The organism is Allobosea sp. TND4EK4 (assembly GCF_900156025.1).
Classification (GTDB): Bacteria; Pseudomonadota; Alphaproteobacteria; order Rhizobiales; family Beijerinckiaceae; genus Allobosea.
Genome location: NZ_FTMO01000012.1, coordinates 1 through 57671 on the forward strand (window position 1 = coordinate 1; position 57671 = coordinate 57671).

Consider the following 57671-nt stretch of genomic DNA (forward strand, 5'->3'; position numbering starts at 1 on the left):
TGGGCTTCATCTTCGTTCCTTCGTCACTACGACGAAGCCCAAATCCTCCTTAAATCACAACCTCAAATCTGTGCCATTGGTGCTGACGGCGGACAGCGCGTAAATTCGGCAGGTCCAAATACGGGCTGAACCGGATTTTTAAAGTCGTCCTTGATTTGATCGTTATTAAGTTTTTCTCTCAATATCTAGTTAAGCCAATTTACGTCTTCGGTGGGGCTGCCGCGCTCTTTATGTTGGGGTCCATCGTTTCTCTGATCTTGATGCTGTGGATGAAGATTGTTGAAGGCATCTCGATGATCCTGACGCCGATGCCGGTGCTCTCGGCGATGCTTTTCTTGCTTGCGGTGATGACCATTCTCCTCGGCATCCTCGCGGAAATTCTCGTGCGGACCTATTTCGAGTCGCAAGGGCGCCACGCCTATCATGTGCGTGGCACGATCAACATGGGCGAGAAAATCTAGCGATGTGCGGCATCGCTGGCTTTTTCGGCCGTGGGGACCGCACCGATCTCGAGCGCATGACGAGTGCGCTCGCGCATCGGGGCCCGGATGGCAGCGGTTACCATGTCGAGGCGGGCGCGCCGGTTTTTCTCGGCCATCGCCGCCTGGCGATCGTCGACTTGGCCGCCGGCCATCAGCCGATGTGGAATGAGGACGGCCAGGTCGGCATCGTCTACAATGGTGAAATCTACAATCACTTGGAATTGCGCGCGGAGCTGATCAGCCGGGGCCATCGTTTCACTTCGGATCATTCCGACACCGAGGTTCTGGTTCATGGCTGGGAGGAGTGGGGTACCGATTTGCCCCGTCGCCTCAATGGCATGTTCGCCTTTGCGATCTTTGATCGGCGGCAGGGGTGCCTGTTCCTCGCGCGCGATCGGTTCGGAGAGAAGCCGCTCTATTACACGGCGCGTAGCGGGCTGTTCGCATTCGCAAGCGAGGCCAAGGCGCTGACGGCGCATCCGGGCGTCAACCGCTCCTTCGATCGGCGCTCCGTGCAGAAGCTCTTCGCCTACGGCTACATCCCGTCGCCGCGCGCGATCCACGAAGGCATGCACAAGCTTCCGGGCGGTCATTGGCTGCGGTTCGACTTGGCGACGGAAACAGTCGAGACGCGCGCTTACTGGCGTTTTTCGCTGGAGCCGGACGACAGCCTGACAGAGGCGGACGAGCCGCGCCTGGTCGAAGAGCTCACGGAATTGCTGATACAGGGCGCGCAGCGACGGCTCATGAGCGACGTCCCCCTCGGCGTCTTTCTGTCGGGCGGCCTGGATTCCAGCATCGTCCTTGCGGCGCTGGCAAGCAAGCGGAAGGGCAGTGCGTTCGAGACCTTCACCATCGGCTTTGCCGAGCCCTCGTTCGACGAGAGTGCGCACGCCCGGATCGTCGCCGAGCATGTCGGCTCGAGGCATCACGAGCGGCGCCTCGACATGCACAAGGCGCGCGATCTCATTCCCAGTGTCCTGTCAGCCCTCGACGAGCCGCTTGGCGACGCCTCGATCTTGCCCACGGCGATGCTGTCGGCCTTCGCCCGCGAGAGCGTTACCGTAGCGCTCTCGGGCGATGGCGGCGACGAACTCTTCGCGGGCTATGATCCGTTCTTGGCTTTGCGACCTGCGGCTGCCTACGACCGGCTGGTTCCGGCCTGGTCACACCGCGGCCTGCGCCGGCTGGCAGATTTGTTGCCGATCTCCCACAAGAACATGAGCATCGACTTCAAGGTCAGGCGGTCATTGATGGGGTTGTCGTATCCCGACAACATCCGTCTTCCTGTCTGGATGTCCCCGCTCGAGCCATCCGAGTTTGCAAGCTTTTGCGAGGAGCCCGTCCGTTACGACGATCTCTACAGCGAAGCGATCGAACTCTGGGAGACCGGCTCGGGCAAGAACGACGTCGACCGCTCGCTCGAATTCTTCACGCGCTACTATCTTCAGGACGACATCCTGATGAAGGTGGATCGCGCCGCAATGATGCATTCTCTTGAAACGCGCGCTGTATTCCTTGACAACGACATCGTGGATTTCTGCCGCCGGCTGCCAAACCACTTCAAGCTCCGCGGCGGCGAGCGGAAGTACTTGTTGAAGCAGGTGGCGCGGCGGCTGCTGCCAAGATCGATCGTGGATCGCAAGAAGAAGGGATTCGGTATCCCGCTCGCGCGTTGGCTGAAGGAGGTTCCCAGTGAACCGCCATTAGCTCCCGTGGAAGGGGTCAACCTCGAATTCGTGCGCCGCGCCTGGGCAGATCATCGTTCGGGGCGCGCCGATTATCGGCTGTTCCTTTGGACCTGGCTCAGCATGCAAAGTCGGCTGGCGGGTTGAACGGGCGCACGGGCGACGCGCCTTGTGCCAATCCGGGCCCGCAGAGCCATGCGCCCTGCTCGTCCCGCTCACGCGCTGTTGACAGTCCAGGCGGCCTCGGCGAAGTGGTCTGACGTCCGTGAGATGGATGCGGATGATCTGAACCAGGTCGGCAGACGACCAAGCGCTGGCTCAATGCGAGCGCCGGAAGGGAACGGGGTTGAATCAGTATCCTTGCGGCCATCACTCGGAAGCGTTGCGAACGGACGTTCCCGGGCTCTTGGCTCCTGACAAATCAAGGCCGGCGTGATGGACGTAGGTACGTACGAGATCGAGGCTGCCTATGAGGAATCACATTGGTGGTTCGTCGGTCGGCGATCATTGTTTCTCGCGGAGATCGGGCGCCTTCATTTGCCGAAGGACGCGCGGATCCTGGATGTCGGCACGAGCACCGGTACGAACCTGCGTATGCTGCGGGATGCGGGCTATACGCATGTGCTCGGCCTGGATTCGAGCGAGGAATCCCTTCGCTGGACCGCGGCCAAAGGGCTGCCCGAGGTCGTCAAGGGCGATGTCTGCGATCTGCCCTTCGAGTCTGGCGGTTTCGATTTGGTGTTGGCGACCGACGTTCTGGAGCATGTCGAAGACGATGCGCAGGCTGCGGCGGAGATCGCCCGCGTCCTGAAGCCCGGCGGCCATGTCCTGATCACTGTGCCGACTTTCACTATGCTGTGGGGGCTTCAGGATATCGTCGCTCATCACAAACGACGCTATCGCATGCCGCAGCTCCTTCGACTCATCCAGCGCCCGAACTTGGTTCCAATACGCTCATATTATTTCAATTTTATCTTATTCATTCCAATTCTGCTGGCGCGGCGCCTGCTGAAGCTGTTCAAGGTCAAGCTGAAGAGCGAAGCGGAAGTGAACTCCCCTTTTCTGAACGGGCTATTAGGCAGGATCTTCCATGCCGACATAACCGTCGCGCCGTATCTGCGGCCACCTTTCGGCGTTTCCGCGCTGGTTATGGCCAAAGCAAAACAGCGATAGAAATACGAGACAAAGGTACGTCTGGTGACCGATAGCGTCCATTCAGAGAAAAGCGCGGCGAGCGACCAACTCGTGTCCTTGCCGCGCTTTTTGGATCTCCTGCGTTGCCCGGCCTCCGACGCGCCGATCACGCTGTCGCCGGATCGACGCTCGTTGCGATCGCCCGATCAGCAGTATGCCATATCGCATGACGGCATTCCGGTTTTTGCGGAGTCCTTGCTGTCCGCGGAGGCGCGGCAACAGCAGGCGCATTATGACCGGATCGCCGAGACCTATCTGACCAATTTATCTTATCCGCACACGATCGAATACATGAAGTATCTCGATCGGGAATTGCTCAACGCGATCGGCGGAGCCCAGCTCAACACCGTCGCCGAAATCTGCTGCGGCCACGGAGAGTCCTTCAAGCTCATCGGATCGAAGGTGGACCGCGGTGTCGGCGTGGACATTTCGCTGGGCATGCTTCGTAAGGCCCGCGAGGAACACGCACTTCCCAATCTGCTTTTTGTCCAGGGCGATGCCACGCGGCTGCCGCTCGCATCGGAGGCCTTCGACCATATCTTCATGCTCGGGGGCATTCACCACGTGAACGATCGGGCGGCTCTTTTTGCGGAGGTGCACCGCGTTCTTAAGCCCGGCGGGTCGTTCATTTATCGGGAGCCGGTCAGTGATTTCTTCGTCTGGCGAGCCTTGCGCGCAGTGGTTTACAGGCTTTCGCCGGCACTTGACCACGTCAACGAACGCCCGTTGCGCCTTGTCGAAACCGTGCCTGTGTTGGAAGAGGCCGGGCTGCGCTCGGTTCACTGGAAGACCCACGGCTTCCTAGGCTTTTGCCTTTTCATGAACAGCGACGTCCTCGTTTTCAATCGGGCGTTCCAATATCTTCCGGGCATTGGAGCGCTCACGCGCTTCGCGACCACGGTGGATGCCTGGACGTTGAGGGTGCCCGGCTTGGGTGGCGCAGGACTCCAAGTCATTGGCAAGGCGACAAAGGGGAAGCCACAATGACGCCTTCGGTGCTGGCCTCGCTCGTCGCGATGATCTCTTGCACGGTGGCGGCCAATCTGCTCCTAAAACGCGGAGCGATGGCTGAGAGCGCCTCGAGTTCGCTTCTGTCGTCGCTGCTCGAGCCTGGGATTATCTTCGGGTTTCTTTTCTTTGGTGCGGCGGCCGTCCTGTATGCTTGGGTTCTGCGCACGCTTCCGCTTAATATCGCGCAATCGCTTGCCGCGGCTCAGTTCGTCTCCGTGATCGTGGCTTCCTCCTTGATCCTGTCTGAGCCGATACCTCTGGTCCGATGGCTGGGCATTGCCTTCATCGGGATTGGAATTCTGATCGTGGGATTGTCGGTCGACGGCGCGACAGGCTAACGGTTCCGCGCCTTTGCCAGGCAATGTGCAGCGGAGCGCTTCACTTTCGACTGCGACCGGGCACGGACGCGAACTCAAGGGCTGACAAGGGATGATCAATCCGAATGTGGCCGGCGGCTCACCTGAGCGCTTTGGCTACGAGTGGGGCCGTTACTCGGACATCAAGCCGGAGTACGAGGAGCAGTTCCGACGTTGGCTCCCGTTCTACGAGTCTGATGACTGGCGCGGCAAACGCTTCGTGGACGTCGGCTGCGGCATGGGGCGCAACAGCTACTGGCCACTGAGTTACGGCGCCGCGCAGGGGCACGCGCTCGATGTCGACGCACGCTCGCTGGCGAGCGCGCGTGCAAATCTTGCTTCTTTCGCCAATTGCGAGGTGCTCGAGAGTAGCGCTTATGAACTACCCTGGACCAGCGAGATCGATATCGCCTTTTCGATCGGCGTCATCCATCATCTTGAATTTCCTGAGCGCGCACTCGCCGAGATGGTCAGGTCCGTCAAGGCCGGTGGCCAGATAGCAATCTGGGTGTATGGGCGGGAAAACAACGGCTGGTTGATTTGGGCGCTGAACCCGGCGCGGAAGCTTCTGTTCAGCCGGATGCCGATCTCTCTCGTGCATCACCTCTCGCTCTATCCAACTGCAGTTCTCTGGCTGTTTCTGCGGATGGGCCTGACGCCGATAAAGTATTTCGGCCTTTTGCGAGGGTTCACGTTCTCGCATCTGCGCTCGATCGTGTTTGATCAGATGCTTCCCAAGATCGCCAATTATTGGCGGAAGGATGAGGTCGAGGCCCTCATGAGGGAAGCGGGTTTGGAAAGAATACAGCTGGCCTGGGTGAACGAAATGTCGTGGGCGGCGCGCGGATTCAAACGGGCCTAGTTCGACGTCTCGTGCCGGCCGTTCGACAGGCGCTCATCCACGAGCGAGGGCTGCCGCGCGGGCCATCCGGGCGAGTGCGAGGAGCACAAGCCTAAGGGCAACCCGGCGGCAGGTTGCTCTGTTCGCCGAGTCTGATCGCTGTTATCGCCGCCACTGGGCCGGAAGCTCGACCAATCCGCTGCGCAGCGGCGGATTGCCGACGATCTCGAACTGGTAGCTCTGAGCAACAAGATCGTAGCGCTCCGTCAGCTCGGGATGATGCGGGTCGAGATCCTTGTGCAGCGAGATAGAAATGACATATCGGCCATTTCTCAGATTGAGCGCAGGATAATCCAGTGAGATCCTGACGATCTCCTGACTGTGTACGTCGAGTTCATAGCCCGGCGAAATGTTCTGGCTCACCGTAATTCCATCGAGCGTGTAAACGACAACACCGACGACGAGCGGCAATTTGCCATTGCGCGTCGCACGGACGTCCAACGCCAGAGTAACCGTTTCGCCGACAGTGAAGACCGCCTTATCCTCGCCCTTGCCGTTCTGGAAGGACAGTCCTTCGACAAGCAGACTGCCCTCGCCGGACCAGCGGCGCACGGTGAGCGGCTGCTGGGACTGCTCCTCGCGGCCTTGATTGCTCACCCCCTCCGCGTCGATTGACGCCGCTCGAGCGACCTCCGACTGGAGATCGGCCTGGGTCTGGCCTTCGCCCTGCTCCGCCCCCGCGGACGCGCCGTGGGGGAAGACGAGCTTCAGTTCTATATTTTCACTGACCCAGCCGCCCTTGGACGCCGGCAGTTGCACGTCCGAAAGGACCAATCTGCCGTTTCGCGAAAAGGCGAAGCTCAGCCGAGCTTCGCCTGTGCAGCGATAGTGAACGCGGAAGCTGTATCGGGATTTTGGATCCAGAGGCAGGGTCCGGAACACGAGCTCGCCCAGCGATTCGGGCTTCAGGCTCCGGAAGGGTGTCTCGTTGTCATCCCTCGGCGACTGCCAGTTGCCGGTGTTCAGAGCGACATAGGCGAACTGCGACGAATCGGAATCCTGGGGGGCGCCTAACCTGACCGTGTCGACCGGCACGCCATCTGCGAGCAACTCCACGCGCGAGATGTCGGCCGAGGCTCCCTGTGGGCCTTTCGCCCTCAGAACGGCGATAAAGGTCTCGGCGAAATGCTCGATCTCCACGGCATCCCGGAAGCCGTAATGTCGGCGCTGGTTCGCGGCCTTGATCTGCTTGTCCTGAAGTTCGTGGACGAACTCCTGATAGGCTTTCACGACTTCCAAGCTGGAGCCGCGCAACACGACGCGACCTCTCTCAAGCCATATGGCTTGATCGCAAAACTGCAGGACCTGGTCCAAGGAGTGCGACACCAGCAAGATCGAGGCGCCGCTCTCCACAAGGGTGCGCATGCGTTGCCGAGATTTGACCGCGAAATAGGCGTCGCCAGCCCCCAGAATTTCATCGACGATCAGAATATTGGGCTTGATCGTGGTTGCCGTCGTGAACACCAGCCTTGCCTGCATTCCGGCCGAGTAGGCTTTAAACGGCTGATTCATGAATTCACCGAGCTCAGTGAATTCAGTGATTTCCGCGGTCGCCTCCTTGATGGCTGCGCGGCTCAAGCCGGCCTGCGTCAGCGCCGCCTCGACATTCTCGTAACCGGTGAATTCGGGATGAAAGCCCGCCCCCGCTTCGAGAAGCGCTTGGACCTCACCATTGACGGTGACCTGACCTTCCGTTGGAGTGATATTGCCGGTGAGAAGCTTCAGGAGCGTTGTCTTGCCGGCGCCGTTGCGACCGACGATGCCCAGGCGCGACCCGGCTTCGAGCTGGAAGCTGACATCCCGCAGAGCCCAGAATTCGTCGACCTTGGATTTGTAGAACGGAAGTATCTTCGAAGCTCCAACAAGATCAATAAAACTATGTTTCCGATCCTTGTAGAGCTTATACATCTTCCCGACATTCTGAAACTCAACGGCGAGCGGTTTAGACATAATCGATCAAGCTCCGCTTCGCGCGCACAAAAAAGTAGCCTCCGCCCACGAAAGTTACAGACGACATCAAAATCAAGCTGATCCAGAGTTGAACGCTCGGCATCTTCCCGAATACAATAATATCCTGATATGCAATAATGTAATAGGCAATAGGATTGAGCGTAATGATCAGCTTCAATCCGTTCGGCACCATCTCCGGCGTATAGGCGATCGGAGACGCGATCATCAAGAGCATCAGGACAACGCCGACGAAATTCTGCAGATCGCGAAATACGATATTAATCAGGGAAAGCAACCAGAGCAATCCAACCAAAAATAGGACATGCAGAAGCCAGATGATCGGCAACAAAAGCGCCGTTGCCTTAAGATCACCAAGGAAAGCGGCCGCAACCAAAACAACAACTAGACCCGTTATCATCGTGACTTGCGCCAGAACGACCGCTTTGACTGGGACGAGGTCGATCGGGAATACCGTGTTGGCCAACACGGCCCGGTTCGCCACCACGGAGGAGACGCCATTGTTCAGCGCCTCGCTCGTCATGAGAAAGGGCACGAGGCCGGTGAAGATCAGCACGACATAGCCTGCGCTCGTCATGCCCTGGACCTGGACCCTCAGCACGAGGAGGTAGACGACTGCGTAGATCAACAGCATCAGCACGGGCGTAACCACGGCCCACCCGGCGCCCAGCAGCGATCCAGCAAAACGTGATGCGATTTCGCTGCGGGCGATACGCAACAGGAGCCACCCGTGCGACCGCAAATATCCACTGGAATGCTTCATAGAAACCCTGTTGACGACAGCCCTTTGGCTCGCCCGCTCGGAATAAATGGCCCGCGGCTCCGAACGCTGCTTGCCCGACGTCTTCTCCACGCGCAGTGATGGTCTCCGAGCTCCACCGCGGCTGATGCCGACCGGATGCCATCAAGCCGCCTCTCTATCTGGATGAGAGCTTTATGGTCAATCACTGCATCTGGAGTTCTTGTCGCAGGAGCCCCATGGCCACGATGTGGGCAGAAGCCTGCCTTGTCGTCGATTCCAGGCGACGCTGTCCAAAAGCCGGATGTCGCTTCTTCCGTTCCAGAAATGCTTACGACCCGTGCGAGGCTAGCCAGCCGAATTGTCGAAAGGGGTCTGCTGGCCTATAAGGCGCTGCGGTAGCTGTCGCGTGAGCGTGGTACCGCAGAAGGCAGGAGGCAGCAGGAACCGCGATATGTGTGGCATAGCCGGGATATTTCAGTTCGATCCGGCAGCACGCCCGCCGCGACCTCTGCTCCAGCGGATGACCGACCTGCTCGCTCATCGTGGGCCGGATGACGCCGGATACGAGGTCGTCGGCCCTGTCGCGTTCGGGCATCGCCGCCTCTCGATCATCGACATCAGCAATGGCGGTCATCAGCCGATGACGAACGACGATGGCAGCATCGTCATCGTCTACAATGGCGAGTGCTACAACTATCGTGAGCTGGCCCAGGGGATGAGGGGCAGAGGCCATCGCTTCCGCTCGACCTCGGACACTGAGGTGATCCTGCGGCTCTACGAGGAGAAGGGCGATGCCTGCTTCTCTGAGCTCCAGGGGATGTTCGCGCTGGCGATCTGGGACGGACGACGGCGGCGGCTCGTCTTGGCCCGCGACCGGCTCGGGATCAAGCCGCTCTATGTCACGCATGATCGGGAGCGCTTGCTCTTCGCTTCGGAAATGAAAGCGCTGCTGGCCGATCCCCGGACAGAAACCGAGCTCGACCGGATCGCGCTCGGTGACTATCTGCATCTGCTCAGCGTTCCCGATCCGCGCTCCATCTTTCGCGGTATCCGCAAGCTGCAGCCCGGCCATCTGATCGTCGCCGACGCCGAAGGGGTGCGCGAGCGTCCCTATTGGACGTTGCCGGTCGCGATCGACGAGGGCATGAGCTATGAGGCGGCCGTCTCAGGTTTCCAGCAGCGCTTTGCTGAGGCCGTTTCGTCTCACATGGTTGCGGACGTGCCGGTCGGGGCATTCCTTTCAGGCGGCGTCGATTCCAGCGCCATCGTCGCACACGCCGGCAAGGTCACGAACCATCAGATCGAGACCTTCTCAATCACGTTCCCCGGCCTCGAAGAATTCGACGAAAGCCCCTACGCTCAGGCTGTCGCGGACCATTGCGGCGCGAAGCACCACGCCTTCCGGCTGACTCCCGATCTCGTCGAAGCACTGCCAAAGATCGCATGGCACGCCGATGAGCCCTTCGCCATCTCTTCGGCGTTTGCGCTCTATTTCATCTCGAAGGTCGCACGGGATCATGTGAAGGTCGTACTGAGCGGCGACGGCGGCGACGAGGTCTTCGGCGGCTACGTCTGGCGGCATTTCGATTTTCCAGAACTCCCGAAGGCGGCGTCATGGGGCGCCCAGCGGGCGGCTGGCATGCTGCGTCGCTATCCTGCGCTGCGTTCCGTGCTGCCCGGCAGGCTCGCCGATCGGCTCAACAGCCTGGCGTCGCGTGACCAGCGCTATCTGAATGCCTTCATCACCTTCCACGATAGCGAGCTCCATGAATTGCTCGAGCCGCAGCTCGCCGCGGAAGTGGTCGAGGCTTGGCAGGACAATGCCGTGCAGCGCTGCCTCGAGGAGGCACCGGGGGGCGAGCAGCTGGCATCGAAGCTTTACGCCGACATCAAGACGACGCTTGTCAGCGAGATGCTGACGAAGGCGGATCGGATGACGATGGCCAATGGCCTCGAGGGTCGTGTGCCGTTCCTGGATCATCGCCTGGTCGAATGGGCATTCACCGTTCCGGCGCGACACAAGATCCAGGGCACGAACGGGAAGGCGCTGGTCAAGACCGCGCTCGAGTCTTACCTCCCTCACGACATCCTTTATCGCCGCAAGCAGGGGTTCAACGTTCCCCTGAAGATCTGGATGCGCGGCGAGCTACGCGATTTTGTCCGCGACCTGCTGACGCCCGCGCGGCTGCAACGGCGCGGCATCTTCCAACCGCAGGCTGTCGAGGCGATCCTGCGCCAGCACGAAGACGGGACCGTCGACGCTTCCAACAAGATCTTCGCCATGCTGATGCTGGAGCTCTGGCACGAGACCTTTCTCGACCAGCGGAGCTCGTTCATGACGACGGCCGAGCCTGCCATTGCCTGAGATGTCTGCGACGGCCGATCGCCTGCGCGTGCTGATGTTGTGCGCGCACGAACCGACGATGGATCCCCGGGTGAAGTGGTCCGCCGCATCTGCTGCGCGAAGCTTCGACGTCACGGTGCTAGGCTTCAACAATGCCGCGGGCTCGCTGCCCGAGCAGCAGGATGGCGACGGCTATCGCCTCGTTCGCCTGCCGCATAAATTCGTCGCGGTGCTGGCCTATCCGCGTGCCTTTCTGGAGGCGGTTCCACCGCACCTCTGGCCCGTCGCCGTGTTGCTCTCACCCTTGTTCGCGCTGCTCCTGCTTCTTGTAGCGCTGCCACTGGCACTTGCTCGGATCATGCGGCAGGCGGCGCTCGGCATCCGTTCCGCGCTTCTGCGTCATCCGCTGGGACGGCACGTCGAACCCTTCCTTTCGGCGCCCGCGCGTCGGCCGTCAGAGGATGGAAGCGGCGAGGAGGAGGAGCGGCGGCGCGAACGCTCGCTCGGGTCGCTCCGCGCCCGGATTTCTTACGTCTCGAATCTCCTGCGCATGCAGTTCGGCCCGCCCGCGCTCTGGTTCACGAGCTACATCGATTCACTACCGACCAAGCCGGATACCATCCACTGCAACGACCTAGACACGCTGCTGGTCGGCGTCGTCGCGCGCAAGCGCTATGGCTGTCGGGTCGTTTACGATGCGCATGAGTACTATCCACATTGCGATCCGTATGCGCGCTGGCTCGATATCTGGATCTTCTCAGCTATCGAATGGCTGCTGCTGCGCCGGACCGATGCGGTGGTCACGATCAACCAGCCCATGGCTGAGCAGATGAGCGCTGCCTATGGCTACCGGCCGATCTACGCAGTGCCGAATGCCGAGCCGCGGGCGGATGTCGCCGTCGTTCCGATGCGGACCGCAATGACCGATCAGTCCGATGGCCGGCTCAAATGCCTGGTTCAGGGGCGCTATTCGCCGAAGCGGGGCATGGAAGAGGTGATCGAGGGTTGGCGCCATGTCGATCCGCGCAAGGCCGCACTGTTCTTGCGAGGGCCGGAGAACGAGCACAGCAGACGCGGCCGCGAGCTTGCGGCGCGGCTTGGCCTGCTCGATCGCTCGGTCTATTTCCTGCCGGCGGTCACGGAAGATGAGCTTGTCGCGGCGGCAGCCGAGGCCGACATTGGCATCATTCCCTATCTTTCCGATTTCATGATCTATGAGTATGCTTGTCCGAACAAGCTCGCGCAGTACATGCATGCGGGGCTGGCGCTTCTTTCAAACGATCTCGCCTATGTACGCTCGGTCATCGAATGGGGCCATGCAGGCTTGATCTATCGCGTCGGCGAGAGCGGTTCCCTTGCCGCGGCCGTTCATCGCCTCGCCGACGATGCGGATCTGCTGAGCCGGCTCAAGCAGGCGGCGACGGAATTTGCGCGCGAGACGTTCAACTGGCAGGCCTATTCCCCGATCTTCGACGCCTTGTACCGAGGCGAGACTCCCCAGCTTGAGGCGGACGGCACGGCAACCGGCCGCTTGCACTAGGCTGCGGCGGTGCGATCCGGCTCTGACGGCCTGTGACACCACGACAGGAAACGAGGCAATCTTGACCCGCACTCTTCTCACCGTTGTCGGCGCCAGGCCACAGTTCATCAAGGCTGCGCCGGTCAGCCATGCATTGCGGCGAGCCGGCGGCGTGCGCGAAATCCTCGTCCACACCGGCCAGCATTTCGATGCGGCCATGTCGGATATCTTCTTCCAGGAGCTCGATATCGCTCCTCCCGCGCACAACCTCGAGGTGAACAGCCTCGGGCATGGCGCAATGACGGGCCGCATGCTCGAGAAGCTCGAAATCGTCATGCAGGCCGAGAAGCCAGACGCCGTCATGATCTATGGTGACACGAACTCGACCGTCGCGGGGGCGTTGGCAGCCGCGAAGCTCCACATCCCGGTCGCTCACGTCGAGGCTGGGCTGCGCTCCTTCAACCGGCGCATGCCTGAAGAGATCAATCGCGTCATGGCCGACCACCTGTCCGCACTGCTGTTGTCACCGACGCAGGCCGGCGTCGACAACCTGGCAGCGGAAGGGATCGTCCAAGGCGTACACCATGCAGGCGACGTGATGTACGACATCACCTTGAGCGCGGTGGCGCGCGCACGTGGTGAATCGAGCATCCTGGCCCGGGAGGGCCTGAGCCCCAAGGGCTATCAGGTCGCTACGATCCACCGTGCCGAGAATACCGACAACCCTGAGCGATTCGAGCGTGTGCTGGCGTGGCTTGAGCAGGCAGCCCAGACCATGCCTGTCGTTATGCCGGTTCACCCACGCACCGGCAAGTTGCTGGAGGCGCAGGGTCGCAAGCTGGCCAATATCCGCCTTATCGCGCCACTCGGCTATCTGGACATGGCATGGCTCGTGAACCAGTCTGCCGGCGTCATGACTGACTCCGGGGGCCTGCAGAAGGAGGCATATTTCCATCGCGTCCCGTGCACGACGCTGCGTGACGAGACTGAATGGGTCGAAACGATCGAGTCGGGCTGGAACCGCCTCTGGACGACCCGCGAATACGCCGAGCGGCGCGAGATCGCGGACTACGGCACCGGCCACGCCAGCGACCTGATCGCGACGAAAGTCAAGGAACTCATGGGCTGAGCCGTCGGGCGCCGAGTCATCAGGTCTGGCCGCGCGCCCCCCCCCGTTCGGGCAAATGCCTTGGACGCCGCCGCGCCCGTGGTGTAAGAGCCCGCTCACGCAGGCCTGATAAGGCGCCCGCTACAGTAGGAAAGAATCTCCGGTTCATGTGCGGCATCTTCGGGTATTTCGCCCAGGACGGGATAACGGTTCCCGAGCGGCAGCTGCTTGACAGCTCCGAGATCATTGCACACCGCGGCCCGGATGGTCAGGGCGCGGTCTGGTTCGACGCGCGCCCCGACGCCGGCGGTGCTGCGGCCTTCTCGCATGATCGTTGGACGGGCGAGCGCCGGCCGTCGGTGCTCTTTTGCCATCGGCGTCTGGCGATCATCGATCTTTCGAACGAAGCGCTGCAGCCGATGGCCTCCGATGAGGACATGCTTTGGATCGTCTTCAACGGCGAAATTTACAACTATGTCGAGTTGCGTCATGAACTGCAGGAGCGAGGCGCTGTTTTCCGGACTTCGTCCGATACGGAGGTCATCCTCAAGGCTTATGAGGCCTGGGGCATGGATGCGTTCCCGCGCTTCATTGGCATGTGGGCGTTGGCCTTGCTGGATCGCCGCTCGCGCCGGTTGGTGCTCTCGCGGGATCGCTTCGGTGTAAAGCCTCTCTACTACGTCAAGACTGCCGATGCCTTCGCCTTCGGTTCCGAGATCAAGCAGCTCGTCAGGCTGCCGGGCGTAGAGCGCCGCGCCAACGATCGCGTCATTCATGACTTTCTGCACTATGAAGCATCGGACTGCGGCGAGGAGACCTTTTTCGAAGGGATTCTGCGTCTGCCGCCAGGTCGCAACCTGATCGTCGATCTCGACGATGGCTCGCTCAGGCAGAAATCCTATTATGAGCCGCTGGAGCAGCCCGTTGAGGTTCCACAGACCCATGCGGAGGCCGCGGAGCGGTTCAGAGAGCTGCTGAAGGAGAGCGTCCGCATTCATTTGCGGGCCGACGTGCCGGTCGGCACCTGCCTGTCCGGCGGGCTCGACAGCTCCGCCATCGCCATGCTCATGCGCGAGATCGCGAATGAGGCGGGGCTTTCGGTCGAACGCCACGCCTTCAGCGCGGAGTTCGACGTGCCCGAGGCGGACGAGCGGTACTATACGCGCATGTCAATCGAAGCGGCGCAGGTTCGCTCGCACGTTATGCAGCCGCGCGAGGAGGATCTTCTCGCCGACCTGCACAAGCTGGTTTGGCATCAGGACGAGCCATTCGGCTCAACCAGCATCTATGCGCAATGGAGCGTGTTCCGGCTGGTCCAGCAGGCGGGCGTCAAGGTCGTTCTCGACGGGCAGGGCGCCGACGAGATGCTGGGCGGATATGCCAGCACAGTGCCCTTCTTCCTGCTTGAGCAGATGGCGCAACGGAGGCATCTGCGGGCGCTTTCCGAGAGTTGGCACTGGGCACGGCTTCAGGGGCGGCCCTTCGCGACGCAGATACCTTACCCCGGCCTGAAGCGAATGCTCTCGGCATTTGGCTCGACCAGCCCGGCCGCGGCGATCGAGCAGCCTTGGATCGCTCCGGAGTTTGCGGCTGGAAACGTGGGCAACTCAGCCTATGTTGAAGCCTTGGCGCCGCAGCCTTTCGGCGCTGATGGCCATTTCGGCAATGTTCTGCATCGCTTTTTCTTCAGGACCAATCTTCCGGCATTGCTGCGTTTCGAGGACCGCAACTCGATGGCCTTCTCGGTCGAGGCGCGAGTGCCCTTTCTCGACCACCGCCTGGTCGAGTATGCCTTCGCCCTGCCGTCCCACTTCAAGATGCGAGACGGTTACACCAAACGCGTACTTCGCGATGCGATGAAGGGCACGCTGCCGGAGGAAATCCGCATGCGGGCCCGCAAGATGGGCTTTGCGACACCGGAGCGCCTGTGGCAAACCGGCCCGCTCAAGCCGCTTATCGAGTCGGCGATCGCCGACCCGAAACTCGAGCGCTACATAGACCGCCGGGCCGCGATGGCTCACTTCGAACGTATCTGCGCCGGCCAGAGCTTCAGCTTCGCGCCATGGCGCTGGCTGAATCTTTCGCTCTGGATGAAGGAGTTTGCGCTCTGAAGCCGCGGATCGCCCCGAAATACCTCGAAGTTGTCTCCATTACACCACTGGCTCTGCGCGCGGACAGCCGCACGTTGAAGCAGACGGCGTCAGTTTATCGGCTAGGGTACAAGTCTGCCGTTGTGGAGGGAAAACATAGCGGGTTCGACCCGGGTAGCCTACCATTCGAGGTACTAAGCGTCGAAGTGCCGCGGACAGAAGTTCCGCCCGCCACGGCTCCGGCCAAGGAGGACGAGGAAGCCCCGTCACGGCTTGCCGCGACCGAGGTTTGCGACACATCGGGCTTGGCGACGTCCGCGGAGGCTGGCACGCTCCGTCATTCGATCTCCCGAGGCCTGGCGGAACTCCGCCGCCTTCGAAAGCAGGATCGCGCTGCCGCTTTTCGTTTCGCGGCATGGTCCGCAATTCGGCTCGGTCAACGCGCCGGCTATAGGGCACCCATACATGCCTATTATTTCGTATTGTGGAGCGCGAGCTTTGCTAGAATCAAATTAAACATCGCTTTCAACAAGTTATACTATAATAACTTTACTGCTTTCATTTACCATATCTTGGGCGTCTATAGGAATATTATTCAACCAACCCGCGCTATTACACCCGGAGCCAAGCTTTATTATTTGCATTCTCCTTATCAATTTCCGGCAATAGCATTCCGCTGCTTGACCGGAAAGGCGAGGTATATTTATGACGCTCACGATTTTTATTCTCATATGGACGATCATACGCGCCTGCCGTCGTTCTGGACCCGCTGGGTTGTTCCCTGGGAGAACATGATCGAGCGCTGGTGCGTGCGTCATGCATCGGCCGTGGTGACCGTCAACCAAGGCATCGCAGAACTGATGAAGAAGCGCTTTGGGCGCGACGTCGTCGTCCTGCGCAATGCCCATGATCCCCGTCTGGAAGGTGCTCCCGGGACGACGTTGCGTACAAGTCTTGGCCTTGCGGAAGATGCGCTACTGACGGTCTGCATCGGCCAATGGAAGCGTGATACCGCCATTGCGCAAGCCATGCAGGCTTTTGCGACACTGCCCGATCACCATCACCTTGCCTTTCTTGGCGCCAATTTCCCGTCATATGCCGCCCAGATCGCGGAGCTTGGCATTGAGGGGCGCGTCCACTTCCATCCGGCTGTGAAGGCCAATGAGGTTGTTCCTTTCGTTCGCTCCGCGGATTTTGGGCTGCTGCTCTACCACCCGGTCTCACCGAGCATCCGTCATTGCCTTCCGAACGGTTTCTTCCAGCCGCTGGCCGCGGGCCTGCCGGTCCTCTACCCCGACCTTCCGGAGATCGTACGCGTCGCAGGGCCGCTCGATCTCGGTCTTCAGATCAATCCACTGGATCCGAAAAGCATCGCTGAGGCTGTGCTGTGCCTAGGCAGCGACAGCTCTCTGCGAGCCTCGAAGAAAGCAAACGTCGAAGCTGCCCGTGATGAGCTGAGCTGGGAGCGCGACGAAGAAGTGCTGAAAAGGCTGATCGAGGACTTGATCGGTCCGCCACACGCCGCGTAGTGCACGTGAGGACGCTGTTAATCCGGCCAGGCAGATGCATAAGAAACTCAAAACGCTCTATCTCACGGCCAACGGCTTCGGAAAGGTCGTCGTCACAGCCGACACTGTCCTGCGTGGCATCCTCCGCGCAAAGGACGGCACACCGCCGCCGGCGATGTTCCGAAACAACAAATACATCGTGAACCTCTATGCGCATCTGCGCCAGTTCTACGACAGCCTGTCCTATATCGGTGACTGGCAGGACGCCTTTGCGCGCTCGCCGCGGCTTGATGTCGAAGTCTGCAACATCAACAACCTGGTCGATTTCGGGCGCTGCCTGCTAAAGATCCGCAGCTATGATCTGATTGTGGTTTCGCACGCGGCGGCAGGCGATGACATGACGATCCTGACCAAGGCCGCGCCCCTGCTGGCCCGGCGCGACTGCCCGATGCTGGTCTTTATCGGCAACGAATACGATCTTCTGGACGAGAAGATCGCGTTCATGCAGCGGGTCAAGGCCGATCGCATCTGCAGCCAGCTGCCGTTCAACGCCGCCAGCTATCTCTATGATGGCATCGACGGGAGCCGTATCCTGTCCATGCCGCATGCGCTCAATCCGGATGTCTATCGTCCGCCTGCGACCGACGATCGCGAGGTCGACCTCGGCTTCGTCGGCGATATCTACTGGCCTTTCGTCGGGGACGAGGAGCGTACCCATCTGATTCGGCATTTCGAGGCATGCGGGGCGGAATACGGTCTCACATGCGATATCCGGGCGGGCCAGATGGTTCGCTTGCCGCGCGACGAATGGGCGGCTTTCCTCCGCCGCACGAAGGGATTGATCGGTGCGGAATCAGGCACCTATTACCTTAACGATCACGGGAAGCTTCTGACGCGCGCGCGCGACTACAACCTGAAAGAGAATCAGCAGGCAAGCTTCGCCGAAGTGTTCGAGAAATTTTACGCCGGCGTGACGCCCGGGGTTTCCGGGAAGAGCGTCTCGTCGCGGCATTTCGAGCCGATCGGAGCCAAGTGCTGCCAGTTGCTGCTCGAAGGCGACTACAATGGGACGTTGACGGCAGGCGAGCACTATATCCCAATCAAGCGGGATCTTTCGGACGTTGCGGAGGCGGTTCGAGCCTTCAAGGACGAGGGCTATCGCCGCAAGATCGCGGATCAAGCCTATGAACATGTGATGGACAATCACACCTATGCGCGCCGGGTCGAGTTCGCACTGTCGACACTGTTCTGAGGGCCTTTTGAAGCCACTTCGTATCCTCGCCATCGGCTCGTCCGGCAGCACGCATGTCGCTGGCCGCGTGTGTTGCTTCGCCGAACGTGGCCATCATGTCAGCCTCCTGACGGACATGGTCGTCGGCCTCGAAGGCGTGACCGAACTGACGCCTTCCGCCCCGCCCGGGCAGGATCAGTGGATTGCAACGGCCGCGCGCCTGCTCGGCCGGCTGGTGAGGCGCGATCTGAGCGGCCCTGCCGATATGGCGCGGCTGATGCTCGATTTCCGCCGCAAATTGCGACAGGCGGATGCTGATATCGTCCATATCCACTTCGCCTACAGCACCTGGGCCTGGATGGCGGCTGCCTTGGGCGCACGCCCGCTCGTCGTCAGCATCATGGGCGGTGACATCCTGTTCAAGGAACAGGGAAGCCCGACCCCGCGGGGAATCGCGCTGACGAAACAGCTCCTCGGCCACGCCGACCTGATCACCTCGAAGTCCAACTTCCTGATCGGCGTGCTTGACGACCTCGGCGGCTATGGCGAAAAGGCGATCCGCGTGGTCTGGGGGGTCGATCCAGAGGTCTTCAAGCCCGCCGACGGAACCGCGCTACGCGCAGCGAAGGGCATCCCGGCTGAAGCGAAGGTCATTCTCAGCCCCAAGATACTGACGCCGTTCTACAACATCCACATTCTCGTCGAAGCGATGGCGAAGATCGTCGCAAGCGTTCCCGAGGCGCATCTCGTCCTGACCGAATACGGTGCAGATCCGGCCTATCGCGCGCAGCTCGAACGACGAATAAGCGAGCTCGGCCTTACGCAGGCGGTCACGTTCGTCGGGCATGTCACGCACGAACAGATGCCGGCATTCTACAGCATGGCCGATGTTGCCGTCGGTATTCCGGCATCCGACGGGCTGCCGCAGACGCTGCTGGAAGCCATGGCATGCGGCGTGCCCAGCGTCATCGGCCCGCTCGATCGCTACGGCGAGATCGTGCGGCACGAAGAGAGCGCGCTTCTGTCTCAGCTCGATCCCGCTTCCCTGGCGGATGCCGTGCTTCGCCTGTTGCAGAACGAGAAGCTCTACAACCATATCGCGACGCGCGGCCGAACTATCGTCGAGGCGAAAGCCAACTTCCCACGCGAGGCTGATCGTGTGGAACAGGCCTATAGACACCTGTCCGCTGCCGGCAAGACGAGATACCGGCCTCGTCTTGGCATACTGAAGGACGTCGCGCTCTATTGGCTTCGGTGGTAGTCACGCGTCAAACTCGGGGCAGCGCGTCAAAAAGGTTCGCTTCATGAAAGCTCTCGTCAAGAAGGCGATACGCAGGATCGCCAGCATGGCTCCGACGGCTGCCGGCATGCCGCAACGAGCCGTCCAGGGTGCCGCGGGGACGATCGCGGACAGCCAGACGCAGGATTATTGGACAGACTTCAACGTAACCCTACACCGCCGGTTCAAGGATGCCCAAGAATCGCTCGACTTCTTCCATTGGCGAAACGATCAGTATTTCGGCTATATTCAGCGCATGCCCGTCGCTGGCTTCGACGGCAAAGCCGTTCTGGACTACGGCTGCGGTCCCGGCCACGATGTGATCGGTTTCGCCAATTATTCGGCTCCATCCCGCCTTGTCGCAGCGGACATCTCGCCGAGCTCGCTCAAGGAAGCTGAAGAGCGCCTCGCGCTGCATGGCAAGGCCGCCGAGTTCGTCCAGCTCGATCCGGCGGCTATGAACCTGCCGTTCGCCTCAGACAGCTTCGACCATATTCACTCGTCCGGTGTGCTCCATCACATGCCGAATCTCGACCTGGTCATGACCGAGCTGCGCCGCGTCTTGAAGCCCGGCGGCACGTTCAACATCATGGTCTACAACTATGACAGCCTGTGGATGCATTTGTTTGTCGCGCATCACAAGCAGATCATCGAGAAGACTTATCAAGGCCTGAATCTGCGGGAAGCCTTCACCAGAACGACGGACACCGAGACTTGCCCGATCGCCGACTGCTATACGCCGCAGGAGTTCCTGGAGATTGCGCAGCGCAACGGCTTCCAGGGTGTCTTTACGGGCGCTGGCATCTCGATGCACGAGTTGCTCATCGCGCCGACGCGCTTTGCCGCCATTCAAGACCAGAAGCTGCCGCGCGAATGCCGCGAGTTCCTGCTCGCCCTCAAGACGGACGAGCATGGCTACCCGACCTATAACGGCCATCTTGCCGGCATCGATGCCTGCTTCCGGCTGACCAAGATCCGGGCATAACAGGAGCTTTTACTGCGCAGACCTTCGTCGCTCGTGGGCGGTGTGGCGCCAGCAGCCCTTGCCGTCCACGCCGACCCGGATGTCGGCTGTGAAAGCAGGCTGGTGAACTAGCAGTTGGTAAACAGAGCCAGGGTCCGTATTGAAGATTCCGGCTTACGAACAGCGCCATGGGGTTCTTAAGAGCTCGATGCAGAAGGCTGTGTGCCCCCCGTGATCGCGAGCCTCTCAACGAGGACCTTGCGGCTGAACCAGTCGGCGACGCGCGGCGAGATAGACGAAGGCTCGCGACAACGGATGCAGGTGATGCACCATCGTCCACTTGGTTCGGACGCGTTACCGGCAGTTTGAGCGGCAGGCGGGGAAGATCACGTGCCCCGGAGTTCTGCCCTAGGGTCTGGACTGATGAGATCTGAGCCAGAGTCTGGCTGAAGCGAGGGTTACGGCTGCGAGGAAGTTTCTGGCGAGCTGTCGAATCGCGTCGCGATACGCCGGAAGTGATCACGCGTCTGTCCTCCATCGGGCAACCCTGCGCGGCTTGTTCGCCACAAGCGGTTCGATCAGTCGCCACTCGCTCTCGTCAGATCGTATCGCGCCGTCAGCGCCAACAAGGGACAAGGATGGCCCTCCTTGAGATCGTCAACTACCTCCAGGATTCACCCGAATGGGCTCAGGCTCGCCTCGGCATCCCGACCGCCTCCGGGTTCGCTTCGATTGCGACAAAGGAACGAGGCGGAGCCGAATGCCGCACCCGCCAGAGCGATCTCTACAAGCTCCCCAACAAGCGACTGACCGGCGAGGTGATGGAAGGGTTCGCCTCGCCGCATAGCCTCACGCCCCATCTCGCGGACTAAGGTGCCTGCAGCCCTGTTTTTCATGCGTCGCCGTGGCCCCACCGATGGCGCCACCCGCGACTTGACGATAAGGACACGCGACCTTCCAGAATCGTCTTCTGCACGGTTTATCTGCCAAGGACTTCAGGGCGCCGGGAACGCGTATGCCATCGAAATTCCTCGTCACGGGCGGCGCCGGGTTTATCGGCTCCGCCGTCGTGCGCAAGCTGATCGGCGAGACGCAGCATGATGTCTGCGTCGTCGACAAGCTGACCTATGCCGGCAACCTCGCCTCCCTCGCGCCGATTTCAGGGAGCAATCGCTACCGCTTCGAGCAGGCCGATATCGGCGACGGCGAGCGCATGCGGGCGCTCTTCGCCGAATTCCAGCCCGACATCGTCATGCATCTGGCCGCCGAGAGCCATGTCGACCGCTCGATCGATGGTCCCGGCGACTTCATCCAGACCAATATCGTCGGGACCTTCGCGCTGCTGCAGGAGGCGCTGCGGCACTGGCGCAGCCTGGAGGGCGAAGCCAGGGAGCGCTTCCGCTTCCACCACATCTCGACCGACGAGGTCTTCGGCTCGCTCGGCGAGGAAGGCTTCTTCCGCGAGGACACGGCCTACCAGCCAAACTCGCCCTATTCCGCCTCCAAGGCGGCATCGGACCATCTCGTTCGCGCCTGGCACCACACCTACGGCCTGCCGGTGGTGATGACCAATTGCTCCAACAATTACGGGCCCTATCACTTCCCGGAGAAGCTGATCCCGCTGATGATCATCAACGCGCTGGAGGGCAAGCCGCTGCCGGTCTACGGCAACGGCCTCAACGTGCGAGACTGGCTCTATGTCGACGACCATGCCGATGCGCTGCTGACGGTGGCGGAGCGCGGTGCGCTCGGCGAGAGCTACAATATCGGCGGGCATAACGAGAAGACGAACATCGACGTGGTGAAGGGAATCTGCGCCATTCTCGACGAGCTCAGGCCCGATCCGGCGGGCCCGCATGAGCGGCTGATAGCTTACGTGACGGATCGCCCCGGCCATGATGCGCGTTATGCGATCGATGCCGGAAAGATCGGCCGCGAGCTCGGCTGGACGCCCAGGGAGACCTTCGAGACGGGCCTGCGCCGCACGGTCGAATGGTATCTCGCCAACCAGACATGGTGGGGCGACATCCGCTCCGGCGTCTATCGCGGCGAGCGCCTCGGCGCGGCCTGAACCGGACGGACGAGACCATGCTCAGCGTCGAAGCGACCGACATCCCCGCGGTCAAGATCATCACTCCGAAGAAGCATGGCGACCATCGCGGCTTCTTCTCCGAGGTCTACAAGCAGTCCGACATGGCGGCGGCGGGCATCGACCTCGTCTTCGTGCAGGACAACCACTCGCTCTCGGCGCAGGTCGGCACGCTGCGGGGCCTGCACTTCCAGTCGGCGCCCTTCGCGCAGGACAAGCTGGTGCGCGTGGCTCGTGGCCGGATCCTCGACGTCGCGGTGGACCTTCGCGCCTCCTCGCCCAGCTTCGGCCAGCATGTCGCAGTCGAGCTTTCGGCCGAGAACTGGCGCCAGCTCCTCGTGCCCATCGGCTTCGCCCATGGCTTCGTCACGCTCGAGCCAGATACCGAGGTGCTCTACAAGGTGACGGCGCCCTACGGCCCGGCCAACGACCATGGCCTCGCCTTCGACGATCCGGCCCTCGGCATCGACTGGCGTCTGCCGCATGATCAGCTCGTGCTCTCGGACAAGGACCGCAAGCATCCGCGCCTCGCCGATCTTCCGCGCTATTTCGACTGAGCGCGGGAGCGACAGGCCATGCGGATCACCGTCACGGGACAATCGGGCCAGGTCGTGCTCTCCATGTTGGAGCGCGCGCCAGAGGGCGTGACCGTGACGGCGCTGGGACGCCCCGGGCTCGACCTGGAGCAGCCCTGCTCGATCGGCCCGGCGATCATTGCCTCCCGGCCGGACCTCGTCGTCAATGCCGCGGCCTTTACCGCCGTCGATCTCGCGGAAAGCGAGGAGGCAGCCGCTCAAACGGTCAATGGTGCCGCGGCTGGCGAGGTCGCGCGCGCCGCCGCCCGGCTCGGCGTCCCGGTGATCCAGATCTCGACCGACTACGTCTTCGACGGCAGCCTCGACCGGCCCTATCGCGAGGGCGATCCGGTCGGGCCGATCTCGGCCTATGGCCGCAGCAAGCTAGCCGGTGAAGAGGCGGTGGCCGCGGCCACCCCGAACCACGCGATCCTCCGGACCGCCTGGGTCTACAGCCCCTTCGGCAAGAACTTCGTCAAGACCATGCTGCGGCTGGCCGAGACGCGCGACGAGGTCGGCGTCGTCGCCGACCAGGTCGGCAGCCCGACGAGCGCCCTCGACGCCGCGGATGCGATCTTCACCGTGGCCCGCAATCTGGTGGAGCGCCCCAACGAAGCGACGCTGCGCGGCGTCTTCCATATGGGCGCGCAGGGCGAGGCGGTCTGGGCGGATGTGGCCGAGGCGATCTTCGCCGAGCGTGAGCGGCTTGGCGGCATGCCGGTGCGGGTCAAGCGCATCGCGACCACCGACTACCCGACGCCCGCGCGTCGACCGGCGAATTCACGGCTGGACTCCTCCAGGCTCAAGACGATTCATGGGGCTGGCCTGCCGCATTGGCAGGCCTCGCTCGCGTCCTGCGTGCGCCGGCTCCTGAGCACCGAACAGACGGGATAGACGACGATGAAGGGCATCATCCTGGCGGGCGGTTCCGGCACGCGGCTGCACCCGATGACGCTGGCCATGTCGAAGCAGCTTCTGCCTGTCTACGACAAGCCGATGATCTATTATCCGCTCTCGACGCTGATGCTGGCCGGCATCCGCGAGGTGCTGATCATCTCGACGCCGCACGACCTGCCGCATTTCAAGCGCCTGCTCGGCGACGGCTCCGACTGGGGCATGAGCCTGTCCTATGCCGAGCAGCCGCATCCGGGCGGGCTGGCGCAGGCCTATCTCATCGGCGCCGACTTCGTCGCCGGCCAGCCCTCGGTGCTGATCCTCGGCGACAACCTGTTCTACGGCCACACCCTGCCGGAAATGATGGCCTCCGCCTCGGCGCGGGCCACGGGCGCCAGCGTCTTTGCTTATCATGTCCGGGATCCCGAGCGTTACGGCGTGGTCGAGTTCGACGCCGCCGGCAAGGCGATCTCGATCGAGGAGAAGCCCAAGGCGCCGAAGTCGAGCTGGGCTGTGACGGGGCTCTACTTCTACGACGCCCAGGTCGTCGACATCGCCGCCAGCCTCAAGCCGTCCGCCCGTGGCGAGCTCGAGATCACCGACGTCAACCGCATCTATCTCGAGCGGGGCGAGCTTTCGGTCGAATGCATGGGCCGTGGCTTCGCCTGGCTGGATACCGGAACGCCCGACAGCCTGCTGGAGGCGTGCGAATTCGTGCGCACCCTGCAAAGCAGACAAGGCCTTTTCATTGCATGCCCCGAGGAGATCGCAGCGAGACAGGGATGGATCTCTGTCCAGCAGACCAGGCGTCTTGGCGAGAAGCTGACGAAGTGCGCCTACGGCTCGTATCTGATCGGCGTGTCACGGGAACTGGAGTTCCGCTCCGCCTGACCGGAACGGGTCACACCGGCTTGGGCCAGATGACCAGCCGACGACGTCGGAGCCGTGGTTTCCCGGCCCGCCGGCGCAGATTTTGCTGCAGAGCGCCCCTTCCCGATCCGGCACATCGCCTTCTTCCGCGAGAATCAGCTTTCTCTGCTCTAGCTCGCAATGAACGGCACCTTCATCCGGTCGGAGGACTGGACGATGTGGTGGCGCATGGCGATGGCCGCGGTTTCGCCGTCGCGCCGGCCAAGCGCGCGCAGGATCGCGCCGTGCTCGACAAAGGCTTCCTGCAGCCTCGTGGGTTCCAGCACGGGGGGGCGCTGCGTGCGCGTGATAATCGGCCGATAGAGGCCGATGATGTCGCTGATCGAGCGGTTGCCCGCGATCTCGGCGATCGTCATGTGCAGGGTGAAGTCGCATTCCATCGCGTCGACGAAGCGCGACTGCTCGATGGCTTCGCGCATCGCCTCGTTGAGATCGGAGAGCTTCGAGAGGTCCTCCTGAGACGCGTGCCGCGCGGCCAGCTTCACGGTGAAGCCCTCCAGCGCGAAGCGAAGCTGGTAGATCTCCACCTCGGAGAAGCGCTGCTCGAAGGTCCAGCCGGTCAGGTCGGCATCCGGCCGCTCGAAGCCTTCGGTAACGAAGGCGCCGCGGGCCGGCTCGATCCGAATCACCCCCATGCCTTCGAGCTGGAGGACGGCCTCTCGCACGGTCGGGCGGCTGACGCCGAGGCGCTGCGCCAGCTCGCGCTGTGGCGGCACGCGATCCCCCGGCTTCAGACCGGCATCGGTGATCAGCCGCCTGATCTGCTGGACGAGTTGGCTCGCGACGGGGCGCCTGTCCTTTTCCACACGCATCGGGCCTCTCCGTCATCGTCATGGCGTCTTGCTGGCTAAGCGTTGACGGCCTCGGCAATCCCGTGTCAATTCGTGGCCATACCGGTAAGACCATCGCGCCGACGGATGTCGGGAAGCGGACGGTCACCCGCAGGCGAGGACATCCTATGGCTCTGATCACCTATCTCACCACCGTCAAATTCGGCTTCGGCGAGATCGCCGGGATCGAGGCCGATCTGGCTGGGCTCGGCGTTGCCAAGCCGCTCATCGTCACGGACAAGGGGATCGTCGCGGCCGGCCTGGTTTCGGGCATCGCCGCGCACTCCCCGCTGCTCGCGTCGGCCCCGGTTTTCGACGGCACCCCGACCAATCCGACCGAGGCGGCCACGCGCGCGGCCCTCGCCGTCTACAGGCAGAATGGCTGCGATGGTCTCGTGGCAATCGGCGGCGGCTCGCCGATCGATCTGGCCAAGGCCGTCGCGCTGCTGGCGACCCATGACGGGGAGCTTGCGAGCTATGCCGCGATCCTCGGCGGCATCCCCAGGATCACCGCGGCCGTGGCGCCGGTCATCGCCGTCCCCACGACATCGGGCACGGGCAGCGAGGTCGGCCGCGCCGCGCTGGTGACGCTGGAGGATGGGCGCAAGCTCGGCTTCATCTCCCCCTATCTCATCCCGAAGCTGGCGATCTGTGATCCGGAGCTGACGCTCGGGCTGCCGGCCTGGCTGACCGCGGCCACCGGCATGGATGCGGTCACGCACTGCATCGAGACCTATCTGAGTCCGCGCGAGAACCCGCCGGCCGAGGCGATCGCCCTCGACGGGCTGAAGCGGGCCGTCGGCTTCATCGAGCGCGCCGTCAAGGATGGCAGCGACCGCGAGGCGCGCAAGGAAATGATGATGGCGGCGCTGCAGGGCGGCCTCACCTTCCAGAAGGGCCTCGGGGCGGTCCATGCGCTCTCGCATCCGCTGGGCGGGCTGAAGGAGATCTCGCTGCATCACGGCACGCTGAACGCGGTGCTCCTGCCTGCCGTGCTGCGCTTCAACGAGCCGGCGGCGGCGGCGAAATATGCCGCGATCCGGGCTGCGCTCGGCCTGGCCGCCGACGCCGATCTCGCGACCTGGGTGGCCGATCTGGTAAAGCGGCTCGGCATGCCGGGCAGCCTCTCGCAGATGGGACTGTCGCGCGAGGTGCTTCCGGCCATCGCCGAGGCTGCCACCAAGGACCATTCGAGCGCGACCAATCCGCGCGAGGCCAAGGCCGCCGACTATCAGGCGATGCTGGAGGCCTCCTTCGGCTGACAGACCGCCATAGCGCCGGCCGACGTGCCGGGAGTTTCGTCGAGCAAAGGCCCGCCGACGCCATCCGAGCAAGGGCCGACAAGGGAGAGAACGAGATGACCAACAGACGCGACATGCTGGCGGCCGGACTGGCCGGCGCCGGCGCCGCCATCGCCACCGGCGCCTCCGCCCAGGCGCCTGCCGCCGCGACGATCAACTGGCGGATGACGTCGAGCTACCCCAAGGCGCTCGACGCCGTCTATGGCGCGGGCGAGATCTTCATCAAGGCACTCGCCGACATGTCCGGCGGGCGTATCCAGCTGCAGCATTTTGCGTCGGGCGAGGTGGTGCCCGGGCTCCAGGCACTGGACGCGGTGCAGAACGGCACCGTCGAGTGCTGCGACACCGCCTCGTTCTATTATGTCGGCAAGGATCCCTCCTTCGCCTTCGGCGCCGCCATGCCCTTCGGGCTGAACACGCGCCAGCAGAACGCCTGGTTCTTCCAGGGCGGCGGCCTTGCGCTCTTCAACGAGTTGCTGGCTCAGTACAACGTCATCGGCCTGCCGATCGGCAACACCAATGCCCAGATGGCCGGCTGGTTCCGCAAGGAAATCAAGTCGATCGACGATTTGAAGGGCCTCAAGATGCGCATCGGCGGGCTCGCCGGGCAGGTCATCGCCAAGCTCGGTGCGGTGCCGCAGCAGATCGCGGCAGGCGACATCTACCCCGCGCTCGAACGTGGAACGATCGATGCCGCGGAGTGGGTCGGCCCCTATGACGACGAGAAGCTCGGCTTCAGCCGGGTCGCGCCCTACTATTATTACCCTGGCTGGTGGGAAGGCGCTTCCGCCATCCTGCTGATGATCAACCGCGACAAGTGGAACCAGCTCAGCGCGACGGACAAGGCGCTCTTCGTGGCGGCGGCCCATCAGGCGAACGCGCTCACCATCGCCAAATATGACGACGTCAACCCAGGCGCGATCAAGCGTCTCATCGCATCGGGCACGCAGCTGCGCGCCTTCTCGCCCGAGATCATGGATGCCTGCGCCAAGGCCGCCACTGAGCTTTACGAGGAAATCGGCGCCAAGAATCCGATGTTCAAGAAGCTGCACGACCACATGATGGCGTATCGCAACGAGCAGCTGCTCTGGCAGCAGGTCGCCGAGTTCAACTACGACGCCTATCAGATCCGGTCGCGCAACCGTCGCTGAAATAGCGTGACCCAGCTGCCGGGTGGTGAAAGCCCGGCAGCTGTATCAGTTCAGAAGGCATCCGCCGAGCGGAGGTCCTATCTTTGGACCTCGAGCACGATCTTTCCCCGAATGTGCCCCGCCGCGGCGCGTTCATGGGCTTTGCGGGCCTCGGCGAGGGGGAAAACGCTGTCGATGGCGACGCGGACGGTGCCGTCGTCCAGCAGGGGCGCGATCTGCGCCAGCTGGGCGCCACTCGAGCGAACCTGAGTGCTGGACACTGTCAGCCCGAGCATCTCGGCTTGATCGCGCCCCTCGAAGCCGAGCGGAAAGATCGGGAACAGGGCGCCGCCTCGCTTCAGCGTGCGCAGGAAGCGCCCCGTCATCGCTCCTCCCACGGCATCGACGACCAAGTCGACATCGCGCACGCTGTCCTCCGGCCTGGTCCTCCCATAGTCGATGAACTCATCGGCACCGAGATCACGCAGAAACGCCTCGTTCCCTCCGGACGCCACGGCGATGACGGTCGCACCCTTCCATTTCGCCAATTGCACCGCCAGATGGCCGACACCGCCCGCAGCGCCATTGACCAGAACGATCTTGCCCGCGAGCGGCACCGGCTCGTGCCGGAAGGGTTGCAGCGGGTTGGGCTCGTCATGCCCGAGGCTGATCAGGAACTGCCATGCGGTGAGCCCGGACATGGGTGCGGCGGCCGCGTGCAGATGGTCGGTGGCCGACGGCTTCAATGCCAGCTCCCCAGCCGGCACGCTGACATATTGCGCATAGGCGCGGCTTTCGCCGGCAAGGCCGCTCGGAAAGCGCACCATCGCATAGACCTCGTCGCCGGCCGTGAAGTCCGGCACGTCATCGGCAACCGCCTCGACGACGCCGGAGATGTCGGTACCTGGGATGATGGGGAATGCGACCCGGGGTCTCCACTCCGGCGGGAGCATGTCGTAGCCCTCGCGGAGATACCAATCAGGCGGGTTGAGGCCGACGGCATGAACCCGAACGAGCACCTGGCCGGCCTGCAACCGCGGCTTCGGTGCATCTTCGTAGACAAGCCTCTCGGCCCCGCCGAAGGCATGCAGGCGGACCGCTTTCATCAGGTCGCTCATCTTGATCTCCCGAAACGTTCAATGATCGACCTGATCTAGAGCTGGTGAATGAGGTTGATAATCTGTCCTGTAATCGCTTTAGTCATGCCATGATGGAACAACCCGCCCTGGAGCGGCTGACCGGGCTCATCGCCTTCGCCCGCGCAGGATCGTTCGGAAGCTTCACCGCGGCCGCCCGTTCGCTCGCCATATCGCCATCCGCCGTGAGCAAGAGCGTGCAGAGGCTCGAACAGCGCCTGGGCATTTCGCTTTTCACCCGGACGACCCGCTCGCTCAGCCTGACGCCCGAAGGCCGCGAATTGCACGAGCGCGCCATCAGGCTCTTGCGCGATGCGGAGGAAATCGAGCAGGCCGCCAAGGCTGTTCGCGGCGAGCCGTCCGGCAGCTTGCGGATCGCAGCATCGCTGCCGATCGGCCTTCACCTGCTCGCGCCCATCCTGCCCGCATTCCGACAGCGCTTTCCCAAAGTGACGATCGATCTGCGGCTGGAGGACAGGCTCGTGGACATCGTCGAGGAGGGCATCGACATCGCGGTGCGTATCGGCGAACTCGCCGATTCCCGCCTGCTGGCGCGCCGGCTCGCGCCGATCCGATTCTGCGCCTTCGCCTCACCAGCCTATCTTGCTAGCCGCGGCATTCCGGAGAGTCCGGACGCGTTGACGACGCATGATACGGTCTCGATGCGATACCAGAGCAGCGGCCAGCTTTTCCGCTGGGCGTTCCGAATCGGTGAACGCGAGGTCGAGACCGTCCCCGCGTCCGCCATCGTGGTCGATTCCAGCGAGGCGGTCGTCGCGACACTTGTCGCTGGCGGTGGCATCGGGATCAGCGCGACGTTCATCGCTGCGTCTTACGTCGCGCGCGGCGAATTGGTGCCGGTTCTGAGCGAATTCGCGGTTGAACGTGAAGCCATCACGGCGCTATGGCCGTCCAGCCGCCGCTCCAACCCCGCTGTCCGCGCCTTCCTCGATCATCTCAGCGAATCGGCGGACAGCATTCTGGCGGGTGGGCCGAGCCATGCAGGAACACGCCGCACGCGGCGCCGCCGAGACGGCACCGGCGAAGCCTGAGGCCGCATTCATCCTGGTTCGGGCCGGAACATCTGCGCTGGCCGATCGCTGCTCGGGATGCCCGTCACCACAGTCTGGGAGCGGTGACGGCCTTGCCAGTGATCGGCGCCCGATCGCGGATCAAGCCGCGTCCGGCATGCGATCCAGCATCTTGTCGAGCGTGACCGGATAATCCCTGACGCGGATGCCCGTCGCATTGTAGATCGCGTTCGCGACGGCGGCGCCGACGCCGCAGATGCCCAGTTCGCCCACGCCCTTGGCCTTCATCGGCGAGGACATGGGATCGGTCTCCTCGAGGAAGACGACCTCCTGATGCGGGATGTCGGCATGCACCGGGACCTCGTAGCCCGCGAGGTCGTGGTTGACGAAGAAGCCGCGGCGGGTGTCGACCGCAAGCTCCTCCATCAGCGCCGCCCCTGCGCCCATCGTCATCGCACCGATGACCTGGCTGCGCGCCGTTTTCGGGTTGAGGATGCGTCCCGCCGAGCAGACTGCCAGCATCCGCCTGATCCGGGTTTCGGCGGTGGCCGCATCGACCGCCACCTCGACGAAATGCGCGCCGAAGGTCGATTGCTGGTGCGTCTCGTCGAGATCGCCATATTCGATCGTGTCCTCGCCGATCAGCGGCGCCTGCTCGATGGCCTTGCTCAGCGGAATGCTGCGATTGCCGGAGCGAACCTCGCCGCCCGCGAAGACCGCCTCGCTGGAGTTGATGCCGAGCTTCTGCGCGATGGCCTCGCGCAGCTTCACGCAGGCGGCGTAGACGCCGGCCGTGGAGCTGTTGCCGCCCCATTGACCGCCCGACCCCGCCGAGGCGGGAAAGCTGGAATCGCCAAGCTTGACCACGACCTTGTCCAGCTCGACGCCGAGCATCTCAGCCGCCGTCTGGCCGATGATCGTGTAGCTGCCGGTGCCGATATCGGTCATGTCCGTCTCGACGGTGAGGATACCGTCGGAACCGAGGCGCACGCGCGCGCCGGACTTCATGACGAGGTTGTTGCGGAAGGCGGCCGCCACGCCCAATCCGACAAGCCACTTCCCGTCCCGATTCTGGCCGGGTCGCGGCGAACGCCTGCTCCAGCCGAAGCGCTCCGCGCCGACCTTGAAGCACTCGTCGAGCCGGCGCATCGAGAAGGGCCTTTTCGGCTTTTCGGGATCGACCTGGGTGTCGTTGAGCAGCCGGAAGGCGATCGGGTCCATGCCGAGCTTCTCGGCCATCTCGTCCATGGCCATTTCCAGCACCATCAGGCCCGGAGCCTCACCCGGGGCGCGCATGGCATTGCCCTCGGGCAGGTCCATCGCGGCGAGGCGCATCGCCGTCATCCGGTTGGCGCCGGCATAGAGCAGGCGCGTCTGCGACACCGCGAGTTCCGGCCCACCGCCCTTCTGATCGCCCGACCAGCTCTCATGGCCGATCGCGGTGATCTTTCCGTCCCTGGTCGCGCCGATGCGGACGCGCTGGATCGTCGCCGGCCGGTGGGTCGTGTTGTTCATGATCAGCGGCCGCTGCAGCGCGAGCTTGACCGGGCGTCTGGCCGCCCGCGCGCCGAGCGCCGCCAGCAGCACATCCGCACGCAGGAAGAGCTTGCCGCCGAAGCCGCCACCGATGAAGGGCGAGACCACGCGAATGTTCTCCTTCGGGATGCCCAGCGTCTTGGCCATGTCGACCACGGTCCAGGCGACCATCTGGTTGGAGGTCCAGACCGTGAGCTTTTCGCCCTCCCATGCCGCCACGGTGGCATGGGGCTCCATCATGGCGTGGCTTTCGTCAGGCGTCGTGTAGGTCTCGTCGAGCTTGACCGGCGCCGAGGCGAAGGCGCCGGGGAAGTCGCCGATGCGGGAGTCCTTGAGACTGGGATCGTCGCCCTCCGGCTCCGAAGCCTTGCTGCGGGCAGCCTCCAGATCGAAGGTCCCTGGCTCCTCGGCATAGTCGACCCGGATCAGGCTCGCGGCGGCGCGGGCCTGTTCGAAGGTCTCGGCCACGACGACAGCGATGGCCTGGTGGTAGTGCTGGATCTCGGGGCCGGCGAGCAGCCGGGCGGTGTTCCGCTTGCCCTTGTCGAGCTTGCCGGCCTCCCGGGCCGTCACCACCGCCAGCACGCCGGGCGCATTGCGCGCCGCCTCGATATCGAGCTGCCTGATGGTGCCTTTCGCGATGCCTGCACCGAGGACATAGCCATAGGCCTGGTTGGCGGCGACATCATGCTGCTCATAGGCATAGCGCGCGCCGCCGGTGACCTTGAGCGGGCCGTCGAGCCGGTCGCGCGGCTGGCCGACGACCTTCATGGCGTCGATCGGATTGGTCGTGGCGGGTGTGTCGAACTTCATGGCTCAGCCCCTCGCCTCGCTCAGCACCGCGCCGAGCGTGCGCTCGACCAGCGGCAGCTTGAATGCATTGTCCTTGGTCGTCCGGGCACCATCGAGCAGCGCCGCGGCGGCGGCCTTTGCCCCGCGCGGCAGCTCCGCTTCCGCCTGTTCGATGCGCCAGGGCTTGGGCGCGACGCCGCCGAGCGCCACCCGCCCCGAACCGTCGCGCTGGACGATCGCCGCGACCGAAACGAGGGCGAAGGCATAGGAGGCGCGGTCGCGGACCTTGCGATAGATGTGCGTTCCACCGACCGGCTTCGGCAGGGTCACCGCCGTGATCAGCTCGCCGCGCTCCAGAACGGTCTCCAGATGGGGCGACGCCTCCGGCAGGCGGTGCAGTTCCTCGGCGGGGATCGTCCGGGTCGCCCCATCCGGCTTGACCGTCTCGACCTTGGCATCGAGCACGCGCATCGCCACCGCCATGTCGGAGGGGTGGGTGGCGATGCAGGCCTCGCTGACGCCGACGACGCCGAGCTGCCGGCTGAAGCCGTCGATGGCGGAGCAGCCGCTGCCCGGCTGGCGCTTGTTGCAGGGCTGGGCCGTGTCGTAAAAATAGGGGCAGCGCGTGCGCTGCAGCAGGTTGCCTGCCGTGGTGGCGCGATTTCTCAGCTGTCCCGAAGCGCCGGACAGCAGCGCGCGGGAGAGAACGCCATAATCGCGGCGCACCCGCTCATCGGATGCCAGCGCGGTGTTGCGGACCAGAGCGCCGATGCGCAATCCACCCTCCTGCGTCGGCTCGATCCTGTCCAGCTTCAGCGGGTTGACGTCGATGAGATGGGTCGGGACCTCGATCTGGAGCTTCATCAGATCGAGGAGGTTGGTCCCGCCGGCGATGAACTTCGCCGATGGCGCGGCCGCTGCCGCAGCCGCGGCAGCCTGAGAAGAGCCGGCGCGCTCATAGGTGAAAGCCCTCATGCGCGGGTCCTCGCGACTTCGGTGATCGCCTCGACGATGTTGGAATAGGCGCCGCAGCGGCAGATGTTCCCGCTCATGCGCTCGCGGATCTCGCTCTCGCTGAGCGTCACGGAGACCGTCAGGTCCGACGTCACATGGCTGGGGATGCCGGCCTCGATCTCGTCGAGCATCGCGACGCTGGAGCAGATCTGGCCCGGGGTGCAGTAGCCGCACTGGAAGCCGTCATGCTTCACGAAGGCGGCCTGCATCGGATGGAGGTTCTCGACGGTGCCCAGGCCCTCGATCGTCGTGATCTCGGCATCCGGGTGCATCACCGCCAGCGACAGGCAGGAGTTGATGCGCTGCCCATCAACGATGACCGTGCAAGCCCCGCACTGACCATGATCGCAGCCCTTCTTGGTGCCGGTCATGTGCAGATGCTCGCGCAGGGCATCGAGCAGCGTCGTGCGGGTATCGACGTCGAGAGCATGCTTCCGGCCGTTCACGGTGAACGACACCTCGGCCTTCACCGGCTTGCCTGCCGGCGCCGGCTGCGAGCGTGCTCCGCCTTGCGTCAGCGGCAGAGCCGCGCAGGCACCGGCGGCCGCCATCAGGTCACGCCTGTTCATGGGGAATTCTCCTGGAGGTGGCATATCCGTCTCCGATGGTGACAAACACGGCAATCTTCGTCGCGAGATCGCGCGGCATTGTCGGAGAACGGACGAGGCGGCCTCTAGTTCATCAGAATTCCAAACTGCCGATCAACGAACCGTGAGCGCGGTTCGCGCGCGTCGGTACGGCCCCATAAAAAGCGAGATCAGCCAGATGGTTGCAGACTATGCGCCGAAGTGCTCGACGGCCGTCTTGACGGCTGCGGCGAAGTCCAGCGCCGCTGCGGAGCGGGCGCGGCCCGACGCCCAGATCGTGGCGATGTCATAGGTGGCGTTGGGGCGCAGCGGCCTGACCGCGATGCCCCTGCCGTCATACTCCGCCGCAGTGAACGGATCGACCACCGACAGCCCGGCGCCCGCCTGTACCAGCCCGCAGGCGATCATCGAGAGCGGCGTCTCCACACGCGTGCGGCGCGGGACGCGGTGAGCCGAGAACAGCGCGTCGATCCTGAAGCGCAGCTGCGTCGACTGCTCGAGCGAGATGAAGGGCTCGTCCGCGAAATCCTCCGGCGCCAGCTCCGCCTTGGCCGCGAGGCGATGCCCGACCGGCAGGACCGCCACAGGTGCCAAGGCCGGCAGCACCTCGATGTCGATGCCGGGGAAATCCAGCGGAAGCTGCGCGAAGCCGACCTCGCAGAAGCCGGACGTGACCCAGTCCACGACCTGAGAGGAGATGCTGCCATAGATCGCGACCTCGAGATCGGGCTTTTCCTCCAGGTAGCGACCGACGAGGCGCGGCAGGAAACCGACATTGAAGGCCGGCAGCGCCGCCACCCGGAGCGAGCCTGCGCGCCCGTCGCGCAGGTTACGCGCGGCGTTCTCGATCCGCTCCAGCCCGACGAACTGGCGCTCGACCTCACGGTAGAGCGACAGCGCCTCGGAGGTCGGCACGAGCCTGGCACCGCGCCTCACGAACAAGGTCAGGCCCAGCGCGTGCTGCAGGTCCTGGATCAGGCGGGTCACCGCCGGCTGGGTGATGTTGAGCGCCCGGGCGGCGGCGGTGACACCGCCCATGACGATCACGGTCCTGAACGCTTCGATCTGGCGGGGATTGAGCATGGCGGCCTCGTTCGTGCCTCATAACATTTCGACATGGCCCGAGCGAATCTTTCGATTTGACCAAGTCGAGATTGTCCCGGACCTTGCCTTCATCACTCGAAAACGAGGAGGGGATCATGAAACTCGCCATCACATTCGCGCTGGTTGCCGGGACGGCTCTGGCCGGCAGCGCTGCCTTCGCCCAGCAGAAGACGATCTACGTCGCCGGCTATGGCGGCTCCTACGAGCAGACCATGCGCAAGGACGTCATTCCCGCCTTCGAGAAGCAGGCCAACGTCAAGATCGAATATGTTGCCGGCAACTCGACCGACACGCTCGCCAAGCTGCAGGCGCAGAAGGGCAACCAGCAGATCGACGTCGCCATCGTCGATGACGGCCCGGCCTACCAGGCGGTGGCGCTCGGCTTCTGCGGCACGCTGACCGACGGCCCCGTCTACAAGGACGTCGCGCCGGTGATGAAGTTCAAGTCCAACAAGGGCGTCGGCCTCGGCCTCGTCGCGACCGGGCTGTTCTACAACACCAAGGTCTTCGCCGAGAACAAGTGGCCGGCCCCGACCTCCTGGAACGATCTGAAGTCGAAGACCTACGGGAAGAAGATCGTCACGCCGCCGATCAACAACACCTATGGCCTGCACGCTCTCATCATGATGGCCAAGCTCGGCGGCGGCGGCGAAAGCAACATCGAGCCGGGCTTCGAGGCCTTCAAGAAGGAGATCAACCCGAACATCGTCGCCTATGAGCCCTCCCCGGCCAAGATGACGGAGATGTTCCAGAACGGGCAGGCGGTAATGGGCGTCTGGGGCTCGGGCCGCGTCAAGGCCTTCGCCGATACCGGCTTCCCGGTCGAGTTCGTCTATCCGAAGGAAGGTGGCTACGCGCTCGGCTCGGCCGCCTGCCCGATCGAAGGGTCCAAGAACGCGGCGGAGGCCAACGCCTTCATCCAGTTCATGCTGTCGCCCGCCATCCAGAAGATCATGGCGACGGGCGCCGGCTTCGGCCCCGCCAACATGACCGTGACGCTGACGCCCGACGAGCAGAAGGGCCTGCCCTATGGCGAGCAGGTGAAGCAGCTCAAGGCGGTCGACTGGGATATCGCCAACGACAAGCGCGAGGAGTGGACGCGGCGCTGGAACCGCGAGGTCGAGCGGTAAGGCCTGCTCCCAACCGTCATTCTCGGGCGTCGCCCAGCGACGACCCGAGAATCTCCTGGAGGCATTCGCCTCACTTCTCATGAGATGGTCGGGCTAGGCCCGACCATGACGCCCGCGCTCAAGCAAAACGTCCAGGACCCATGTCCCATCTCGTCCTCGAAGGACTCGGCAAATCCTATGGCAGTGCCGTCGCGGTCGAGGGTATCGACCTGTCGGTGGCGCGCGGCGAGTTCATCTCGCTGCTCGGCCCCTCCGGCTGCGGCAAGACCACGACGCTGCAGATGATCGCCGGCTTCGTGCCGGTGGATCGCGGCCGCATCCTGCTCGACGGCGCCGATCTCGCAGCGGTGCCGCCGGCAAAACGCGGGCTCGGCATCGTCTTCCAGAGCTATGCGCTGTTCCCGCACATGACGGTGGCGGAGAACATCGCCTTCGGGCTTGAGATGCGCGATGTTCCGAAGGCGGAGCGCGAGAGCCGCACCCTGGAGGTGATGGCGCTGGTCGGGCTCAAGGGCTTCGCCGATCGCTATCCGCGGCGGATGTCCGGCGGGCAGCAGCAGCGCGTGGCTCTGGCCCGCGCGCTGGTGATCAAGCCCTCGCTGCTGCTCCTCGACGAGCCGCTCTCCAATCTCGACGCCAAGCTGCGCGAGGAGATGCAAGGCGAACTGCGGCAGATCCAGCGCTCGATCGGCACCACGACCATCCTCGTCACCCATGACCAGCACGAGGCGATGGCGCTCTCCGACCGGATCGTGGTGATGAACCAGGGGCGTGTCGAGCAGATCGGCGCGCCCGACACCGTCTATGACCGGCCGCAGACCAGCTTCGTCGCGAACTTCCTGGGGAAGACCAATCTCCTCGCGGCGGTCGCGGACGGGTCGGGGCACGTCGCGGTCGACGGGTTCCGCATCGCGCTGCCCGGCGCGGCGGCCGGCCCGATCTCGCTGGCGGTGCGGCCGGAGCGGCTTGTCCTCGCGGAAGCGGGGCAGGGATTCTCCGCCCGGATCACCAACCGGGTCTTCCAGGGCGCGCATTGGCTGCTCTCGGCCGAAAGCGCGGCGGGCGCGCTGCTGCTGACCCGCGCCAATGACGGCCGGGCCGTGCCGGCCGAGGGCGACACCGTCGCGGTCAGCTTCGCTCCGGCCGACGCTTCGCTGATCTCCGAGAGGCCGAGCCCATGAGCCCGGCCGCGAGCGAGCGCGCCGCCCCCTATTGGCTCACCGGCCCGGCGCTGCTGGTCTTCCTCGGGCTGGTGCTGATCCCGCTCGGGATGACGGTGCTGCTCTCCTTCTACGACTGGGGCCAGTACAAGGGCATCGTCCCGGAATTCACGCTGAAGAACTGGCGCGAGGTCGCCACCGATTCCTATTTCCTCGAGATATTCCTGCGCACCTTCCGCATCGCGATCCTGGTGACGCTGCTCTCGATCATGATCGGCGTGCCGGAGGCCTATATCCTCAACCGCATGTCGCCGGGCTGGCGCAGCATGTGCCTGCTGGCCGTCATCGGGCCGCTGCTGGTTTCGGTGGTGGCGCGCACGCTCGGCTGGGCGCTGCTGCTGGGCCCGAACGGGCTGGTCAACCAGGGCCTGATCGCAATCGGGCTGATCGGCACGCCGCTGGAATTCATGTTCACGGAGACCGGCGTCGTGGTGGCACTGACGCATGTGCTGATCCCCTTCATGATTCTCGCGGTCTGGGCCTCGCTGCAGCGGCTCGATCCGCAGATCGAGAACGCAGCGTCGTCGCTCGGCGCCGGCTTCGTGACGATCTGGCGGCGGGTGATCCTGCCGCAGATCGTGCCGGGCATCCTGTCGGGCTCGATCATCGTCTTCGCGCTCGCCGCCAGCGCCTTCGCCTCCCCCGCGATCATCGGCGGCCGGCGGCTGAAAGTCGCGGCGACGCTCGCCTATGACGAGTTCCTCAACACGCTGAACTGGCCGCTGGGCGCCGCCGTCGCCGTGCTGCTGCTTGTCGCTCTCGTCGCGATCATCGTCGGCTCGAACCGGCTGATCGAGCGGCGCTACGCGCAGGTGTTCGAATGAGGCGGTTCCGATGACACGCAACGGCCCCCTCGCCTGCGCCTTCCACCTCGCCTTCATCGTCTTCATGCTGGCGCCGCTGGCGATCGTCTGCATCGTCGCCTTCACGCCGGAGGGCTATCTTTCCCTGCCGACGCGGGGGCCCAGCCTGCGCTGGTTCAAGGCGATCCTGGGCTATCCGGAGTTCCTGCGCGCCTTCCGGGATTCGCTGTGGCTGGCCGCCCTGTCCTCGACCATCGCGATCGGCCTTGCCGTTCCGGCGGCCCTGGCCATCGCGCGCTATCGCTTTCCGGGCCGCGAGGCGATGACGGCGCTGTTCATGTCGCCGCTGATGGTGCCGCATGTCGTGCTCGGCATCGCCTTCCTGCGCTTCTTCACCCAGATCGGGCTGTCGGGCAGCTTCACCGGTCTGGTGCTGAGCCATGTCATCGTGATCCTGCCCTTCGCGCTCAGGCTGGTGCTGGCCGCCTCCTACGGGATCGACCGGCGCATCGAGCATGCGGCGACCTCGCTGGGTGCCGGCACCGCGACCGTGTTCCGGCGCATCACGCTGCCGCTGATCCTGCCGGGTGTCGTCTCGGGCTGGCTCCTGGCTGCGATCAACTCCTTCGACGAGGTCACGATGACGGTGTTCATCGCCTCGCCGGCGACCACCACCCTCCCCGTCCGGATGTTCCTCTACATCCAGGACAATATCGACCCGCTGATCGCGGCCGTCTCGGCCTGCCTGATCGCGCTGACGGCCCTGATGCTGCTGGCGCTGGACAGGCTCTTCGGGCTCGACCGGCTCTTCGTCGGGACAGGAAAAGGCTGAGCAGAACCCGTGTCTTCCCGATTTCCCCATGAGCCCGACGTGGTCGTGATCGGCGGCGGCGTCGTCGGCGGAGCGATCGCGCTGGGGCTCGCGCGCAGCGGCGCCAGCGTCGCCATCCTCGACGAGGGCGACGACGCCTTCCGCGCCTCGCGCGGCAATTTCGCGCTGGTCTGGGTGCAGTCCAAGGGCTTCGGCATGCCCGAATACGCCATCTGGTCGCGGCGCTCGGCTGATGACTGGAACGGGCTCGCCGGCATCCTGAAGGCCGAGAGCGGCATAGACGTCGCCCACAGCCAGCCCGGCGGCTTCATGCTCTGCCTGTCGGATGACGAGCTGCAGACGCGCGTGGATGGGATGCGGCGCCTCCACAACCAGGAGACGATGACGAACTTCACCTATGAGGTGCTCGACCATGCCGAGACCAAGCGCCGCCTGCCGGCGATCGGCAAGGACGTGGTCGGGGCGCTCTACTCCCCCCATGATGGGCATGTGAACTCGCTGAAGCTGTTCCGGGCGTTGCGCGAGGCCTGCGTGCGACGCGGCGTGGCCTATCGGCCGAACAGCGCGGTCGAGACGATCGAGCCGCGCGAGGGCGGCTTTTCGATCCGCGGCGCGTGGGGCGAAATCCGCACCGGCCGCGTCGTGCTCTGCGCCGGGCTTGGCAATGCGAGGCTCGCCCCCATGGTCGGGCTCGACGCGCCGGTGAAGCCGAGCAAGGGCCAGGTGATCGTCACCGAGAAGACCGAGCCCTTCCTGCACAACCCGATGGTGACGGTGCGCCAGACCGACGAGGGCGGGGTCATGATCGGCGACAGCCAGGAGGATCGCGGCTTCGACACGATCGTGCGCCAGCCGATCCTCTCGGTCATGGCCGAGCGCGCGGTCAGGATGTTCCCGCGCCTCGCCGGGCTCAACGTCGTGCGGACATGGTCCGCGCTGCGGGTGATGAGCCCGGACGGCTTCCCGATCTACGACCAGTCCCTGAGCCATCCAGGCGCCTTCGTCGTCACCTGCCATTCCGGCGTGACGCTCGCCGCCAACCATGTCCTGACCCTCGCCCCCGCCATTCTCGCCGGCACGCTGCCGGATGCGGTCGCGAGCTTTTCCGCGAGGAGGTTCCATGTTCCGGCCCATGCGTGAGCGGGCGGCCTCGGCCACGCTTGCCTTCAGCTTCGATGGCCAGCCGCTGACGGGGCGCGCGGGCGACACGGTTGCCGCCGCGCTGCTCGCCAACGGCATCGTCGCCTGCCGCGAGACGCCGGTCTCGGGAAGCCCGCGCGCGCCCTATTGCCTGATGGGCGTGTGCTTCGAATGCCTGGTGGTGATCGACGGTGTCGGCAATCGGCAGGGCTGCCTCGTGCCGCTCGCCGAGGGCATGCGGATCGAAACGCAGCATGGCCGCCGCCAGTTCGGGGAGGATGCGGCGTGATCGCGATCGACGACATCTCCGCGCTCTCTTCGCATTACGATCTGGTGGTGGTCGGCGCCGGCCCGGCCGGGCTTTCGGCCGCCGCGCGCGCCGCCGATCTCGGTCTCTCCGTGCTGCTCGCCGACGAGAACCCGGCACCCGGTGGACAGATCTATCGCGCGGTGACGACGACGCCCGTCGTGCAACGCGACATCCTGGGGGAGGATTACTGGCTCGGTGCCGGGATTGCCGCACGCTTCGAGCGGAGCGTGGCCAGCTATGCCGCACGCTGCACCGTCTGGGCGCTCGGCCCGGACGAAACCTCGCCGGGCGCCTTCGAGCTCGGCCTGTCACTGGGCAGCAAGGCCCGCATGATCTCGGCCGCGCAGGTGATCCTCGCCACGGGCGCGCAGGAGCGGCCTTTCCCGATCCCGGGCTGGACGCTGCCCGGCGTGATGACGGCCGGCGCCGCGCAGATCGCGCTGAAATCCGCCGGCATCGTGCCGGCCGGACGCACCGCGATCGCAGGCTGCGGCCCGCTGCTCTATCTGCTGGCCGGCCAACTGGCGGCTGCTGGCACCGAGATCGTCGCCGTGCTCGACACCACGCCGCGCGCGAACTGGGCCAAGGCGCTGGCCGCCCTGCCCGACTTCCTGCGCTCGCCCTATCTCGCCAAGGGGCTGAAGCTGATGGCGAAGGCGCGGCGGAGCCTGCGCTTCGTCTCCGGCGTGACGGGCCTCGCGGCGCAGGGGGACCGGCAGCTCTCCGGCGTCAGGATCGTCCGGGGCAGCACGGCCGAAACGCTGGCCTGCGACACGCTGCTGTTGCACCAGGGCGTGATCCCGAGCGTCAATCTCGCCAGCGCGGCCGGCTGCGCGCTGGATTTCGATGAAACGCAGCACGCCTTCGTCCCGCGCGTCGACGCGTGGTTCGCCTCCTCCGTCGGGGGCATCGCCATTGCCGGCGATGGGGCCGGCATCGGCGGGGCCGAGAGCGCCGCGCTGCGCGGCGAGATCGCCGCCTTCGACGCCGCACGAAAGCTCGGCCGGCTGAGCGAGGCCGAGCGTGACCGGCAGGCCGCGCCATTTCAGGCAGAGCTGACACGCCGTCTGCGCGGGCGCCGCTTCCTCGACCTGCTCTACAAGCCCGCCGCGCAATTCCTCGCGCCGCCGGCCGACGAGACCATCGTCTGCCGCTGCGAGGAGGTCACCGCCGGGCAGGTTCGCGATGCGGCGAGCCGGCTCGGCGTGACCGGCCCCAACCAGATGAAGGCCTTCCTGCGCTGCGGCATGGGCCCCTGCCAGGGCCGGCTCTGCGGGCCGACCGTGGTCGAGCTCATCGCGCAGACGCGCGGGACGACGCCGGCCGAGACCGGCTACTACCGGCTGCGGCCGCCGGTGAAGCCGGTGACCCTCGCCGAACTCGCCGCCCTGCCGCCGACGGACGAGGCCACCAAGGCAGTGGTGCGGTGAGCCAGCTGGGCAACAGCGCCGATGTCATCGTCATCGGCGCGGGAATCCATGGCTGCTCGACGGCGCTGCATTGTGCCTTGCGCGGGCTCTCGGTCATCCTGATCGAGAAGGACCATGCCGGGCGCCACGCCTCCGGCGTCAACGCAGGAGGGGTGCGCCAGCTTGCGCGCCATGTCGCCGAAATTCCGCTGTCCAATGCCTCGATGGCGCTCTGGCACGACATCGAAAACCTGGTGGACGACGATTGCGGCTTCACCTCGGACGGGCAGGTTCTGGTCGCCGAGGACGAGGCCGATCTGGCGCAATGCCGTGCCCGGGTCGACGACCTCAACCTGCGCGGCTTCCATCATGAAGAGATGATCGACGCCAAGGAGCTGCGCGAGATCGTGCCCGCCGTTTCCGAGACCTGCCCCGGCGGCGTGATCTCCCGGCGCGACGGCGCGGCCATCCCCTTGCGCGCGACACAGGCCTTCAAGCGGAAGGCGCAGAGCCTCGGCGTCGATGTGCGCGAAGGGGTCAAGGTCACGAAGGTCGAGCCGGACGGCGCCCATTGGCGCGTCGTGACCGATGCCGGCAACCTGGTGGCGCCGCGCATCGTCAACGCGGCAGGCGCCTGGGCCGACCGCATCGCGGCCGATCTCGGCGAGCCGGTGCCGCTGGAGGTGATCGCACCGATGCTGTCGATCACCGCGGCGCTGCCGGCCTTCATCAAGCCGGTGGTGATCCTGCGCGGGCGCAAGCTCTCCTTCAAGCAGTTCGGCAACGGCACGGTGCTGATCGGCGGCGGCTATCTCGGCCGCGCCATCCGCGACGAAAACCGCACGATCCTCGACTGGCACAAGCTCGCGAGCAATGTCCGCACCGTCTGGGAGCTGTTCCCGATCATGCGCGGCGCCCCGATCGTGCGGTCCTGGGCCGGCATCGAGGCGCGCATGCCGGACGATCTGCCGGTGTTCGGCCGCAGCGCCCGGCATGAGGGCGTCTATCACCAGTTCGGCTTCTCGGCCCATGGCTTCCAGCTCGGTCCCGGCGCCGGGGCGGTGATGGCCGAGATCATCGCGACCGGCCGCTCCAACGTGCCGATCGATGGGCTCGGTATTGCGCGGTTTGCCACGCAGGCCGGGAGCGCTGCCCACAGTGCTCGCTGACCGCCGCCGTCATCCCGGGCGGTCGCAGGGAGACCCGCGGCCCATGCCGGAACTGTTCAGGAATGGATCCCGGATCGGCGCCCCTGACGCGACTTGTCCGGGATGACCCTGGATTCCGACGAACACACTTTGTCCAAGCAGGAGAGAAGACAATGACCATCAAGCGCAGCATCAAGACCCCGATCCAGAACCGCGTCGTCGAGACCGGCAATCTGGTCTTTGTCGGCGGCGTCATCGCCGACGACACGACGCAAGGCATGGGCAAGCAGACCGAGAACATCCTCGGCAAGATCGAAGGCTATCTCGGCGAGGTCGGGCTCGACCGCAAGGCGATCGTCGCCGCGCAGATCTTCGTCACCGATCTCTCGGTCAAGAAGGAGATGGATGCGGCCTGGACCGGCTTCTTCGGCGAGGAGATGCCGACCCGCGCCACGGTCGGCGTCGCCGATCTCGGCGGCGGCGCGATGATCGAGGTGGTGGTCACCGCCGCCCGCTGACCGCGCGCAGCGCCTACAGGAGCTCGGCCCCGAAATTGCGGGCCGGGTCCATCTCCGCGACGAGGCGCCCGGTCGGGCGCGCCGCCCAGCCGCCGCGGCGCGCCAGCCAGCGGCCACTGCCGGGGCTGGCTTTCACCGCGCCATCGGCGACGACCTCCCGGCCGCGCACGAGCACGGTTTCGGGCCAGCCCGTGATGCGGCGCCCCGCAAAGGGGGTGAAGCCCGTCCGGTCGTGCATCATCGCATCGGAGAGCGTGACCTCGCGGCACGGATCCCAGATCGCGAGATCGGCGTCGTAACCCGGCAGCAGCGCGCCCTTGCCGGGCAGGTTGTAGATCTGGGCCGGCGCCGTCGCGGTCAGCTGAACGAAGGCGTCGAGGCCACGCCCTGCGAATTCCGGCCGCGCCTGCGAGACCATGGCGTCGAAGAGCAGCGGCAGGCGCGTTTCCAGGCCCGGCAGACCGTTGGCGATCTGCTTGAAATTCGGGTTTGGCCCGGCCGAAAGCTTGCCCGTCTCGTCGAAGCGATAGGGCGCATGGTCAGAGGAGACGGTCTGGAGATCGCCCAGCGCCAGCCCCTGCCAAAGCGCCTCCTGATCGTCGGTCTCGCGCGGCGGCGGCGAGCACATCCATTTCGCGCCTTCCAGCCCCGGCTTGCCGAGGTCTTCCCTGGTCAGGAAGAGATATTGCGGGCAGGTCTCGGCGAAGATCTTCAAGCCGCGCCCGCGCGCCTCGCGCACGGCCCTGACGCCCTCGCGGGTCGAAACGTGGAAGATCATCACCGGCTGGTCGAGCAGTTCGGAGGCTGCGATCAGCCGGTTGAAGGCCTCCGCTTCCGAAAGGCGCGGATGGCTGACGCCGTGATATCTCGGCGCGACATAGCCCTTCTCGACCAGGCGCCGCGCCATCCAGGCGATCATGCCGTGGTTCTCGGCGTGGACGCAGACCAGCGCGCCGTTCTCGCGCGCCGACAGCAGCAGGTCGAGCAGCGGCTCGTCGTCCACCTTGATCAGATCGTAGGTCATGAAGACCTTGATCGAGGCATGCCCCTCGGCGATCAGCGCCGGCAGGTCGGTCTCCAGCGTCTTGCGGTCGGGATTGGCGACGATCAGGTGGAAGGCGTAGTCGATCATCGCGCCGCGCCGGGCGAGCGCGGAATAGTCGTCGACGACCTTGCGCAGATCGAGCCCGCGATGCTGGGCGGCGAAGGAGATCAGCGTCGTGGTGCCGCCGAACGCGGCGGAGGCGGTGGCGCTCTCGAAGCTGTCGGCATTGAGCAGGCCGCCGGCCGAGACCTGCTCGACATGGGCGTGGGTGTCGACCCCGCCGGGCAGGACGAGCTTGCCGGTCGCGTCGATCTCCCGCGCCGCCGGCCCGAGGCCGAGGCCGAGCGCGGCGACCTTGCCGTCCTTCACCGCGAGATCGGCCACAAAGCTGCCGGTGGCGCTGCCGATGGTGCCGCCGCGGATGAGCAGGTCATAGGGGGTCGTCGTCATCTCGTTCGTCCTCGCTTCAGCCGCCGACCAGAACGGTGCCCAGCGCCATGGCGACCGCGGCCTGGGTCGGGTCGATCACCGGCACGCCGAGCGCCTGTTCGAGCGGGGCGCGGTGGCGGGCCATGCCGGCGCAGCCCATCACGACCACCCCGGCCCCGTCCAGATCGCGCAGTTCCCTGCCCTTCTCGATCATGCGGGCGAGCGTTCCCTCGCCCGAGGCGCTCTCGGCCACCGACATCTCCAGCGCGCGCTCGCCCGCGAGCCGGTCCATCAACCCCATCTGGCGCAGATAGCGGACATGGCGCGGGATGGAGCGCGACTTGATGGCGATGACGCCGAAGCGGTCAGCCCGGGCCAGCGCGGTCAGCACGCCGCATTCGGCGATGCCGAAGACGGGCTTGGAAGTGCCCTCCCGGCAGACATGGAGGCCGGGGTCCGAGTAGCAGGCGATGACGAAGGCGTCGGCCTCAGCCACCTCGACGCGGCGGCGGAGCGGCAGCGCCACGGCCTCGACATGCTCCTGCGTCTCGACGCCGAAGGGCCCCTCGGCCAAAGTTTCGCAGACGATCTCCGGGCCGCCCGGATGCGCGAAAACCGCCAGCGCCTGCCGCAGCCCTTCGGTCACGGCCTCGTTCGAGTTGGGGTTGATGACGAGGATGCGGCTCATGGTCGTGCTCCCGGAAGGCTGCGCCCCTTGCGGCCGGGGCGTCTGATCGATGCGAGGTTCAGGCTTCCGGCGGAGGAACCGCGCCGGTCTGGCTGGTGATCAGGCCGTAATGCTCGATGCGGCGGTGGCGCGCGAAATCGAAGATGGTCGATTTGCCGAAAGCCGTCTCGTCGAGATCGCAGGCATGCACCAGCAATTCGTCGCCCTCGCTCTTCGCCTCGGCGACGATCTCGCCATTGGGATCGACGATGAGGGAGCCGCCGATCATGTGGTGGCCGTCCTCGTCGCCGGCCTTGGCCACCGCGACCACCCAGGTGGCGTTCTGGTAGGCGCCGGCCTGAACGCTGAGGCGGTTGTGGAACAGGCGCTTTTCAGGCCCTTCCGCGCCGCGCTGCGAATTCACCGAGGGGGTGTTGTAGCCGATCAGCACCATCTCGACGCCCTGCAGGCCCATGACGCGGTAAGTCTCGGGCCAGCGCCGATCGTTGCAGATCGCCATGCCGAGCACGCCGCCCAGCGTGCGCCAGACCGGGAAACCGAGATCGCCCGGCTCGAAATAGCGCTTCTCCAGATGCTGGTGCGTGCGCTCGGGATCGTATTCGACGTGGCCCGGCAGATGGATCTTGCGGTACTTGCCGACGATGGCGCCGCTCTTGTCGGTGATGATGCTGGTGTTGAAATGGTGCCCGTCCGGCGTCTTCTCGGCATAGCCGAAGGAGATCGCGACCCCATACGCCCGCGCGCGGTCGAAAAGCGCCTGCGTCGCCGGACCCGGCATCTGGTCCTCGAACCAGAGATCGGCCTCAGCCCGGTCCTCGTGATACCAGCGCGGGAAGAAGGTGGTCAGCGCCAGCTCCGGATAGACGACGAGATCGGCGCCCTTTTCCCTGGCCTCGTCGAGCAGCGCGATCATCCGGGCGATGACGGCCTCGCGGCTATCGGCCTTCTGGATCGGCCCCATCTGGGCGGCGGCGACGGTGAGCATGCGCATGGCGCGTCCTTTTCCTTGATGGCCGCTCAGCGGGCGGCGGCGTGTTCGAGGCGGCTGACGAGCCTCACAGCCGGCCAGAGCAGCGCGAAATAGATCAGCGCGGCCAGCACGATCGGCGAGGCGTTGAAGGTGAGGGAGCGGGCCATGTCGGCCGAATAGAGCATCTCCTGCAGCGAGACGACGCTGGCGAGCGAGGTGAGCTTCACCACCTCGACGGTGTTCGAGACGAGGTCTGGCAGCACGTTGCGCAGGCCCTGAGGCAGGATGACCCAGAGCACGGTCTGGTCGGCGCGCAGCCCGGTCGAGCGCGCGGCCTCCCATTGACCGGCCGGGACGCTCTCGATGCCCGCGCGGATGATCTCGCCGTAATAGGCCGCGTTGTTCAGGAAGAAGGCGATGGTGACCGCCGTCAGCGGCGAGATCCTGAGGCCGAGGAAGGGCAGGCCGGAATAGACGAGGATCAGCACCACCAGAGGCGGCAAGGCGCGCATCAGGTCGACGAGCAGCGTGACGCAGACCCGCAGGGCGCGGAGCGAGGAACGGGTCGCCAGCGCCACCAAGACGCCGCCGAGCAGCCCCATCGGGATGACGATCGCGCAGATCAGCAGCGTCGTCTTCAAGCCCTGCAGCACCAGCGGCAGCGCCTTGCCCATGATCTCCAGATTGAAGAACTGCTGCAGGAGCACGTCCATTACTGGCGCCTCCAGGCGAAGCGGCTCTCGATCCAGCGGCCGAGGCCGATCACCGGCACGAAGAGCAGCAGATAGGCGAAGGCGCCCATCAGCAGCGGCGTGGCGTTGCCGGAGAAGGAGACGGCGGTCGTGGCCTGATTGATGATCTCCGGCACGCCGATGACGGTGCCGAGCGCGGTGTTCTTGGTGATGGCGATGGTCCGGTTGGTGAGCGGCGGCACGGCCAGGCGGAGCGCCTGCGGCAGCACGACGTAGATCAGCGTCTGGTTCTCGCTCAGCCCGGTCGAACGCGCGGCCTCGCTCTGGCCGCGCTTGACCGCGATCAGACCGGCCCAGACGATCTCCTCGGCGAAGGCCGCCAGGACGAGCGACAGCACGAGCCAGAGCACGGCGAAGCTCGGCAGCTCGATGCCGACATTGGGCAGGCCGAAGAAGATCAGCAGCACGAGGACGAGCGGCGGCACCGCACGGAAGAGATCGACGAAGAGCATCAGTGGCCAGCCGATCCAGCGGCCGGCCCGCCAGCGCAGCAATGCGAGGGCCAATCCCAGCAAAAGCCCGGTGACGACGACCAGCGCGGCGATCTCGACGGTGACGACGAGCCCGCTCAGGATCGCCGGCCATGTCGCGGCGATGAGCTTGGCGTTCAGGAAGCTGTCGAGGAAGCGCTCCATCGCGGCTACCGGGCGACCTCGGAAACGAAGGCGCGGGTGCGCTCGTGCCGCGGCGCGCCGAAGATCTGCTCGGGCGGCCCCTGCTCGACGATGACGCCGGCATCCATGAACACGACGCGGTCGGCCGCTTCGCGCGCGAAACGCATCTCATGGCTGACGACCAGCATCGTCATCCCGGCGGCGCGCATGTCCCGCATAGCCTGCAGCACCGAGCCGACGAGTTCCGGATCGAGCGCCGAGGTCGGCTCGTCGAACAGCATCAAACCGGGTTCCAGCGCCGAGGCGCGGGCGATGGCGACGCGCTGCTGCTGCCCGCCGGAGAGCTCGGCCGGATAGGCGCCGGCCTTGTGCGCCAGCCCGACGCGCTCCAGCGCCGCCAGCGCGATGCGCTCGGCTTCGGCGCGGGGCTTCTTCAGCACCTTGCGCAGGGCCAGCGTGACGTTTCCCAGCGCGGTCATGTGCGGGTAGAGGTTGAAGGACTGGAAAACCATGCCCATGCGCCGGCGCAGGGCGTTGATGTCGATCCGGTCGGCCAGAACCTCCTGCCCGTCGAACCAGATCGAGCCGCCGCTCGGCTCCTCCAGCCGGTTGCAGCAGCGCAGCAGCGTGCTCTTGCCGGAGCCGGAAGGGCCGATGAGGAAGACCAGCTCGCCGGGCGAGACGGCTAGGTCGATGCCCTTCAGGACCTCGACCGCGCCGAAGCTCTTACGCAACCCGCGGATGTCGAGCAGCGGATGGGGCGGCCGCATCCTTCGGCTCGGCTCCGCCGACGGCTCGGTCTCTCCGCTCACTTGCAGGCAGCGGCGTGGACCGTCGCGTCGTAGCCCGGCATGTCCGGCACGCCATAGCCCGGGAAGGCCGTGACCGCTGCCGAGCCAGCGGCCGGCTTGGTGCCGAACCACTTTTCATGCAGCGCCGCGATGGCGCCGCTGGCCTTGAGACATTCGATGGCCTGATCGAGCTGGTTGCGCAGCGGCGCGGAATCCTTGCGCAGCGCGACGGCCCAGACCAGCCCGGTCGAGTAGGTGTAGGACAGCTGGATCTGCGGATTGCTCTTGGCCGCCCACTGGATCACCGTATTGCCGGCGACATTGGCATAGGCGCGGCCCGAGATGACGGCCTGCACCGCGTCTGTCTGGGTGCCGAAAGATTCGACCTTCCAGCCGATCTTCTCCTCCAGGCCGCGCGCCCAGCTGTCATAAGCCGAGCCCTTGTTGACCGAGATCACCTTGCCCTTGAGCTCTTCGAGCGCGGTGATCGGCGGGGCGCCCTTCTTCGTGACGAACTGGAAGTCGGTGTTGAGATAGCCCTCAGTGAAGAGCAGGCTTTCGGCGCGTTCCTTGCTCACCGTGACCGGCGCGACGATGAAGTCGTAGGTGCCGGCCTGAAGCGCCGGAATGAGCCCGGAGAACTGGGTCGCATCGACCGTCACCGTCTTGCCGAGCTGCTTGCCGATGGCCTCGGCCAGATCGACGTTGAAGCCCTCGATCCCGCCCGACAGCTTCGGCATGGCATGCGGCGCGAAGGTGCCGTCGACGGCGGTCTTCAGCGTCGCCTGGGCCATGGCGCCGGGAGCCGCAAGCAGGGTCAGGCCGATGGCGGCGGCGATTCTGGCGATCATGACGCGCTCCTTGGGACGAGATGCGGCAGGATAGGCAGCGTCGGAAACGCCCGACAATATCAACTCTAGAAAAATTGCTGGGCTGACTATGAGTTGGATTTATACTGCCCGCGATCTGCACAGCGGAACGAGCCACATGCTGAATTTGCGGCAACTCGAGATCTTCAGGGAGGTCATCCGCTGCCAGACCACGGTCGCCGCGGCGCAGGGGCTCGCTCTGTCCCAACCGGCTGTCAGCACCGCGATCAAGCAGATCGAACGGCAGCTCGGCTTCGAGCTGTTCCAGCGACAGGGCAACCGGCTCATCCCGACGCCCGAGGCGCTGGAGATGTATCGCGACAGCGACCCGATCTTCTCGATGGTGCAGTCCTTTTCGCGCAAGGTCACCGCCCTGCGCGACACACGCAGCGGCTCGCTGCGGCTGCTCGCGACGCCGCCGATCGCCAATGCGCTCGTGCCCCGGGCCCTGGCCCGGTTCGCGAGCCGGCGCCCCGAGCTGCACGTCGATTTCGACGTCCGCCGCACCGATGGCGTCATCGAGGGGCTGGAAAGCGGCGCCGCCGATCTCGGTGCCTCGCTCGAACCCTATGCGCGGCCGGGGCTGGAGGCGGAGCTGATCGGCTCCGGCCAGATGGTCTGCGCGATGGCGCCCGACCACCCGCTCACCGCCAAGAGCGAGATCGCCCCGGCGATGCTCGCGGGCCACCGGATGATCGGCTTCGAGCCGGGCGCCCGGCTCGGGCTCCTGCTCCAGCGCGACTTCTTCGCCGGGACGAGGCCGCCCTGCCCGATCGAGGTTCGCTACAGCAACACGGCCTGCCTGCTGGCCGAAGCGGGGCTCGGGGTGGCGCTGGTCGATTCCTTCACGGCGATCAGCGGCAGCCGCTATCGGCTGGAGGTGCGCCCGCTCAGCCCGCGCGTCACCGTCGAGGCCTATGTGATCTACCAGAAAGCCCGCGCGCCCAAGCGGCTGGTGAGGGCGTTCATCGACGAGCTGAAGAAGGCGGTGGAGCCGCCCTTCGCCGATGCGGCCGCCGGCGCCGCTCCATAGGCCCCCCGGATCGGGAATGTCCCCCATTCTGTCGAGGAAACTGGCCAGTTCGGCAAGCACGGTGCCGAGTGGCCCGCCCCCCCTTTCGACCGGGACCAGCCCATATGTGCCCGATCAGGCGGATACGGCACCGCATTCAGCCCAAAGATGCCGCAGCCCGGCGCCGTGCGAGCCCGCGCCATGCGGCGAACGCCTGCCGATGGGCCCTTGCGCCGTTCAATATTCTGAGCAATGCTGCGCAAAAGCCAATAACAAAATTCATGACGCGGGGAACAGGCGGAGTAACCAGATCTTCGAGTTGAGCCGGATCACAAGATCAAGAAGATGACCGCCCTCAAGAGGCGGAATAAAACGCGCGCACCCCAGGTGCGGCGCGCCCGGCCTATCGTCGAATACTGACCGCATTGATTCCCGACGACGTTATCATCGGTAGATGCGGGGACGCGACGTTTGACCATGACCATAGCCGACACTGTTCTCATCAATGGACGCATCTTCTGCGGCCTGGCGGAGGGCTTCGCTGAGGCTCTGGCCATCGCGGACGGCAAAGTGCTCGCGGCCGGCAGCGCGGACGATGTCCGCCGGCTGCAGGGCCCCGGCACGAAGACCGTCGACCTCGCCGGCCGTGTCGCCATTCCCGGCCTGAACGATGCCCACATGCATCTGCTGCCACTCGGGCTCGGCATGAGCGAGGTCAATCTGCGGCCCGAGGAGGGCGTGAACAGCATCGGCGAATTGCTGCGCCGCGTCGGCGCCGCCGCCAAGGGCAAGAAGCCCGGCGAATGGGTCTTCGGCCGCGGCTACGATCACAACGAACTCGGCGAGCTGCGCCATCCGACCGCCGAGGAACTCGACAGGGTCGCTCCCGACAACCCGGTCTACATCAAGCGCACCTGCGGGCATGTCGGCGTCGTCAACAGCCGCGCCATGCAGGCGGCCGGCATCGGCCACAATACGCCGAGCCCCGATGGCGGGCTGATCGAGCGCCGCGACAACAAGCTGACGGGTCTGCTCGCCGAAAGCGCGCTGCGCCTGATCGTCGAGGCGATGCCGCAGCCGAGCGACGCAGACCTGCGCGACGCGATCGAGAAGGCTGGGCACTACATGCTCGCCCAGGGCTTCACCAGCGTGATGGATGCCGGCGTCGGCATGACCGCCGGCATGGCCGAGATCGCAGCCTATGAGGAGACGGCGCGGGCCGGCACACTGCCGGTGCGGACCTGGGTCTGCCTCTATGGCAATGCGGACGGCATCGGCGACGAGGCCCATGCGGCAGGGTACCGCTTCGGCCGCGAGGTCGGCATTCTTCGCTACGGCGCGATGAAGGTGTTCGGCGACGGCAGCGCGGGCGGTCTCACCGCCGCGATGAGCGAGGCCTATCTCGTCGGCGACCCCGAGAACCGCGGCATCTTCATCTATCCCGACGATAGGATGCACGCCTTCCTCAAGCATTATCACGAGCTCGGCTACCAACTCGCGATCCATGCGATCGGCGATGCCGCGATCGAGCAGGTGCTGTCCGGCATTGAGCAGGCTGACAGCCCCGAGCACCCGATCAAGGGGCGCCGCCACCGCATCGAGCATTGCGGGTTCCTTACGGACAGCCAGTTGGCGCGAATGGCCGCCGCCGGCGTCGATCCGTTGCCCCAGCCCTGCTTCATCTACGAATTCGGCGATCTCTACGTCACCAATCTGGGCCAGGAGCGGGCCGATGCGTCCTACCCGATGCGGAAATGGCTCGATGGCGGGCTGCATGCGGCAGCGAGTTCCGATGCGCCGGTCTGCGCGACTGACCCATTCAAGAACCTCTTCACGATGGTCACCCGCAAGACCAAGCGCGGCACCGTCATCGGCGAAGACCAGCGCCTGACAATGGAAGAGGCCGTCCACGCCTACACCTATCTCGGAGCCTATACCCAGTTCGCCGAGGAGCAGGTCGGCCGGCTGGTCCCGGGGCAGTTCGCCGATATCGCCGTGCTCTCGCACGACATCTTCGCGGTACCGGTGGAGATGCTGGAGAACGAGGTGCGTTGCGACCTGACGTTGCTGGGCGGCGAGGTCGTCTTCGACCGGCACGGCCAGCTCGCCGCCGCGGCACAGTAGGAGAGCGGCGATGCTGCGGCACACGCTGCAAAGGCTGCTGCTTGTCCTGCCGGTGATGCTGGGCGTGCTGCTCGTCGGCTTCCTGCTGATGCAGGTGGTGCCGACCGATCCGGCGCAGGTCCGCGCCGGCCCGACCGCGACGCAGGACGTGGTCGAGGCGATTCGTCAGGAGCTCGGGCTCAACCAGCCGCTGTGGAAGCAGTTCCTGATCTACATCTCCCGACTCGCCCAGGGCGATCTCGGCGTCTCGATCATCAACAACGTCCCGGTGGTGCAGGAACTCGGCAATACCATCGGCCCGACGCTGGAGCTGATGTTCGCCTCGCTGGTCTGGGCGATTCCGCTCGGCATGCTGCTGGGCACGGTCGGCGCCTATTACCGGGGCTCGCTGCTGGACCGGGCGATCATGGCCGTCTCCGTCGGCGGGGTTTCGCTGCCTGTGTTCTTCCTCGGGCTCGGCCTCATCTGGCTCTTCGGCTTCAAATACCCGATCCTGCCTTTCACCGGCCGCACCGGGCCGCTGTGGACATGGGAGGGGCTGCAGGGGATCATCCTGCCTGCGGTCACGCTGGGCGGCGTCTTCGTCGGCCCCGTGGCGCGGATGACCCGCACGTCTGTGCTCGACGAGATGGGCGCCGACCATGTGCGGACCGCACGCGCCAAGGGCCTCGGCGAAATGCGCGTGCTGCTGCGCCACACGCTGCGCAACGCGCTTGTGCCGGTCGTCACGCTGATCGGGCTGCAGATCGGCTTCCTGCTCGGCGGCGCCGTGGTGACCGAGACGGTGTTCTCCTGGCCCGGAATCGGGCGGCTCGCCGTCGGCGCGATCCTCTCCAGCGACCTGCCGATGGCCCAGGGCACGATCATCGTGCTCTCCCTCGGCTTCATCCTGATCAACCTGACCGTCGATGTGCTCTATGCCGTGCTCGACCCGCGCGTGAGGGGCGCCTGATGAGCGCGATCCCGGACCCTCTCGCCACGTCCCTCCCGGCCGTGGGCACTGTGCGCCGCGTCTCGGTGCTCAGGATGTTGCTGTCGGATACCGGCGCGTGCATCGCGCTCGTGCTGGTGCTGCTGGCGATCCTGGGCGGAGTCTTCGCGCCTTGGCTGGCGCCGACCGACCCCTACGCCAATGACCTCGCCAACACCTTGAAGGCGCCCGGCGACTTCGGCTGGCTGGGGACCGATGGACAGGGCCGGGCGATGGCGACGCGCCTGCTCTACGGGCTGCGGACGACGCTGATGATGGGGTTCGCCTCCGTCGCCATCGGCGGAGCGATCGGCGGATTCGTCGGATTCATGGCGGCCTTCTACCCCAGCCTGTCGGGCATTCTGATGCGGCTGATGGACGTGCTGCTCTCCTTCCCCGCCATCCTGTTCGGGCTCGCCATCGCGGCGATCTTCGGGCCGGGGCTGACGGCGGTCATCATCGCGCTCGCCATCGCCACGGTGCCGCTGATGGCGCGCGTCGTGCGCGGCTCGGCGCTCGTGATCCTGCAGCAGGGCTATATCGAAGCGGCGCGCTCGCTCGGCCTGCGCGACCGGCACATCATCCTGCGCTATGTGCTGCCGAACTGCCTCTCGGCGATCTTCGTCTTCGTGACGCTGCGCTTCGGACAGGTCATCCTGCTCGGCGCCGCCCTGTCCTTCCTGGGGCTCGGCGCCCAGGCGCCGACAGCCGAGCTCGGCGCCATGGCGGCGGACGGGCGCAACTTCCTGTTCTTCGCGCCGCATGTCTCGGTGCTGCCGAGCCTCGTCATCTTCGCCGTCGTGCTGGCGTTCAACGTGCTGGGCGACGGCCTGCGCGACGCCCTCGACCCGAAGCTGCGCAAATGAATGCGACCATGAACCAAAGCAAAAGAGGGGATTTTCCGATGACCAGATTTGCCGGCTTCCTGCTAGCAGGCGCCGCCTGCGCGCTCGGCCTCGCCGCTCCGGCCGCGGCCCAGCAGAAGGCGCCGCTCTCGATCCTGCGCGTGATCGACGCCGATAATTACGATCCGATCCGCTCGACCGCGACCGCAGCGGCCGAGGTCGTCTACATGATGGCCGACACGCTTGTCAGCGTCGATTTCGACATGAAGACGATCAAGCCCGGCCTCGCCGAGAGCTGGACCGTCTCGCCGGACGGCAAGACCTACACCTTCAAGATCCGCAAGGACGTGAAGTTCTGCGACGGGCGACCGATGACGATCGAGGACGTCGTCTATTCGCTGAAGCGCTGGACCGAACCCGGCAACAAGTCGCCCGTCGCGTTCCGCGGCGGGCCTGTCCAGGACATCCGGGCAGAGGGCGATTCCACGCTGATCTATGAACTCAAGGAGCCCTATAGCGACCTGCTGTTCCAGCTCGCGCTATCCTTCGCCTCCGTCCTCGACAAGAACACGGTGGAGAAACTCGGCGCGAATTTCGGCGTGCAGGGCTTCAACGGCACAGGCCCCTATTGCTGGGTGAAGTGGACGCCGCGGCAGGAGCTCGTGCTCAAGCGGAACCCCCACTACGCCTGGGGCCCGCCGATCTACAAGGACCCGAAGCCGCAGATCGAGGACATCGTCTGGAAGGTCATCCCGGAATCGAACACGCTGATGGCGGCGATCCAGGCCAAGCAGGCCGACGTGACCTACTACATGCCCTATATCGCGCTCGACACGATGCAGCGCATGCCGGGCATGACGGTCCAGCGGCAGGAAAACTACATCTACGACGTCTTCATGGGCTTCAAGGTCGACAAGCCGGTCTCGAAGGATCCGGCGATCCGCGAGGCCGTCAACATGGCCGTCGACAAGCAGGCCATCGCCAAGGCGATCTTCTTCGGCAAGGGCACCGCCCTGCCCTCGCTGCTGAACCCCGCCGTGCTCGACTACGACAAGGACACCGTCGCCAAGACCCCCAAGCACGACCCGGCCGGCGCGATGAAGCTGCTCGACCAGGCCGGCTGGAAGCCCGGCGCCGACGGCATCCGCGAAAAGGACGGGCAGAAGGCCAGCTTCGTCGTCTACGGCATCCGCAACGAGGTGAACCCGCGCATCTCCGAGGCGATGCAGGCCGACCTGCGCAAGATCGGCGTCGAGCTCAAGATCCAGCTCTGGGACGCGACCGTGGCATGGGGCAAGCTGGCGACGCAGGAGTTCGACGCCTTCTACATGGCCTATCCCTATGTCACGGCCACCGAGGCGCTGAACCTCTATTTCGCGAGCCGACAGGCCCCGACGCCAAACCGGATGAACTGGAAGGATCCGAAGACCGACGAGCTCCTCAAGACCGCAGCGACGGCCGTCGACCCGGCCAAGCGCAAGGAGGCGATCGGCGCGGTGCAGATGCAGCTCACCGACGCGAATGTCTGGGTGCCGCTGGCCTCGCAGCCGCTCTGGCTCGTCGCCGGCGACCGCGTCGAGGGCGCCCGCGCCCACGGCATCTACGGCGCCGGCCTCTACAAGGGCCTCGACATCAAGCTGAAGCGCTGACCCGATCCGAAGTGCCGCGCAGGTCGAGCTTGCGCGGCACTTCTTCCATGCCTTTTGCGGGAGGAATTGGACCATGCCGGTCACGCTGATCAAGAACGCCGATATCGTCGTCGCCTGGGATGCCGAAAAGGCGTGCCATGTCTATCTGCACGGCGCCGATGTCGCCTTCGAGGACGGCACGCTGCGCTTCGTCGGCAAGAGCTATGAGGGCCATGCCGACGATACGGTCGACGGCGCTGGGCGCATGGTCATGCCCGGCCTCGTCAACATCCATTCCCACCCTTCGAGCGAGGCGCTGAACAAGGGCTTCCTCGACGAACTCGGCTCGCCCGCGCTCTACAACTCCTCGCTCTACGAGTTCATGCCGATCCTGCGGCCGGATGCGCAGGCCGTGCCGGACTGCGTGCAGGTGGCCTATTCCGAGCTTCTGCTTTCGGGCGTGACGACGCTCGCGGACCTTTCGGTCGCGCATCCGCAATGGCTCGACCTGGCGGCGCAGAGCGGCCTGCGCGTCTGCATCTCGCCGATGTTCCGCTCGGCGCGCTGGTTCACGAAGAACGGCTACATCGTCGAATACGAATGGGACGAGAAGGCCGCCGAGACCGCGATGGCACAGGCCTTCGACCTGATCGCGCAGGCGCAGGCCCACCCCAGCGGGCGGCTCTCCGGCATGGTCTGTCCGGCGCAGATCGACACCTGCAGCGAAGGGCTGATCAAGGAAAGCCATGCGGAGGCGAAGCGGCGCGGGCTGCCCTGGCAGATCCATGCAGCGCAATCGACCGTGGAGTTCCACGAGATCACCCGCCGTCACGGCGTCTCGCCGATCCAGTGGCTGGAGAGGCTCGGCGTTCTCGGCGACACCAGCATCATCGGCCACGGCATCTTCCTCGACGACTACGCCCGCGTCGCCTGGCACAGCCGGCGCGACCTCGACCTGCTCGCAGAAACCGGGACCATGGTGGCGCATTGCCCGACCGTGTTCCTGCGGCGGGGCATCGCGCTCGACGATTTCGGCCGCTACCGCCGAGCCGGGGTGCGGATCGGGCTCGGCACCGACACCTATCCGCAC

Annotated in this window: 52 protein-coding genes (1 of these 52 running past the window's edge); 37 read left to right on the forward strand and 15 right to left on the reverse strand. The window is 65.0% G+C overall.

Annotation, left to right across the window (positions count from 1 at the left end; all coding sequences use genetic code 11):
- The first annotated feature begins 269 nt into the window (after window positions 1-269).
- The 6 genes from BW981_RS16535 to BW981_RS16560 all read left to right on the forward strand — a co-directional run bounded on the left by BW981_RS16535 (window position 270) and on the right by BW981_RS16560 (window position 5593).
- The gene (locus BW981_RS16535) at window positions 270-461 is read left to right on the forward strand and encodes a hypothetical protein (protein ID WP_139333810.1); all 192 of its coding nucleotides are present in this window, start codon (window positions 270-272) and stop codon (window positions 459-461) included.
- A 2-nt stretch (window positions 462-463) separates the two neighbouring features.
- Entirely contained in the window at window positions 464-2317 is a 1854-nt protein-coding gene (asnB, locus tag BW981_RS16540; protein ID WP_076441211.1) for an asparagine synthase (glutamine-hydrolyzing), read from the forward strand.
- A 288-nt stretch (window positions 2318-2605) separates the two neighbouring features.
- Window positions 2606-3343: a class I SAM-dependent methyltransferase gene (locus BW981_RS16545; protein ID WP_083712425.1), complete on the forward strand. Its 738-nt coding sequence runs from the start codon at window positions 2606-2608 to the stop codon at window positions 3341-3343.
- 24 nt (window positions 3344-3367) lie between these two features.
- Window positions 3368-4351 (forward strand): class I SAM-dependent methyltransferase, encoded by a 984-nt coding sequence (locus BW981_RS16550; RefSeq protein WP_210188684.1) that lies wholly within the window; start codon window positions 3368-3370, stop codon window positions 4349-4351.
- Window positions 4348-4713, forward strand: a complete 366-nt coding sequence (locus BW981_RS16555; protein WP_076441215.1) for a DMT family transporter — start codon at window positions 4348-4350, stop codon at window positions 4711-4713. Before BW981_RS16550 ends, BW981_RS16555 begins: the two co-directional genes overlap by 4 nt.
- A gap of 91 nt (window positions 4714-4804) precedes the next feature.
- Window positions 4805-5593 (forward strand): class I SAM-dependent methyltransferase, encoded by a 789-nt coding sequence (locus BW981_RS16560; protein ID WP_076441217.1) that lies wholly within the window; start codon window positions 4805-4807, stop codon window positions 5591-5593.
- A 141-nt stretch (window positions 5594-5734) separates the two neighbouring features.
- Here the strand turns inward: BW981_RS16560 and BW981_RS16565 are convergent, their stop codons facing one another.
- Together BW981_RS16565 and BW981_RS16570 are read right to left on the reverse strand one after the other, a co-directional pair.
- Window positions 5735-7540 (reverse strand): ABC transporter ATP-binding protein, encoded by a 1806-nt coding sequence (locus BW981_RS16565; RefSeq protein WP_076441219.1) that lies wholly within the window; start codon window positions 7538-7540, stop codon window positions 5735-5737.
- 34 nt (window positions 7541-7574) lie between these two features.
- A complete protein-coding gene (locus BW981_RS16570) occupies window positions 7575-8453 on the reverse strand; it encodes an ABC transporter permease (RefSeq protein WP_083712427.1) in 879 nt (292 codons plus the stop codon).
- A 340-nt stretch (window positions 8454-8793) separates the two neighbouring features.
- Here BW981_RS16570 and asnB (BW981_RS16575) point away from each other — a divergent pair, with 340 nt between their 5' ends.
- The 13 genes from asnB (BW981_RS16575) to rfbA all read left to right on the forward strand — a co-directional run bounded on the left by asnB (BW981_RS16575) (window position 8794) and on the right by rfbA (window position 24834).
- Complete coding sequence (gene asnB / locus BW981_RS16575) at window positions 8794-10707, forward strand: asparagine synthase (glutamine-hydrolyzing) (RefSeq protein WP_076441221.1); 1914 nt, start codon at window positions 8794-8796, stop codon at window positions 10705-10707.
- 70 nt (window positions 10708-10777) lie between these two features.
- Entirely contained in the window at window positions 10778-12226 is a 1449-nt protein-coding gene (locus BW981_RS16580; RefSeq protein WP_175624158.1) for a glycosyltransferase, read from the forward strand.
- Window positions 12227-12287: 61 nt separating this feature from the next.
- Window positions 12288-13334 carry a non-hydrolyzing UDP-N-acetylglucosamine 2-epimerase gene (gene wecB, locus BW981_RS16585; RefSeq protein ID WP_076441225.1) on the forward strand — a complete coding sequence of 349 codons (1047 nt, stop codon included), beginning with the start codon at window positions 12288-12290 and terminating at the stop codon, window positions 13332-13334.
- Window positions 13335-13480: 146 nt separating this feature from the next.
- Window positions 13481-15424, forward strand: a complete 1944-nt coding sequence (gene asnB / locus BW981_RS16590; protein ID WP_076441227.1) for an asparagine synthase (glutamine-hydrolyzing) — start codon at window positions 13481-13483, stop codon at window positions 15422-15424.
- Window positions 15376-16932: a glycosyltransferase gene (locus tag BW981_RS22665; protein ID WP_139333812.1), complete on the forward strand. Its 1557-nt coding sequence runs from the start codon at window positions 15376-15378 to the stop codon at window positions 16930-16932. Before asnB (BW981_RS16590) ends, BW981_RS22665 begins: the two co-directional genes overlap by 49 nt.
- A 34-nt stretch (window positions 16933-16966) precedes the next feature.
- Complete coding sequence (locus tag BW981_RS16600; RefSeq protein WP_076441230.1) at window positions 16967-18163, forward strand: glycosyltransferase family protein; 1197 nt, start codon at window positions 16967-16969, stop codon at window positions 18161-18163.
- Entirely contained in the window at window positions 18123-19403 is a 1281-nt protein-coding gene (locus tag BW981_RS16605; RefSeq protein ID WP_083712429.1) for a glycosyltransferase family 4 protein, read from the forward strand. The genes BW981_RS16600 and BW981_RS16605 overlap by 41 nt, the downstream gene beginning before the upstream one ends.
- A 43-nt stretch (window positions 19404-19446) precedes the next feature.
- Window positions 19447-20406, forward strand: a complete 960-nt coding sequence (locus tag BW981_RS16610) for a class I SAM-dependent methyltransferase (protein ID WP_083712430.1) — start codon at window positions 19447-19449, stop codon at window positions 20404-20406.
- 617 nt (window positions 20407-21023) lie between these two features.
- Window positions 21024-21257 carry a hypothetical protein gene (locus BW981_RS16615; protein WP_076441235.1) on the forward strand — a complete coding sequence of 78 codons (234 nt, stop codon included), beginning with the start codon at window positions 21024-21026 and terminating at the stop codon, window positions 21255-21257.
- A 143-nt stretch (window positions 21258-21400) separates the two neighbouring features.
- Window positions 21401-22456: a dTDP-glucose 4,6-dehydratase gene (rfbB, locus tag BW981_RS16620; RefSeq protein ID WP_076441237.1), complete on the forward strand. Its 1056-nt coding sequence runs from the start codon at window positions 21401-21403 to the stop codon at window positions 22454-22456.
- A 17-nt stretch (window positions 22457-22473) separates the two neighbouring features.
- Window positions 22474-23031 (forward strand): dTDP-4-dehydrorhamnose 3,5-epimerase, encoded by a 558-nt coding sequence (rfbC, locus tag BW981_RS16625; RefSeq protein ID WP_076441239.1) that lies wholly within the window; start codon window positions 22474-22476, stop codon window positions 23029-23031.
- Between the two features lie 18 nt (window positions 23032-23049).
- The gene (gene rfbD / locus BW981_RS16630) at window positions 23050-23943 is read left to right on the forward strand and encodes a dTDP-4-dehydrorhamnose reductase (RefSeq protein ID WP_076441241.1); all 894 of its coding nucleotides are present in this window, start codon (window positions 23050-23052) and stop codon (window positions 23941-23943) included.
- 6 nt (window positions 23944-23949) lie between these two features.
- A complete protein-coding gene (gene rfbA, locus BW981_RS16635; RefSeq protein WP_076441242.1) occupies window positions 23950-24834 on the forward strand; it encodes a glucose-1-phosphate thymidylyltransferase RfbA in 885 nt (294 codons plus the stop codon).
- Window positions 24835-24983: 149 nt separating this feature from the next.
- Here the strand turns inward: rfbA and BW981_RS16640 are convergent, their stop codons facing one another.
- Window positions 24984-25685 (reverse strand): FadR/GntR family transcriptional regulator, encoded by a 702-nt coding sequence (locus BW981_RS16640; RefSeq protein ID WP_076441244.1) that lies wholly within the window; start codon window positions 25683-25685, stop codon window positions 24984-24986.
- A gap of 146 nt (window positions 25686-25831) precedes the next feature.
- Between BW981_RS16640 and BW981_RS16645 the strand changes: the two genes are divergently transcribed.
- Entirely contained in the window at window positions 25832-26965 is a 1134-nt protein-coding gene (locus BW981_RS16645) for an iron-containing alcohol dehydrogenase (protein ID WP_076441245.1), read from the forward strand.
- A 95-nt stretch (window positions 26966-27060) separates the two neighbouring features.
- Window positions 27061-28155, forward strand: coding sequence for a TRAP transporter substrate-binding protein (gene dctP / locus BW981_RS16650; protein ID WP_076441247.1), 1095 nt, complete (start codon window positions 27061-27063; stop codon window positions 28153-28155).
- Between the two features lie 77 nt (window positions 28156-28232).
- Here the strand turns inward: dctP and BW981_RS16655 are convergent, their stop codons facing one another.
- Complete coding sequence (locus tag BW981_RS16655; protein WP_076441249.1) at window positions 28233-29252, reverse strand: NADP-dependent oxidoreductase; 1020 nt, start codon at window positions 29250-29252, stop codon at window positions 28233-28235.
- Window positions 29253-29341: 89 nt separating this feature from the next.
- On the opposite strand from BW981_RS16655, the gene BW981_RS16660 reads away from it, so the two are divergent.
- Window positions 29342-30322, forward strand: a complete 981-nt coding sequence (locus tag BW981_RS16660; RefSeq protein ID WP_083712431.1) for a LysR family transcriptional regulator — start codon at window positions 29342-29344, stop codon at window positions 30320-30322.
- Between the two features lie 120 nt (window positions 30323-30442).
- On the opposite strand, the gene paoC is transcribed toward BW981_RS16660, so the two are convergent.
- The 4 genes from paoC to BW981_RS16680 all read right to left on the reverse strand — a co-directional run bounded on the left by paoC (window position 30443) and on the right by BW981_RS16680 (window position 35313).
- Window positions 30443-32650: an aldehyde oxidoreductase molybdenum-binding subunit PaoC gene (gene paoC / locus BW981_RS16665; protein WP_076441250.1), complete on the reverse strand. Its 2208-nt coding sequence runs from the start codon at window positions 32648-32650 to the stop codon at window positions 30443-30445.
- A 3-nt stretch (window positions 32651-32653) separates the two neighbouring features.
- Window positions 32654-33604 (reverse strand): FAD binding domain-containing protein, encoded by a 951-nt coding sequence (locus BW981_RS16670; RefSeq protein WP_076441252.1) that lies wholly within the window; start codon window positions 33602-33604, stop codon window positions 32654-32656.
- Complete coding sequence (gene paoA, locus BW981_RS16675; RefSeq protein WP_076441253.1) at window positions 33601-34236, reverse strand: aldehyde dehydrogenase iron-sulfur subunit PaoA; 636 nt, start codon at window positions 34234-34236, stop codon at window positions 33601-33603. Before paoA ends, BW981_RS16670 begins: the two co-directional genes overlap by 4 nt.
- Window positions 34237-34419: 183 nt before the next feature.
- A complete protein-coding gene (locus BW981_RS16680) occupies window positions 34420-35313 on the reverse strand; it encodes a LysR substrate-binding domain-containing protein (RefSeq protein ID WP_076441255.1) in 894 nt (297 codons plus the stop codon).
- Window positions 35314-35429: 116 nt separating this feature from the next.
- On the opposite strand from BW981_RS16680, the gene BW981_RS16685 reads away from it, so the two are divergent.
- The 9 genes from BW981_RS16685 (at window position 35430) to BW981_RS16725 (ending at window position 43844) form a co-directional block, all read left to right on the forward strand.
- The gene (locus BW981_RS16685; RefSeq protein ID WP_076441256.1) at window positions 35430-36464 is read left to right on the forward strand and encodes an ABC transporter substrate-binding protein; all 1035 of its coding nucleotides are present in this window, start codon (window positions 35430-35432) and stop codon (window positions 36462-36464) included.
- Between the two features lie 140 nt (window positions 36465-36604).
- The gene (locus tag BW981_RS16690; protein ID WP_076441258.1) at window positions 36605-37645 is read left to right on the forward strand and encodes an ABC transporter ATP-binding protein; all 1041 of its coding nucleotides are present in this window, start codon (window positions 36605-36607) and stop codon (window positions 37643-37645) included.
- Complete coding sequence (locus BW981_RS16695) at window positions 37642-38508, forward strand: ABC transporter permease (RefSeq protein ID WP_076441260.1); 867 nt, start codon at window positions 37642-37644, stop codon at window positions 38506-38508. Before BW981_RS16690 ends, BW981_RS16695 begins: the two co-directional genes overlap by 4 nt.
- 10 nt (window positions 38509-38518) lie before the next feature.
- Window positions 38519-39319, forward strand: coding sequence for an ABC transporter permease (locus BW981_RS16700; RefSeq protein ID WP_076441262.1), 801 nt, complete (start codon window positions 38519-38521; stop codon window positions 39317-39319).
- Window positions 39320-39328: 9 nt separating this feature from the next.
- On the forward strand, window positions 39329-40459 hold the full coding sequence (locus BW981_RS16705) for an NAD(P)/FAD-dependent oxidoreductase (RefSeq protein ID WP_076441264.1): 1131 nt from the start codon (window positions 39329-39331) through the stop codon (window positions 40457-40459).
- Window positions 40440-40748, forward strand: a complete 309-nt coding sequence (locus BW981_RS16710) for a (2Fe-2S)-binding protein (RefSeq protein WP_076441266.1) — start codon at window positions 40440-40442, stop codon at window positions 40746-40748. The genes BW981_RS16705 and BW981_RS16710 overlap by 20 nt, the downstream gene beginning before the upstream one ends.
- The gene (locus BW981_RS16715; RefSeq protein ID WP_076441268.1) at window positions 40745-42199 is read left to right on the forward strand and encodes an NAD(P)/FAD-dependent oxidoreductase; all 1455 of its coding nucleotides are present in this window, start codon (window positions 40745-40747) and stop codon (window positions 42197-42199) included. The genes BW981_RS16710 and BW981_RS16715 overlap by 4 nt, the downstream gene beginning before the upstream one ends.
- 5 nt (window positions 42200-42204) lie before the next feature.
- Window positions 42205-43347: an NAD(P)/FAD-dependent oxidoreductase gene (locus BW981_RS16720; RefSeq protein ID WP_076441351.1), complete on the forward strand. Its 1143-nt coding sequence runs from the start codon at window positions 42205-42207 to the stop codon at window positions 43345-43347.
- 152 nt (window positions 43348-43499) lie between these two features.
- On the forward strand, window positions 43500-43844 hold the full coding sequence (locus BW981_RS16725; protein WP_076441271.1) for a RidA family protein: 345 nt from the start codon (window positions 43500-43502) through the stop codon (window positions 43842-43844).
- A gap of 13 nt (window positions 43845-43857) precedes the next feature.
- Here the strand turns inward: BW981_RS16725 and hydA are convergent, their stop codons facing one another.
- Genes hydA through BW981_RS16760 form a run of 7 tightly spaced genes read right to left on the reverse strand, consistent with a single transcriptional unit; the run spans window position 43858 to window position 49984 of the window.
- Complete coding sequence (gene hydA, locus BW981_RS16730; RefSeq protein ID WP_076441273.1) at window positions 43858-45339, reverse strand: dihydropyrimidinase; 1482 nt, start codon at window positions 45337-45339, stop codon at window positions 43858-43860.
- Between the two features lie 16 nt (window positions 45340-45355).
- Window positions 45356-46006: an aspartate/glutamate racemase family protein gene (locus BW981_RS16735; RefSeq protein WP_076441274.1), complete on the reverse strand. Its 651-nt coding sequence runs from the start codon at window positions 46004-46006 to the stop codon at window positions 45356-45358.
- A gap of 58 nt (window positions 46007-46064) precedes the next feature.
- Window positions 46065-46997: an N-carbamoyl-D-amino-acid hydrolase gene (locus BW981_RS16740; RefSeq protein ID WP_076441276.1), complete on the reverse strand. Its 933-nt coding sequence runs from the start codon at window positions 46995-46997 to the stop codon at window positions 46065-46067.
- 26 nt (window positions 46998-47023) lie between these two features.
- The gene (locus BW981_RS16745; protein WP_076441278.1) at window positions 47024-47689 is read right to left on the reverse strand and encodes an amino acid ABC transporter permease; all 666 of its coding nucleotides are present in this window, start codon (window positions 47687-47689) and stop codon (window positions 47024-47026) included.
- The gene (locus BW981_RS16750) at window positions 47689-48363 is read right to left on the reverse strand and encodes an amino acid ABC transporter permease (RefSeq protein WP_076441280.1); all 675 of its coding nucleotides are present in this window, start codon (window positions 48361-48363) and stop codon (window positions 47689-47691) included. The genes BW981_RS16745 and BW981_RS16750 overlap by 1 nt, the downstream gene beginning before the upstream one ends.
- A 5-nt stretch (window positions 48364-48368) precedes the next feature.
- Window positions 48369-49112: an amino acid ABC transporter ATP-binding protein gene (locus BW981_RS16755; RefSeq protein ID WP_076441281.1), complete on the reverse strand. Its 744-nt coding sequence runs from the start codon at window positions 49110-49112 to the stop codon at window positions 48369-48371.
- Window positions 49113-49150: 38 nt separating this feature from the next.
- On the reverse strand, window positions 49151-49984 hold the full coding sequence (locus BW981_RS16760) for a transporter substrate-binding domain-containing protein (RefSeq protein WP_076441283.1): 834 nt from the start codon (window positions 49982-49984) through the stop codon (window positions 49151-49153).
- A gap of 136 nt (window positions 49985-50120) precedes the next feature.
- Between BW981_RS16760 and BW981_RS16765 the strand changes: the two genes are divergently transcribed.
- From BW981_RS16765 to BW981_RS16790, 6 genes are all read left to right on the forward strand, one after another.
- Window positions 50121-51035, forward strand: coding sequence for a LysR family transcriptional regulator (locus BW981_RS16765; RefSeq protein WP_175624160.1), 915 nt, complete (start codon window positions 50121-50123; stop codon window positions 51033-51035).
- A gap of 456 nt (window positions 51036-51491) precedes the next feature.
- A complete protein-coding gene (locus BW981_RS16770; RefSeq protein WP_076441285.1) occupies window positions 51492-53138 on the forward strand; it encodes an amidohydrolase in 1647 nt (548 codons plus the stop codon).
- Window positions 53139-53148: 10 nt separating this feature from the next.
- Window positions 53149-54090 carry an ABC transporter permease gene (locus BW981_RS16775; protein WP_076441286.1) on the forward strand — a complete coding sequence of 314 codons (942 nt, stop codon included), beginning with the start codon at window positions 53149-53151 and terminating at the stop codon, window positions 54088-54090.
- Entirely contained in the window at window positions 54090-54974 is an 885-nt protein-coding gene (locus tag BW981_RS16780) for an ABC transporter permease (RefSeq protein ID WP_076441288.1), read from the forward strand. The genes BW981_RS16775 and BW981_RS16780 overlap by 1 nt, the downstream gene beginning before the upstream one ends.
- Window positions 54975-55012: 38 nt before the next feature.
- Complete coding sequence (locus BW981_RS16785; protein WP_076441355.1) at window positions 55013-56602, forward strand: ABC transporter substrate-binding protein; 1590 nt, start codon at window positions 55013-55015, stop codon at window positions 56600-56602.
- A gap of 73 nt (window positions 56603-56675) precedes the next feature.
- Window positions 56676-57671, forward strand: the 5' portion of a protein-coding gene (locus BW981_RS16790) for an amidohydrolase family protein (protein ID WP_076441290.1). 438 nt of this gene lie beyond the right edge of the window; 996 of the gene's 1434 nt are visible here — the first part of the coding sequence; the start codon lies at window positions 56676-56678; its stop codon lies beyond the right edge, outside the window.

Coding starts and splice junctions, on each gene's coding strand:
- BW981_RS16770 (WP_076441285.1), top strand. CDS start 51,492: ATGACCATAGCCGACACTGTTCTCATCAATGGACGCATCTTCTGCGGC.
- BW981_RS16670 (WP_076441252.1), bottom strand. CDS start 33,604: ATGAGGGCTTTCACCTATGAGCGCGCCGGCTCTTCTCAGGCTGCCGCG.
- BW981_RS16605 (WP_083712429.1), top strand. CDS start 18,123: ATGCGCGCCGGGTCGAGTTCGCACTGTCGACACTGTTCTGAGGGCCTT.
- rfbC (WP_076441239.1), top strand. CDS start 22,474: ATGCTCAGCGTCGAAGCGACCGACATCCCCGCGGTCAAGATCATCACT.
- BW981_RS16765 (WP_175624160.1), top strand. CDS start 50,121: ATGCTGAATTTGCGGCAACTCGAGATCTTCAGGGAGGTCATCCGCTGC.
- BW981_RS16660 (WP_083712431.1), top strand. CDS start 29,342: ATGATGGAACAACCCGCCCTGGAGCGGCTGACCGGGCTCATCGCCTTC.
- BW981_RS16680 (WP_076441255.1), bottom strand. CDS start 35,313: ATGCTCAATCCCCGCCAGATCGAAGCGTTCAGGACCGTGATCGTCATG.
- BW981_RS16560 (WP_076441217.1), top strand. CDS start 4,805: ATGATCAATCCGAATGTGGCCGGCGGCTCACCTGAGCGCTTTGGCTAC.
- BW981_RS16785 (WP_076441355.1), top strand. CDS start 55,013: ATGACCAGATTTGCCGGCTTCCTGCTAGCAGGCGCCGCCTGCGCGCTC.
- BW981_RS16645 (WP_076441245.1), top strand. CDS start 25,832: ATGGCTCTGATCACCTATCTCACCACCGTCAAATTCGGCTTCGGCGAG.
- BW981_RS16600 (WP_076441230.1), top strand. CDS start 16,967: ATGCATAAGAAACTCAAAACGCTCTATCTCACGGCCAACGGCTTCGGA.
- BW981_RS16610 (WP_083712430.1), top strand. CDS start 19,447: ATGAAAGCTCTCGTCAAGAAGGCGATACGCAGGATCGCCAGCATGGCT.
- BW981_RS16690 (WP_076441258.1), top strand. CDS start 36,605: ATGTCCCATCTCGTCCTCGAAGGACTCGGCAAATCCTATGGCAGTGCC.
- BW981_RS16760 (WP_076441283.1), bottom strand. CDS start 49,984: ATGATCGCCAGAATCGCCGCCGCCATCGGCCTGACCCTGCTTGCGGCT.
- asnB (WP_076441227.1), top strand. CDS start 13,481: ATGTGCGGCATCTTCGGGTATTTCGCCCAGGACGGGATAACGGTTCCC.
- rfbB (WP_076441237.1), top strand. CDS start 21,401: ATGCCATCGAAATTCCTCGTCACGGGCGGCGCCGGGTTTATCGGCTCC.
- rfbA (WP_076441242.1), top strand. CDS start 23,950: ATGAAGGGCATCATCCTGGCGGGCGGTTCCGGCACGCGGCTGCACCCG.
- BW981_RS16700 (WP_076441262.1), top strand. CDS start 38,519: ATGACACGCAACGGCCCCCTCGCCTGCGCCTTCCACCTCGCCTTCATC.
- BW981_RS16740 (WP_076441276.1), bottom strand. CDS start 46,997: ATGCGCATGCTCACCGTCGCCGCCGCCCAGATGGGGCCGATCCAGAAG.
- BW981_RS16640 (WP_076441244.1), bottom strand. CDS start 25,685: ATGCGTGTGGAAAAGGACAGGCGCCCCGTCGCGAGCCAACTCGTCCAG.
- BW981_RS16545 (WP_083712425.1), top strand. CDS start 2,606: ATGGACGTAGGTACGTACGAGATCGAGGCTGCCTATGAGGAATCACAT.
- BW981_RS16615 (WP_076441235.1), top strand. CDS start 21,024: ATGGCCCTCCTTGAGATCGTCAACTACCTCCAGGATTCACCCGAATGG.
- BW981_RS16710 (WP_076441266.1), top strand. CDS start 40,440: ATGTTCCGGCCCATGCGTGAGCGGGCGGCCTCGGCCACGCTTGCCTTC.
- BW981_RS16555 (WP_076441215.1), top strand. CDS start 4,348: ATGACGCCTTCGGTGCTGGCCTCGCTCGTCGCGATGATCTCTTGCACG.
- rfbD (WP_076441241.1), top strand. CDS start 23,050: ATGCGGATCACCGTCACGGGACAATCGGGCCAGGTCGTGCTCTCCATG.
- paoC (WP_076441250.1), bottom strand. CDS start 32,650: ATGAAGTTCGACACACCCGCCACGACCAATCCGATCGACGCCATGAAG.
- BW981_RS16655 (WP_076441249.1), bottom strand. CDS start 29,252: ATGAGCGACCTGATGAAAGCGGTCCGCCTGCATGCCTTCGGCGGGGCC.
- BW981_RS16735 (WP_076441274.1), bottom strand. CDS start 46,006: ATGAGCCGCATCCTCGTCATCAACCCCAACTCGAACGAGGCCGTGACC.
- BW981_RS16535 (WP_139333810.1), top strand. CDS start 270: ATGAAGATTGTTGAAGGCATCTCGATGATCCTGACGCCGATGCCGGTG.
- BW981_RS22665 (WP_139333812.1), top strand. CDS start 15,376: ATGGCGCTGGCTGAATCTTTCGCTCTGGATGAAGGAGTTTGCGCTCTG.
- dctP (WP_076441247.1), top strand. CDS start 27,061: ATGACCAACAGACGCGACATGCTGGCGGCCGGACTGGCCGGCGCCGGC.
- asnB (WP_076441211.1), top strand. CDS start 464: ATGTGCGGCATCGCTGGCTTTTTCGGCCGTGGGGACCGCACCGATCTC.
- BW981_RS16695 (WP_076441260.1), top strand. CDS start 37,642: ATGAGCCCGGCCGCGAGCGAGCGCGCCGCCCCCTATTGGCTCACCGGC.
- BW981_RS16565 (WP_076441219.1), bottom strand. CDS start 7,540: ATGTATAAGCTCTACAAGGATCGGAAACATAGTTTTATTGATCTTGTT.
- BW981_RS16745 (WP_076441278.1), bottom strand. CDS start 47,689: ATGGACGTGCTCCTGCAGCAGTTCTTCAATCTGGAGATCATGGGCAAG.
- BW981_RS16750 (WP_076441280.1), bottom strand. CDS start 48,363: ATGGAGCGCTTCCTCGACAGCTTCCTGAACGCCAAGCTCATCGCCGCG.
- BW981_RS16755 (WP_076441281.1), bottom strand. CDS start 49,112: ATGCGGCCGCCCCATCCGCTGCTCGACATCCGCGGGTTGCGTAAGAGC.
- BW981_RS16685 (WP_076441256.1), top strand. CDS start 35,430: ATGAAACTCGCCATCACATTCGCGCTGGTTGCCGGGACGGCTCTGGCC.
- asnB (WP_076441221.1), top strand. CDS start 8,794: ATGTGTGGCATAGCCGGGATATTTCAGTTCGATCCGGCAGCACGCCCG.
- BW981_RS16725 (WP_076441271.1), top strand. CDS start 43,500: ATGACCATCAAGCGCAGCATCAAGACCCCGATCCAGAACCGCGTCGTC.
- BW981_RS16780 (WP_076441288.1), top strand. CDS start 54,090: ATGAGCGCGATCCCGGACCCTCTCGCCACGTCCCTCCCGGCCGTGGGC.
- BW981_RS16775 (WP_076441286.1), top strand. CDS start 53,149: ATGCTGCGGCACACGCTGCAAAGGCTGCTGCTTGTCCTGCCGGTGATG.
- paoA (WP_076441253.1), bottom strand. CDS start 34,236: ATGCCACCTCCAGGAGAATTCCCCATGAACAGGCGTGACCTGATGGCG.
- hydA (WP_076441273.1), bottom strand. CDS start 45,339: ATGACGACGACCCCCTATGACCTGCTCATCCGCGGCGGCACCATCGGC.